Source organism: Paenibacillus barcinonensis, assembly GCF_003217495.1.
Classification (GTDB): domain Bacteria; phylum Bacillota; class Bacilli; order Paenibacillales; family Paenibacillaceae; genus Paenibacillus; species Paenibacillus barcinonensis.
Genome location: NZ_QJSW01000026.1, coordinates 1 through 57,671 on the forward strand (window position 1 = coordinate 1; position 57,671 = coordinate 57,671).

The window sequence follows — 57,671 nt, forward strand, 5'->3', positions numbered from 1 at the left end:
CATGGGGCGCTAGGTTATCTTTCCCCTGCTCGTTTTGCGAAGAAATTTACGGACAAATCCGTCGCGTAAGTGTCTACTTTCTTGACATAGGTCCACCGCGCAGAGGTATATTCAGGCGGGTTCAGAGCTAACGATCCCCAGACACCTTATTTCGAGGAAATATAGGGGCATGAAATTTTAACGATCCTGAGAGACGTTATTTGGGCTAAAATTGCTCATCAGGAGCATTTTTGAGCCAAAAAGGGGCAAATAGCGTTTCTGGAGATCGTTAGAATTTCGATGTGCCGAAAAAGGGGTGAATAGCGTTCCTGAGGATCGTTAGCGCAGCCGGAGGATGCTAACCAGAAGGTGAAGGCGAGAGAAGGTGCCGTACGTTACATGCTACAGAGGTGTCCGCGTACCTGACGTTAGCGTTATTAATGTAAGCAGGCGAGGGTAAGAGGATCGCGATTGCGCGCTCACGGGCAGCATAAAGCGATGCTCGCATAGCCGCCGAGAGGCCCCGCTACTTGATCAGCTTGATGTAGCATAAACCTTACCCTCGTTGCGTCCTGATCCATGTTCCGCAGTCGTAACCAGGCTGCATTGTTGCCCATGCTCCGTAGTCGCATCGACGCTACAATACCGTCTGTGCTGCCATAGTGTCGTACACCGTGCATGCGGGATCACGCAGAAGTTGCAGGCTGGGGGGCCCATGCATCGCATCCTGGTCACGCAAGCTGTGCTTCTTGGCACACAAGCCGCCGCCCACATAACTCAAAAAGAGCCTGCATCAGTCCGAAAGGACCGATGCAGGCTCTTCTATTCTAACAGCAATTTATTTTGCTGCAGCGTAACGTTTGTTAACTTCATCCCAGTTGATTACATTCCAGAATGCGCCGATGTAGTCAGGGCGTTTGTTTTGATATTTCAGGTAGTAAGCATGCTCCCATACGTCCAGACCCAGAACTGGAGTCAGACCTTCGAAGAGCGGGCTGTCTTGGTTAGGCGTGCTAGTGATGGACAATTTGCCATCTTTGCCTACTACGAGCCATGCCCAGCCAGAACCGAAACGAGTAGTTGCTGCTTTAGCAAAATCTTCTTTGAACTTGTCAAAGCCGCCCAGTTCGCTGTCGATTGCTGCTGCGATGTCACCTGTAGGTGCGCCGCCGCCGTTAGGTCCGATGATTTCCCAGAACAAGCTGTGGTTAGCATGTCCGCCACCGTTGTTGCGAACCGCTGTGCGGATGCCTTCTGGTACGCTGTCCAGGTTAGCGATCAGATCTTCCAAGCTTTTGTCTTGCAGTTCAGGAGCGCTTTCCAGAGCTGCGTTCAAGTTAGTTACGTAAGTGTTGTGATGGCGATCGTGGTGAATTTCCATCGTTTGTGCATCAATATGTGGTTCCAGTGCATCGTTAGCGTAAGGAAGTGCCGGTAATTGAAAAGCCATAGTGAAATACCTCCTGAGATTTTGTAATGGATTGTTAAGGTACATATGTAATAATACCCTTGCCTCTATTATTAAACCGCATTCGGGATAATTAATCAACATTTTTGTTTATTAAGTCTCCTGAACCGTTAATGAAAAGTCAGGCCAGAGATAACAAACATATTTTACCCAATTTGAATAAAAATATGAGATTTTGACGAAAAAAATCGTTAAAATTGCAATCAACTCGATGTAAACGATTACAATAAAGCGCTTACAGAAGAAAATGCGTGTTTTATGGAGTAAAGTATGGTTTAATTGACGAAGAAGCGGTATTTTCTCGTTTTTTGTCATTATATGAACATCGGGTTTTTGGTAAAAGGGGACCCCCTTTTTTGTAAAACCTCATCTAAGCTAACGAAAAGGGAGATTTAAGACATGCACGTTCGTTCCTTTCAGTTGAGTGATGCAAGCCAGATGACGGAGCTTCTCCAGGTTGCACTATCGGAAGAGTGTTATGAAAACACGATGGGCCCGTTTGCCCGTCAATTGTCATGGGATTCTGATCTGATCATGGTTGCAGAAGAAGAGGGAGACCTCGTCGGTGCCTTGATCGGTACGATTGATCAAAACCAGGGATGCATCTATCGTATTGCGGTTCATCCAGACTATCGTCGCCGCGGTGTCGGCAAAACACTTGTCGAGGCTATGGAGCAGCGATTCCAGCAGCGCAAAGTCAGCCAGATTTGGGTGGCCGGTGATGAACACAACAAAGCAGCCATGCCTTTGTACGAAGCAATGGGGTATGGTGCCAATAAGATTCTGAGTGCTTTTCAGAAACTTAGTATTTTGTCCAAGGCTTAATTGGTGCAGGTGAATTCGGTGTAGCTAGACAAAGAAATATAAGATTGTTATTTCATATTAGGCATATCTGTTCACGCATCAACGGCGTGATGGATATGCCTTTCTATTTGGTTGAGGAGGCAGATGCAGTTATGCCTCCCTGTTTTATTTTCCCCAGAACGTGTAATAAAGAGAGCGTGTTTGCCATGTGCTGGTGGGCATCTCCAATTGTTTCGCATTCCCAAATAGAGTAGACTGAAAGGGAGTATGACCCAGGGTTACACGTGTAATCTACAAACTGATAAATGAGGTGTCTCTTTGAATTCCAATTTTTCTTCGATAGAGCCTTCAACTATGGGGGAGCGAGACCCCAACCGCAAATCTGCTCCTCAGCCATCAGGGAAGTCGTGGACAGCCGAGCTGTGGGATTGGGTGAAGACCATTGTGGTTGCGTTTGTCATTATGATGCTGCTGAACCTGTTTGTATTTAATCTGTCGATGGTCAAAGGGCAGTCCATGCAGCCAACGCTGGTGGAGCACGATCGTCTGTTTGTGAACAAGATGGTGTACCATTTCGGTGAGCCGGCCCGGTCGGACGTCATTGTGCTGCGTGACCCAAGCGAAGGTGTTGGCAAGAAGGATTATTTAGTGAAACGCATTGTTGGTCTGCCGGGAGATACGATTGAGGTCAAGGACCATCTTTTATATGTAAATGGCGTGAAGCAGGCAGAGAGCTATACCGATATTGAGATGCAGGACCCGGATTTCGGGCCAATTACGCTGGAGCCGGATCATTACTTCGTGATGGGGGATAATCGTCATGAGGGCAAAAGCAAGGACAGCCGCATGTTCGGAAGCATCACTTCCAGTGAAATTGTCGGCAAAGCCGAATTTATTTTCTGGCCCTTCTCGGAGATGAAAAAGCTGTAAAATGTTGGATCACAACAACTTCAGAACGTATTTTGCGTTTAACCATACAGGCGCGTAGGCTGTAAATTCACTTTTTGCAAGATATATAGAAATAGCGAAACGCCTGATCTCTTCAGTGAGACGGGCGTTCCTTGTTTACCGAATACGTGCCAGAGAGAAGAGAGGGAAAAGGACATGACGAGCGTACGGACCGGGGCAGCACAGGTCGCCTCCGTATGGGAGGCGTTAAAGCAGGAGATCAAGGCAGCAGGCCCGGAGCTGGGAATAGATGATATTGGATTTGCTTCAGCTGATCCGTTTGTGTCACTGAAATCACTGCTGGAGCAGTCTCGGGATAAGGGGTATGCATCAGGCTTCGAGGAGTCGGATATTGAAAAAAGAGTGCATCCCGCCCTTCAAGGCGGCGAGCCTGCTTCCCTGATTGCCATAGCCGTGGCTTATCCGTCCAAAATGATAAATCCGCCGAAGTCGGAGCCTGGCGCGTACCGCGGCATTTTTGCTCGTTCGGCCTGGGGACAGGACTATCATCAGGTGCTGCGCACGGCGATGGACAAGCTGGTTAGCTTTATCCGCGAGCGTGTGCCGGAAGCGATGATTGAGAGCATGGTGGATACCGGAGCGCTGGTAGATCGTGCGGTCTCACAGCGGGCAGGGATCGGGTTCAGTGCCAAAAACTGCTCGATTATATCGCCGAAATTCGGTTCATGGATATTCCTTGGAGAGCTTGTTACGAATATTCCGTTCCCGCCAGATACTCCCGTGACGGAGGATTGCGGAGAATGCACGAAATGCATTGATGCCTGTCCGACAGGTGCGCTGGTTGGCCCTGGCCAATTGAATGCGCAGCGCTGCATTTCTTTTCTAACCCAGACCAAAGGATTTCTGGATGAGGAGTTTATGCTCAAAATAGGCAACCGTCTGTACGGCTGTGATACATGTCAGATTGTATGTCCGAAAAATCGGGGCAAAAACTGGGATCATCATCCCGAGTTTCATCCCGACCCGGAGGTTGTAAAGCCTTTGCTGCTACCGCTGCTGGATATCGGCAACCGTGAGTTCAAAGAACGCTTCGGTCAAAGCTCTGCCTCGTGGCGGGGCAAAAAGCCGATTCAGCGTAACGCGGTCATTGCACTGGGCAATTTCAAAGACAAAAGCGCTGTACCCAAACTAACGCAGGTACTGAAGCGTGATCCGCGTCCAGAGCTGCGGGGAACCGCTGCCTGGGCGCTGAGCAGAATTGGAGGAGAAGACGCCATGAGAGCTATCGGGGAAGCTGCCGCGATCGAACAAGATGGTAACGTGCTAAGTATGCTGCAGAAGGCCAAGGAGCGACTGATGTCGTCCACTGCCTTACCCGAACAGCCACAGGCTGGTCATGCAAGCAAGCTGGAGGGCAAGAGTGAAGGCGAGCTTGAGCGTACAACGGAAATAAATGAGAAGCAGTCTGCATCTACAGACAAGCCGGAGGAAGCGGCTGCATGGAAGCCGTCCGCAGTGACTGGACTTCACGGGAAGCCTGTATATTATGATGAACTGCTCACACCCATTGGTACACTTACGTTGTGTGCAACCGATGAGGGACTGTGTCATATTGATTTTGGTGCTTTCCATGTACGGGAAGCTCATCTGCAGCAGTGGGCACGTACCTGGATTGGTGAATACCGATACGAGAAAAATGAAGAGAAGCTTAGCGATGCTGCTGAGCAGCTTCGGCAGTATTTTGCAGGGGAACGAAAGACGTTCGACTTGCAGCTTGAGCGGTATGGGACTGCATTCCAGCTACAGGTTTGGCAGGTTCTGTCCGATATATCTTATGGAGAAGCCTTAACTCACCAAGAGGTTGCGGAGAAGATCGGCCGGCCCAAGGCTGTACGCGCAGTTTTGGATGCCATTAGCAAGAATCCTATTCCGATTGTTATTCCCTGTCACCGCATGAGCGGTAAAGATGGCACCCTGGTGGGTTACGCAGGCGGTCTGCAAACCAAAGAGCAATTGCTCACATTGGAGCAGCAAACGTAAGAGCGGGGGACGTTCATGAAGTATGTAAACGTGGAAAGCGTGGAGGCGGGAGAGGTTCTGGGCAAGACAGTATATTCGAGTAACGGTACGGTTTTGCTGTCTGCCGGAGTCCAGCTCACCGTGTTTATGGTCAATACGCTGAAGCGTATCGGGGTTACCACGCTGTACATCCAGGATGAAGCGTATAAAGATATAGAGATAGAAGATATTCTGGATGAAGCTACGAAACGGGCCATTATTAATGAGATGAGTGTAACGCTCGAAGCGGTGAGGTCTGGAAAGGATTGGAGTCCGAAAAAAGTTTCACTCAGCATCGACAAGCTGCTGAATGATGTGCTGAACGGACGCGAGCTGCTCGTTCAGTTAACGGATATCCGTACCAAGGATAACGCACAGTATGTTCATGCCATGAATGTATGTTTGTTGTCATCGGTGATTGGACTGAATATGGGACTCAATTATAATCAGCTCAAGGATCTGGCTGTTGGGGCATTGCTGCATGACATTGGAAAAGTAGGCGAGCCGTCTGGCAGCAATGCTACTTCGAAGCTGCACCACACCTGGCGTGGCTTCGAAGTAATCAAGAACAAGCGGGAGTTCAGTCTGCTCGTCGCACATACTGCATTGCAGCATCATGAACATGTAGATGGCAGTGGCATCCCTAGAGGCATCACAAGCAAGGATATACATCTGTTTGCCAAAATTGTCAGTGCAGCCAACATCTACGATAACCTGATTAATGGTCTGTCAGGTAACAGTCTGCTTCCACACGAAGCATGTGAAGAGATGATGGCGATGTCGGGAACCAAGCTTGATCGGGACATTCTGATTGAGTTTAACAAAAGTGTATCGGTGTATCCGAACGGGACAGCTGTCCGGCTGTCTACCAAAGAAACCGGTGTTATCGTTCGTCAGCATCGGGGGCTGCCCGGCAGGCCAGTGATCCGGGTAGCGCGAGGCAGCACACGTTTTTCTCTGGATGTCGTCGAGATTGATTTGGCGAAGCAGACAACGGTCTTTATTGAAGGCGTGCTTGTCTAAGCCATTTATCTGGAAAATGCGTTTGCTCACGGCGTGTGGAAATGCTATGATAACTCTCAGGAAATCCGGTCGGTGTCATGTATGCATTATCGAGATGAATGATATGAATCATGATGTTTACTGGCACAGATCATCAGGTTTTTTCAGATTGCATACAGAGGTGTCTAAGAGATGGAGATTGTAATACCGATTATTACATTGATTGTGGGTCTGGTCGGTGGATTTTTCATTGGGGTGTTCTACCTGCGTAAACAGCTCGAGAAAATGCAAAGCGACCCTGAGATGCTACAGAAGATGGCGAAGCAGATGGGCTATAACCTGAATGGCAAGCAAATGCAGCGTGCCCAGCAGATGATGAAGAATCAGCAGCCAGGTGCGAAAATGCCTCAGCCGAGTCAGCATCCTGCGCGTAAAAGCTCGGGCCGCCGAAAATAATAGCTGTAGGCGGATAAACCGCTTGCATAATGTGGTTCGAAAGGAGGCGCTTGGCCATGGCTGGCGTTAAAGATTATTTGAATTCCAAAGTATCCGACAATCGGGAGAAGATCGAGTATCATGTCGAACAGATTCTCAAACTGATTGGCGAGGATAGCACACGTGAAGGGCTTCTGGAAACGCCTGCACGGGTAACCCGGATGTACGAAGAAATTTTTGGTGGATATGAGGTTGATCCCCGTGACGTGCTGGGTGTCACCTTTGACGAGAATCACGAAGAACTGGTCATCGTTAAAGATATCGTGTACTACAGCCAGTGTGAGCACCATATGGCACCGTTCTTCGGTAAAGTACATATCGGATATGTACCGAGCGGGAAAATTGTTGGTCTGAGCAAGATGGCACGTCTGGTTGAAGCGGTCACACGCCGTCTTCAGGTACAGGAGCGCATTACATCTCAGATTGCTGACATCTTGACGGAGGCTGTAGAGCCGCATGGTGTGATGGTTGTTGTTGAAGGCGAGCACTTGTGTATGTGTTCACGGGGCGTGAAGAAACCAGGCAGCAAGACCGTAACTTCGGCTGTACGTGGATCTTTTCGGGATAACCCTGCACAACGTGCGGAGTTTCTGTCTTTGATAAAAGAGTAAGGTTAGATAAGCCGGGTTCCTATGGGACCGGCTTATTTATATATAGCGTTGTTTCTGGCACGATGAGCTGGCTGTGCTGTAATAATGCATGAATTCGACAGTCGGAGGTTATGGACGATGAGTATACCTTCCCAATCCAATCAATGGCCTGAGCCGGATAAGAGGGGTTTGGCTGAACAAGGGATAACTGCCGCGAAGCATTCGTCGCTTCGCTTGCAGATTTGGGAAACGCCGCTTATGCGTCGTGGAAGCAATGTGCTGGATGCATTTGCATGGGAAGAAGTCATGTGCAGGCGAGTTGGTTCAGGACATCTGCCGGTGGCTCATATATGGCGGCATGCGGATGCCTTTGTGGCCGGGCTGCGTGATCGAAGACTGCCTCTTGCAGTCGAAGCGATGGAACGTATTCGCGGTGAGGGGGCTGCTGTATGTGTGCGACCTTCAGGCGGTGCGGCCGTCCCCTTGAATCCGGGAGTCGTGAATGTGTCTCTGATTCTGCCTAATCCCGGACATGCCATCAATATTCATGATGATTTTCGCGAGATGGCTTCGATTATTGCCGAGTCGTTAATCCCTTGGACAGCTCAGGCAGAGACTGGAGAAGTACAGGGGGCCTTCTGCCCTGGAGATTATGATGTCAGCGTGGGTGGATTGAAATTTTGTGGTATCGCTCAGCGGAGGCAGGCGAAAGCCTACATAATTACTGCGTTTATCATCGTGGAAGGTCCAGGAGATGAGCTTGCTGCAGCAGTGCGCAGCTTTTATGATGAAGCCTCAGGGGGAAGGGCTGGGGGATATCCGGAGGTGAAACCTGGCACGATGGCAAGCTTGCAGGAGCTGGCAGGCGTGCCTTCGACGGCGGCGTATACGGCGTCACTGGTGCGTACCTTACGCAGCAGGTACCCGAATGCTGGAACGGAGCGGGTGCTTTCTGTTCATACAGATGAAGTGCGCGTGACAGCAGAACAGATGAAATCGCGCTACGACTGAGTTCTTTTTCATCAGGTTTGGAATTGGGTAACAGAGATGGTATGATGTGATTTCGGAAGGAGAGGATTAGAGTGGAAACATTAAGATATACATACCTGTATGAAGTTATTTCAACAGGTGAAAAGTCAGAATTCAGCCAAATGGCAACCAGCAAGGAAGAGGCCGCTGCCCTGATTGTGGCACGTATTGCCGATCTGGAGTTTACAGAGGAGTCCGATATCAAGCTCGGCGATCTGATTGCAATCAGCAAACAGGTTGGCGACAACTACGTAGCATGTGAGGGCTGTGCTTCTTAACATAGATATGTTATGAGTGGAGTGTAATGTGAAGTGAATTGTGAGGTGAATCTCTTATATGAGATTCGCCTTTTTTGTTTGGGTTGCATGAGTGGGGTGTTAATAACAATAGCCTGCGAATTATGCGAGCTCACTCACCCAGGGTGCACCGTGCAATACATTCAACAAGAGATATCTTTCAGTCCTTTGGACTGGAGATATCTCTTTAACTTCACAGGCAGTGCTGTGCTTTAATAAGGCGGCCACAGCAGCTTGCGTGCGGCTTCATAACGTTCAGCGACAGCAGGCCAGTACACGACATTCCACCAGTCCTCGATATACTTTTTGCGTTCGTTCTGATGTTTGAGATAGTAGGCATGCTCCCATACATCCAGCGGCAAGAGCGGCACGATGTCGGATTGGGAGAGGTTCTGATGTTTTTCGGCCTGCAAGATCTCCAAGCGATGCGCTCGCGGACTCCATACAAGCATCGCCCAGCCGCTGCCCTCGACCTTGTTGGCTGCTTCAGTAAATTGATTTTTGAACGCCTCGTAGCTGCCAAAATCACGTTTGATCTGCTCTGCAAGCATGCCTTCAGGCTTGCCGCCACCTGCGGGATTCATAATGGTCCAGAAGATGGTATGCAGATAGTGACCTGCCCCGTTAAAAGCAAGCTCACGCTCCCAATGCTTGACGAGCTCAAAGTTATTCTTTTTACGAGATTCAGCCAGCTTTTTCTCGGCCGTATTCAGTCCGTCCACATAGGATTGATGGTGTTTGTCATGGTGAATACGCATCGTCAGCTCGTCAATATGTGGCTCCAGTGCGTTGTACGCGTAAGGCAGGGGAGGTAGCGTATGCCCGCCTATGGGAACGGGCTTTTCTTTAACCGGGGCCGTATTCGTCAAGGGCTCGGCTGAAGTGTTGCCACCCGCAGAAGATTGAGGTGCTGCTGATTGCGCCTGTACAGAAGGGGCGGGAGACGCATTTGTTTTGATGTTGGAAGTGGCCTGAGCTTCTTTTGCTTCACGCCGCACGTTCGGATTGTCTTCGAGCTTGGTGCTGTGCAGTGCGTTCTCCAGCAGCAGAGATGAGGCTGATGCCGCTTCTCGCAGCAGACCAGGCGTGCTCAAGGTTTCGAGTACCCCGAGGAAATACTCCGATTCACGGATGGCATGCAGAATAAATGCTTGGGCAAGCGGAACCGCACATACCGCAGCGCTTTGCTCCAGCAGGACATACAACTGTTTAATAAACGCCCTGGACTGATCCTGTGCTGCCGAGACGAGCTGATCAATGCAGCGCATGATATACGGAGCAGGGGGCTGGGTTGCGGGCAATAGCTGCTTAATCAGCTGATTCGCGACTCGTTCGCTGCCCGCAAAGGCAGCCTCCCATTCCTCCAGCAGCTTCACATAAGAAGGCTCCAGGTCAGGCACCAGAGCCCGAATAATGAGGGTATGCTCCTTCTCCTGCTCCTTCCAGAAACGGATTTCCTCCAGCGTCCGCAAAGGCAGCAGACGACCATAATCGTCGCAGTTCATATTCATGGGACCTCCAATCCTTCATTGTGAAATTACCGTACAGGCATTCATCATTCCGCGTAGTCAACGTTCAGTGATATAGCTCTGTCTCAGGCAGTATATTCCCGAAGCATGTTGTCCTATGTGCATACAAAAAAAGAGCCCCTCCGGGGCTCTGAATACGTTCACTGAGCTTTGCAGCGTGGACCACGCTAACAAAAGTCATCTATAGAATGTCGTTTAACGCACATTATTACTTGCACTTTGTACATACTCTCCGCTGGTCTTGGTCACATGACTGAGGAAAGTCGAAACACGGCGTAAATATTCCTTCGGATGCTCTCTGAAAATCAATTCGTGATGTGCATCCTTCACGATCCATTCCTCGGAATATGGATTGGTCTGATTAGCGGCAAGCTGCTCGGCAATAGGATAAGGAGCCTTCTCGTCCTCCGTACCGTGAATAAAGAAGATGGGGAACGGATAGTCTTTTTTCTTCACTTCCTGATACGGAATCTGCTGTAAACCTGTCCCGTTTAGCACAGGGAAGAGCAGCTTCATAATCTCCAGCGTAGGCTGGCGCGGCAGATTGATCTGGTTATGAATGTTATGGTAGAGCGTGTCCGGCTCCAGCAGGAACGTGCTGTCCAGAATCATGGCATCCACTTCATTCGTAAGCAATCCGGTTTGCAGGGCAGTGCCTGCTCCCATGGAGAAGCCCCAGACGACCAGCTCCTGCGCTCCGCGCTGCTTCGCGAACTGAATAGCACCAAGCAGTTGCTGGGACTCGGCTTTACCGCCAGTAGCTACAGCTCTGTTTATTTGAGAGGCAAACCCGTAATCAAACATCACAACATTGAACCCGAGCTGGTGTGCGTAGTGGGCCAGATCATACATCGGCACCCAGGTTTCCTCGCGGTTGGCGCCATAGCCATGACTGAAAATAATCGTTTTGCCCGTGTCCTTATTAGCGGGAATATACCAGCCCTGCATCGTACGGCTGCCGTCCGCTGCCGGGAAGGTGATATCCTCGTACTTCATGTTTTTCGCCTGCATGGGATTCGAGAAAACAGGTGCGACCGTAGGATTCGAAAGCACCCATGCAATATAACCGTGTAAGGCAATAAAACAAAACAAAAGGAAAAATACTACGGAGAGCAGCAACGCTACGACAATATGTTTGAACCGAATCAGCCTTGGTGACAACGAAGAGGGCAGATCGGACACTTTGGTATGCAGCGGGGCCTCGCTCTGGGATGTCGAATACATGCACGCCCCTCCTTTAAAATTCAGTTAAGCGAAATTCAGCATAAGATCACAATGTGCAAACATGCTTGTTTTTTTAAATTTAAAATCAGGCAAATACCCTGATGCTAAAGTCATGCTTTAGCATTTATTAATGAAAAGTGATTCTATCTTTATCGTATGTTCCGATATAGTTAAAGTCAATTGCTTGGCGGCATTTGTTACGCAATTGTTATATAGTTCTTTAGTTGTATAGATAACATTTCCATAGTGTGAAATTTACAGGAGATTAAGAGATGCATTTTTTGCAGAAAATGCCCACTGACTTTTAACTTTTCCCCAGATTCATCGCTCTTTTTGGTTTACAGATGAGATCGTTTCTCATATAATTTATGTAACCAAGTTTCATGTGATGAAACATGAGGAGGGCATTATGCCATGGAAGACCGCAAGTTAACCGTCCGGGCTGTAGAACGGGCGCTGGATATATTATTATGTTTTACCACGCGTAGCGATCTGGGACTCACTGAAATTGCCAGCCAGATCGGTCTGCACAAGAGCACCGTGCATCGCTTGATGGCTACACTGGAGGATAAGGGCTTTGTCATTCGTGATGCGGCTACGGAGAAATATCGACTGGGCATTCGTATCTGGGAGCTGTCTGCCCATATGTCACGCAGTGATGATCCTGCGATTCTGCTGCTGCCTGCAATGGAGAGGCTTCGGGATCGTTTGGGTGAGACGGTGAGCCTCTATCTTCGAGATGGCAGTGAGCGGATTCGGATTCAGGCGGTACAGAGTGATCAGGCTATACGCCGTGTTGCACCTGTAGGGGCCAGATTGCCGCTTTCCGTAGGAGCTTCCAGTAAAGTGCTGATGGCATTTGCCACGGAGGAGGACCGCGAGGAGCTAATGAACGGCCCGGAATGGCCCGTATTTATTGACCCGGCCGTGTATCTGTCGCAGATGGAGGACATCCGGGAGAGCGGATATGCAACCAGCTATGAGGAGCGTGAGCCTGGAGCGGCTGCGGTGTCCGTACCGATTATGGATCGCAGAGGCAGCATCGCGGCAGCGCTTTCTGTGTCTGGCCCGGTCAGCCGGCTCTCACAGGAAACACTGCATGAGTATGCACCCGTATTGAAGGAAGCGGCAGCGCAGATGGGACTTATGCTGTCGTAAATTCGTTGGCGTACTTTGGTTCAAATCGGCTTGGTGTCAGTTCTATGCGAGCATATTATCTGGAATATAAAGGTTGTATTTCTAACCAGATTAAGCTACTCTGTAATGGACGGCCCGGCGGGGCCAGTTGAAAATTCATCGTTAAGTTGAAACGCGGCTTGTACGCCGCAATATGTTTACGTTACTGGGGGAGTCCGAATTGTCCGGACTGAGACGGGATCGCATGAGATCTCGGACCCTTTGCACCTGATCTGGATCATACCAGCGTAGGGAAGTAATCGGCCATTTGACCAAGAACACTGCGGACGTTAACCTGGCGCAAATGCTGTTTAGCAGCAAGATGCCTATGTTTACGTGTACAGTGATGGACATCAGTCGGTTCCCTCGGAACCGGCTTTTTTTATATACAGCGCCAAGTCAAGATTCGTATGCTGTGCGTTCATCTGAACTCATTGTGAAGCCAAATCCGAATCCGAGCCTGCCTGTACATATTAAGGTGTCTCCTGGATCAATGCGACTGTGTGCGCAGGATCATTCCTGCTGTGCTTCTATGCTCTGTATGTTCTGGACGGGGAGCCAAAATCACAGAGGAGGAGACAAGAGACATGAGTACAGGTAATGGAACGGAGCAGCAGATCGAAACAGGGGAATGGGGGCGTGATGGTCATCCGGTGGAAAAGGAAACCGGGGCGGCGGAAGGGGTTCAGCCCTTCCCCGGCAGCCGCAAAGTATACATTCAGGGCTCACGGCCGGACATTGCTGTACCGGAGCGTGAAATTGCCCTTCATGACACCAATACTCCCCAAGGGGTGGAGCATAATGAGCCGCTACGTGTCTACGATACGAGCGGCCCGATGACCGATCCCGAATTCCAGATGGATATTCGGAAGGGGCTGCCTGCGCTCCGAAATCACTGGATTATGGAGCGCGGTGACGTAGAAGCATACGAGGGCCGGGCTGTGCAACCGGAGGATAACGGCTTGAAGCCTGGCGGACGGAGAGCAGGGGCAGAGGAATACCCCGGCTTCCGGGGGCAGCCGCTGCGCGCTCTTGCTGGACGCTGCGTTACACAGATGCATTATGCGCGGCAGGGCATCATTACGCCAGAGATGGAATACGCCGCGATTCGAGAAGGCGTAGAGCCTGAATTCGTGCGGCAGGAGCTGGCAAGCGGGCGGGCGATTCTGCCATCCAACATCAATCACCCGGAGAGTGAGCCGATGCTGATCGGTCGTCATTTTCACGTTAAAATCAATGCGAATATCGGCAACTCGGCTGTATCCTCCTCCATCGAGGAGGAGGTGGAGAAGATGACCTGGGCGGTGCGCTGGGGCTCGGATACGGTGATGGATCTCTCCACAGGCAAGCACATTCATACGACCCGGGAATGGATTATTCGCAACTCTCCCGTGCCGATTGGTACGGTACCGCTCTATCAGGCGCTGGAGAAGGTGAATGGAGAGGCTGAGGCTCTGACATGGGAGCTGTACCGGGACACACTGATTGAGCAGGCGGAGCAGGGCGTGGACTATTTTACGATTCATGCTGGCGTACTGCTGCGTTATATTCCGATGACCGCGAAGCGGATGACAGGCATCGTGTCACGGGGCGGATCCATTATGGCGGCGTGGTGTCTGGCACATCATCAGGAGAACTTTTTGTACACCCATTTTGAGGAAATCTGCGAGATTATGAAAAGGTATGACGTGGCCTTCTCTCTGGGGGATGGATTGCGTCCAGGCAGCATCTACGATGCCAATGATGAGGCACAGATGGCGGAGCTGGCAACGCTCGGTGAATTAACGCAGATTGCATGGAAGCATGATGTACAGGTCATGATCGAAGGGCCGGGGCATGTGCCGATGCACAAGATCAAGGAAAACGTCGATTTGCAGATGGAAATCTGCCAGGAAGCACCGTTCTATACCCTCGGGCCGCTGACCACCGACATTGCACCCGGCTACGATCACATTACGTCTGCCATTGGTGCGGCGATGATTGGCTGGTTTGGCACGTCCATGCTCTGCTACGTTACACCTAAGGAGCATCTGGGGCTTCCCAACAAGGACGACGTGCGTGAAGGGGTTATCGCATATAAAATAGCCGCACATGCTGCTGACTTGGCCAAAGGCCACCCACGCGCCCAGCGCCGGGATGATGCGCTGTCGAAGGCACGCTTCGAGTTCCGCTGGCGGGATCAGTTTAACCTGTCACTCGACCCGGAACGGGCACTCTCCTATCACGACGAGACGCTGCCCGCAGAAGGGGCAAAAGAAGCGCATTTTTGCTCCATGTGTGGGCCGAAGTTCTGCAGCATGCGCATCACGCAGGATATCCGTGCTTTTGCCGCAGATCGTGGCTTGAACGACGATGAAGCAGTCGCCGCCGGTATGCAGGCGAAAGCCGAGGAATACCGGGCACGTTCATAGATAGTAGACAGTAGATAGTAGATAGTGAGTGGCAGATAGTAGATAGTGAGTGGCAGATAGTAGATGGTAGGCAGCAGGTAGTAGAAAGTGGCGAGTAGATATTAACGCTAGATAACAGCGCTAGGGCAACATCACCTAGGGATTAGAGGGAGACATGCAGCAGCTCCAGGGGCGAGAGTAGGGAGTGGGAAATGAGCAGTAGACAGTAGACAGTAGACAGTAAATAGGAGAGGGCGATAGTAGACGGTGGATCGTAGACCACAATAATTGAGAGAGTTAGGCAGTGATAGCGATCGTGAGCGGCACAGGTAATGGGCCGCTTCGGACAAGTTGAAAAAGTGACCCGGCAGGACTGCAAGGTCTGAGCCTGGGTCACTTTTTTATGAGCAGAACGCGGACATGCGCTGGAAATGTAACGATCTCTACAAACCTTATTCAGCCATTTTTGACGCAATAGCATCTCTAACGATCCCCAGTGACGCTATTCCACCTAAAGTAGCCGAAAAAGGGACAGTGCAGGCCTGAAAATCTATAATAAGGCTTCTCAGGATCGTTACAATTCCAATGAGGCTGAAATGAGGCGAATAGCGTTCTCTCAGATCGTTAGCCGTATAGACGATGTGTTAATCCTTGGGGCGATACACACGCTGTCTTCCTTTAATGCTGCGGCTTGTCCAATTGCGGAATAAGAGTGTCGGCTTCCGTGCCCAGCAGGTCAAGCTCACCCAAGCATGATGTCATTTCTCCGAAATTTAACGTGTAATGCCGATATCTCGCTCCAGAGTTGGGCCCAAAGATGATAGTGGGGTATAGATGGTCACACCTGCACTGAGGGATGCCTGCTCGGCGGCAGGGGCCATGGAGAGCTGGGCGGCCACCAGGCAGGTGTCCTTGCGTTCAAGGGCCAGCTGATGTAATGCTTCTTCCAAAGCCGCAAGATAGCCGTCCTGATCACCTCGCATGACCATATCGAACAGGCCTGGAAGCAGCAAGGCTTCTAGCTCGGGCTTGTCTTCATCTGCTCCATGCCGATCCAGATGTTCACGATACCGGGCCATCGTTGGCTCCACTGTGGCAGAATTCGTAAACGTCAGCAAATATCGTTTTGGCTGCCTTCGCATCATGGCGAGAAGTGAATCATCAATGCCCGTTACCGGAATCGGCAACGGTTGCATTTGTTCCAGTGCGGCTGCAAACAAGGTGCACGTCACAAGAATGGCATCTGCATGACAACGGCTCATCCATTGCAGTGTCTGGTTTACTTTTTCCCGAACAAGGGTGCTGTTGAAATCCTCATCATGCTTGAGTCGATCAAGACCTGGGTCCACATAATGAACCAGTTCGACAGAATAAGAAGCCAGTGCTTGCTCGATCAGTCTGATGTTGGAGTGGTGTGCGTGGAAACAGGCAATTATGCTCATAGGCCATCCCCTTTATGTAGAGGTGACGAGTAAGGCGTGCCGAGTTCACATCGTGAGTGTTACACAGGTAAACCTAGCCACGCCTGAAATGTCACGTTTACCGTATTATAGGTAGCAGGGGATATAGATGTAAAGTGTTACCTCATATTCATGGATACGTTCTTTTTTGCCATTTTTTGCTGTAAAATTTCATGGAAGGATAGACCTGGATTGTTCTCATTTTCCTTCTTCGGAGCAGCGGTCGCCGTGTTGCGTGGATATTGGTGGTGATACGGGATCATTTGCTGAATAGGCATGCGGATCATCTTGGTTCCTCCTTACATGCATGATGAACATGCATCATTTTATTTGTTAATGGATTTGATTATGCTGAGTTATCTATTTGATATGTATTGGAGAAATGTACGGTGTCATTCGCAAAATAAAATATATCCACCGCGTGCACCTATAGGTACATATGACTTGTTACATGAAGGAGCGGGAATGGACTCCCAATTCCGACTCGGATGTAGTGATTTTACCCGGTATTCACAGGATGTAAACGGTTTTAGGAGAATTCAGGAAGAAAGAACCTGATATGACTCAGAAGAGATGGGAGCAGGGGGATGGTTGTTATGCGAATGGTCCTAATTTTAAGGAAGTCAATGGTGCTTGCTTTTGAGGCATATGTCCAAGTAACTAGGTATGGTATATGCTAACTAACTTGGTACTAAGGTCGGGGTATATCGCTCGGAAAATGTAAAAAAAGCCGCCAAGACCTCTTGGCGACTCGTGCTTCGCTGAAGCATTATCTGCGTTCCTTAACCGCGATATATACATCCACCTGCATATTCCCCGGCTCCAAACTGCGTTCATCGTAATATTCAAAATCTCCCGTAAACGTGCGATCACTTTGATGCTCCCAGGACCAGACCGCGCCCCATACTTCACTGACCACCTCAACCATCGGTCCGGTTCTCGATGTAAACACCGCATAGGTAGCAGGGGGCAACAGCACCTCATCCATGCCCTCGGGCAGCGAATCTTCCGCACCGATCTCATGCCCGACGAGGATGGTATATTCACCGGCAATACCATCTGTGTAATTGGAGTAACAGCCATAACGCGCAGCCTTGGGAGCTGGAATATGTTCTGAGGCAAAATATCGTGCCCAAAGCGCACCGATGCTGCTTTCGCCGCTCATCTCAATCGCGTTGGTTGTACGTGCTGACAGTCCGGCAAGTCTTTTGCCAGGCAGGGTCACATAGCGAACAGGCTCGCTGGAGAACGTGGCATGGTTTGCTGCATCAGCCGCATCTGACGATGCTGCCGGGGCGTCTGAACTTGTTTTACCTGTATAGGGGGTGCTTCCTGCGGACTGCCAGCGTTTCAGATAGGGCAGTTGGTTGCGCAGCATGGCGCGGGCCGATTCCTCATCCATGCCCTCCTCCTTGAGAATGGTGGTGCACATCTCAACCATACCTTCGAGTGACATACCTGGCTGCTCAAACTTGCCATCCTTGTAACAATAAATGCAGTATTCGCGGGTGGAGCCGCCATCCATCTCTGTACCGAATTGTTCGGCACTGGTGAGCGGCATTCCACAGCTTTGGCATACCGTAACGTTCATTATTTATTCCTCCTTCGGGATATGTAGCACTTCAATCTTGAACATAATTGAAGTATACGGGGAGGAACTGGACAGCTGTCTGTCAGGTTTGTGCAGAGGGTTTATAATTTTGCACGATTTGCTCTGCAATGCGGCAGAGGTTATCCCGAATATGCAGAGGCTCCAGCACCTCCACGTCCGCGCCAAAGCCTAGAATAAAGCCATACAGCCAGTTATCTTCCGGGAAGGCAACCTGACTGATATAACACCCGTTTCCGTCAGGTAATACATTTTCAATGCCAAACCATTCTTCTGCCAGATGACGAACACGGGCCTGGAATTTCAACGTGATGCCGGTCTGATTGTCCGGGCGGCTCCATTCCTGCTGCCAAGGTCTGTCCTGAAGGTTAACGGCCTTGCGCTCAAAATGCTGTGAATCCAGAGTGACCTCCTTCATCCGCACCAGCTTGAACATGCGGAATTCATTTCGTTCATGGCAGAAGGCATACAGGTACCACGCGTGCCTCTTCAGCACAAGTGTATGCGGTTCAACTGTACGGTAGGTCTGTGCTCCTTCGGCACTGCAATAGGCAAAATGAACACATTGCAGCTGATCTATGCCCTGATCAATCACCTTTAATTTCTGCTGCAGCGCTTCGGGATGTGTCCATGTAGAATAATCCACGATGAAGCGGTGCGTGCTGGCTTGAAAATCTTCATTTCTGGCTTCGGGCACGATACTGCTCAGCTTCTCAACTAATAATTCGCGTGCAGTATTCGTATGTGAGGTGGAGATGCTGCGCAGTGCGGTGACGATAGACACGAGGTCTTTATCTGTCAACAGGTTGCGATCCAGACGATAGCCTTCGGCTAGCCCAATCCCGCCGCTTGCTCCCTGATACGTCACGACCGGGATGCCTGCTTGGCCTAGTGTGTCGATATCCCGGTAGATCGTGCGAATGGATACTTCAAACATGTCGGCCAGATCCTTCGCCTGCAAACGCCCCCGGTTAATGAGCAGCACCACGATGGCTAACAAGCGCTCCAGTTTCATAGCTATAGCGTCCTTTCATTTATGGGTCTATATGTGTTGAACTATTTTTTACACTTGAGAGCAGAGGACAGAAAAAACCTGGAGAAGCAAAGCTAAAAGCTTTCTAAAAGAAAGCTGCATCGGAAGCAGATGCTTCGCCTTTATCACCGGATTTTCCCCCATTACAGAAGGAAATCAATAAATCTGGGGATAACAGCGATCGGAAGGTTATTCTGTCATCGGAGTGGACTTTGTAAAACTTTTGTCTAACTTATATAGCCTTGCTTCAATTGTTTATCTTGTCGTTATCTGTTAGATTCATAGGTGTTATATGCCCAGCATCCCATATAGGAGTGAAATAAGCAATGAAGCGAATTACGATTCTGATTGCAGATGATGAAGTGGAGATCGCGGCTCTGGTTGCTTTGCATTTGGAAAAAGAGGGCTATCATACCATCACGGCATCGGACGGACAGTCTGCGCTACAGGCAATTCAGACTCAAGCGATTGATCTGGCTGTGCTGGACATTATGATGCCGGGCATGGACGGGTATGAAGTGACCCGAAGAATCCGCGAGCAGCATCATTTTCCGATCATTTTTCTCAGTGCCAAAACGTCGGACATGGATAAAATTACAGGACTCGTGATGGGTGCCGATGATTATATGACCAAACCGTTTAATCCTATGGAGCTTGTCGCTCGCGTGAATTCTCAATTGCGGCGTTCCCTGCAATTCAGCCAGTCCACAGCGGTGGCGCAGCGCCCGATACTGGAAAAAGGCGGCCTTGTCATTGTGCCGGAGCAGCATAGCGTGACGCTTTACGGTAAACCGCTGGAGTTAACGCCGAAGGAATTTGATATTCTGGTGCTGCTTGCGAGCAATCCGAAGCAGGTGTTCAGTGCAGAGAGTATTTTTGAGAAGGTGTGGGGCGAAGCTTATTTCGAAAGTGGCAATACCGTTATGGTACATATTCGTACACTGCGCAGGAAGCTTGGAGAAGACGTAGACAAGAACAAGTTTATCAAAACAATCTGGGGCGTGGGGTACACGTTCAATGACTAAACGGAGAAGCTTTCGCACAACGATGATTATGCTGCTCGGTCTGAGCATGCTGGCTTCGGGCGTGGTCACATTTATCGTGTACAAGCTTTTACAGATGTATTATATGGGTGTGAGAAGGGAAGATCCGCTGGCGGAATATCGTAATATCATGAGAAGCATCGGGGATATTTATGTGTTTATGATCCTGTTTATCCCGCTTGCCATTTTATTTTTCTACCTGTTTACCAAGCCGTACGTAACCTATTTCAAAGAAATTTCTGTCGGCATTAACCATATGGCTAACGGAGATTTTCATCATCAGGTGCAGATCGTAGCCAAAGATGAATTGGGTTCAATTGCAGAGAGTGTGAATCTGGCGAGTCAGAAGCTGCGTCAAGCGGTGGAGCGTGGCGACTTTGCCGAGAGCAGCAAGGACCAGCTGGTGGTCAATCTGGCGCATGACTTGCGGACACCGCTGACCTCTGTGCTGGGGTATCTGGATTTGCTGATGAAGGACGATCAGTTGAGCGAAGAACAGAAACGGCATTTTACCGCGATTGCGTTTACGAAGTCCCAGCGGCTGGAGAAGCTGATTGATGATCTGTTCGAGATTACACGGATGAACTACGGCAGGCTGCCGGTGCATCAGACAAGGCTTGATCTGAGTGAGCTGCTGAAGCAGATGAACGAGGAGCTTTATCCTGTTTTCGAAAAAAATCATCTGGTCACCCGTTTACATATGGAGAATGATCTTACCGTATTCGGCGATGGAGAGCTGCTCGCTCGTGTGTTTGAAAATCTGCTCATCAACGCTGCGCGACATGGCAAAGACGGCATGTACGTGGACATTAACGGGTATCTGGAAGTGGATCAGGTGGTGATTCAGGTGACAAATTATGGCGGGCATATTCATCCTGACGATCTTCCACGTATTTTTGATATGTATTACACGGGGGATCGAGCGCGGTCTTCTCAAGAGGGTGGCACGGGCCTCGGATTATTCATTGCGCGTAACATCGTGGAGCAGCATGAGGGTGTCATATCGGTTGTGAGTGACGTGGTACGCACCAGATTTGAGGTTCGTTTGCCCGTTTTACAGCAGATTGCCCGCGAAATTTAAGAAAAATTTTATAATTGCCCTGCGTTTTCTTTAAATTGTTTCGGCTACCCTTGAAGCATGATGGGAAGGAGGAGCAAGTGATGAAAAAGTGGGGCTTTCTGATAGGCATCATCCTGATTGGATATATCATAGCGCAAGCACCGGCATTCTTGGTTGAGGACAAGGGGATGCCGATTGTAATTTTGAACAAAGATGACAAGTACGCAGGGTATCAGGCCATATCAGGCCAGAAGATGCAAGAGCAAATACATAAAGGCAATCTCGTGCTTGTCAATTCGAAACATGCAATTCAGCCGGAGGGCGTGCGCTCCGATATTGTATATGTGGCTGGAGAAGCGGAGCTATCTCAAGGCTATGGACTGATGGACCAGAAACTGATGTTATCCCGTGAGGTGGCAGAACGCTTCCAGAGGATGGTTGAGGCTGCGGGAGCAGAGGATGTGCGATATTTTCTAATGAGCAGCGGCTACAGAGACTTTGAGAAGCAGGACGAGCTGTATCGGCAAAAGGGTTCAGACTACGCACTGCCTGCGGGTTACAGCGAGCATAATCTGGGGCTGTCTCTGGACGTAGGCTCCAGCCTGGCTGCCATGAGTGAAGCGCCTGAAGGCGCATGGCTGGAGAAGAACGCGTGGAAATACGGCTTTATTTTGCGATATCCCAAAGATAAAGTGAACGTGACAGGCATTCAGTATGAGCCTTGGCATTTCAGATATGTTGGCATGCCTCATAGTGCAGTGATGGCGAAGAATGGTATGGTGTTAGAAGAGTATCTGGAGATGTTAAAAGCAAAGAAAAACGTCACCGTTAATCTGGACGGTGAAACGTATCATATCCATTATTATCAGGTGTCAAAGGATACCCGGATCTATCTGCCCGTGAATGAGCCTTACGATATATCTGGCGATAACATGGAAGGTGTCATTGTTACGGTTAAGAAGTCACTGTGATGGGCTTGTGAGAAGCGGCTGCAATGAGAACGTAGCGATGTAACCGAAACAAAGTGTGGTGCCCACAGCCCGGTAAGGAAGGAGAGACAGCATGATACAGAACAAGCCGAGCGACAAGCATAAGCAACATAAGAAGCATAAGAAGCATAAGAAGCAATCCAACTCGTTCCGAATCGGATGCATCGTCATACTGTTAATATACCTTTATCTGCTGACCAAGCTGATTTTGTTCAAAGGAGGGGCGGTAGATGTGGGTTTGGTGTGGAACAGACTCATAGAGATATTGCAGCAACCCGACCTGATTCATACACGAACGGTCAATCTGACACCGTTTCAGGAGATCAAACGAGACTGGCACAGTCTCTCATTGCATCGACCAGGAACAGCCATCCATCTGGCGGGTAATATTGTTGCCTTTATCCCCTTTGGCATCTTGATTGCGGGTATGGTTCGTCAGTCCTTTTTTACCGGTATCAACGTGCTGTTTCTGTCATTTCTGCTCAGTTTGGGGTATGAAGCGACACAGCTGCTAACAGGCATAGGTATTTTTGACGTGGATGATCTGATGCTGAATACGCTCGGCGGAATGATCGGGTATCTGGTGTATGCAACGATGCTTGTCTTGTACAGACTGATCGAGGGTGGAAAAGCACGAGTCGCGGCAAGGCGCTATGGGAAGGAGCGTCATGTCTGAGGGAGCGCTAACGATCACCAGTGACGTTATTTGACCCAACTTTAGCTGAAAAAGGCATGAACCGAGGAGATTTACGCAAATGTTCACCTGAAGAAGGCTTCGAATGTGATCTGCCGATGGAGCTGACCAAGCATGAGTTTGTTCGCAGTTATGGCGGGCATGACTTTATGGATTGGATCACTGTGGAAAAGTTAAATGCAGGGGCGACGATCGCATTCCTGAACCGGCGAGTGATGCCGAGGTGGGCATCAGAGTCCATTTTTGATTCATTCGCTATGAATGAATACAAACAAAACCCCCGCTCCTTGTACAGCTGCACAAGGAGCGGGGGTTTGCTATGTCATTTTATCTCATAAAAGATAAAGTGTATTAAGCTTTTTTCATCATTTGACGCAGTACGGTTTGCAGGATACCGCCGTTGTGGTAGTAGTCCACGTCCACCATGCTGTCCAGACGAGCAATTACAGGGAAGTCGAACGTTGTGCCGTCTTCACGTGTTACTGTAACGGTCAGCTCTTGACCTGGCTTCACATCGTTGCTCAGACCTGTGATGTCATATGTCTCGCGTCCGTTCAGACCGAGGCTTGCCCAGCCATGACCTTCCTGGAATTGCAATGGCATAACGCCCATGCCTACCAGGTTACTGCGGTGGATACGCTCGAAGCTTTCGGCGATAACAGCTTTGACGCCGAGCAGGAACGTTCCTTTTGCCGCCCAGTCACGGGAGCTTCCTGTACCGTATTCTTTACCAGCGATAACGATCAGGTTCTGTCCTTCAGCCTGATACTTCATGGAAGCATCATAGATGGACATCTCTTCGTCTGTTGGCAAGTATTTCGTAATACCGCCCTCGGTGCCCGGAGCGACCTGGTTACGAATACGGATGTTGGCGAACGTACCACGCATCATGACTTCATGGTTACCACGGCGTGAACCGTAGGAGTTGAAGTCTTTGCGCTCAACGCCATGCTCCTTCAGATATACTCCAGCCGGACTGGACGGAGCAATGTTACCTGCTGGTGAGATGTGGTCCGTTGTTACGGAGTCAGCCAGCAATGCCATTACACGTGCCGCGCGGATATCGGAGATATCGTTCAGCTTGTCGCCAAGCTCTTGGAAGAACGGCGGGTTCTGGATGTATGTGGAGTTCGGGTCCCACTCATACAGCTCGCCTTCCGGTACAGCGATTTTGTTCCAACGCTCGTTGGCTGTAAATACATTTTCGTATTTGCTGCGGAACATCTCGGCATTCAAGGAGCTTGTGATGGCATCCTTGATCTCTTGGGAGCTAGGCCAGATGTCTTTCAGGAATACAGGTTGATTGTTCTGGTCGTGACCGATTGGATCGGTTTCGAAGTCGATATCCACTGTACCTGCCAGCGCGTAAGCAACAACGAGTGGCGGAGATGCCAGATAGTTGGCTTTGACTTGTGCGTGTACACGGCCTTCGAAGTTACGGTTACCAGACAATACTGCTGCTACCGTCATATCGTTGGCAGAGATCGCTTCGCTCACTTCATCCGGCAGTGGGCCGGAGTTACCGATACAAGTTGCACAGCCGTAACCGGCTACGTTGAATCCGAGCTGGTCGAGATAAGGGATCAGACCTGCTTTTTCCAGATACTCGGTAACCACGAGGGAACCTGGAGTCAAGCTGCTTTTCACATATCCTGGCTTGGTCAGGCCAAGTTCAACTGCTTTTTTCGCCAGCAAACCTGCGCCAACCATAACGCTCGGGTTCGAGGTATTGGTACAGCTTGTGATCGCCGCGATTACAACAGCGCCAGCTTTCATTTCAGTTGTCGTGCCGTCAGGGTGCTTCACAGGCACTTTTTGTTCAATCTTCTCATCGCTCAGTCCATATCCACCTTTGTCCACAGGTGTACGGATGATGCTGTTGAAGCTTTCTTTCATCTGAGTCAGCTCGATGCGGTCTTGCGGACGTTTCGGTCCTGCAAGGCTTGGTACAACGGAGCCGAGATCAAGCTCGATAACATCCGTGAATTCCGGATCAACTGTGTCTGCTGTACGGAACATGCCTTGAGCTTTGTAATATGCTTCAACCAGTTCTACTTGCTCGTCAGAACGTCCCGTGCTGCGCAGGTAGTTCAACGTCTCGCTGTCAACCGGGAAGAAACCGATCGTTGCGCCGTATTCTGGAGCCATGTTGGCAACTGTTGCACGGTCAGCAAGGCCGATGTTGGCAAGGCCCGGTCCGTAGAACTCAACAAATTTGCCGACAACGCCTTTTTTACGAAGCATTTGTGTAACCGTCAACGCGAGGTCTGTTGCTGTTGCGCCTTCGCTCAGGCTACCTGTCAGTTTGAAGCCGATAACGTCTGGTGTTACAAAATAAAGCGGTTGGCCCAGCATACCTGCTTCTGCCTCAATACCACCTACACCCCAGCCGACAACGCCGAGACCGTTGATCATCGTGGTGTGCGAGTCTGTACCTACGAGGGAATCCGGGAATACAACCGTCTCACCGTCAACCGTTTTGGTTGCAGCCACGGAAGCGAGGTACTCCAGGTTAACCTGGTGAACGATCCCTGTGGATGGCGGAACTGCACGGAAGTTATTGAATGCCGTTTGTGCCCAGCGCAGGAAGCGATAACGCTCTTCGTTACGCTCGAATTCAACCTTGATGTTGTAATCCAGTGCATCACTGGTTCCGAAAGCATCAACCATAACGGAGTGGTCAATAACGAGATCAACGGGAACAAGCGGATTGATCTGTTTCGGATCGCCACCGGCTTTTTTCACTGTGTCACGCATTGCTGCAAGGTCAACAACGACCGGTACACCCGTGAAATCCTGCAATACGATCCGCGCAGGGATAAACGGAATTTCCTTATTATTGTCACGGCCTTCTGCCCAGCCGGTGAGTTGTTTAACGTGTTCTTCGGTAATGGCACGTCCGTCGAATTGACGGATAGCTGCTTCAAGCAACACTTTAATAGAGAATGGAAGCTTGGAAAGGTCGCCGTGGCCGCCTTCCTGAAGAGCAGCGAGACTGTAGTAGCGGTAAGACTTGCCTCCAACCTCAAGCGAACGAGCGGCGGAGAAATGGTTCTTGGCTGACATACATGTACCTCCTTAAAATGTGTCGGTGAGATGAAGAAAACGTTCATTTCTTAAAGAAGAACAGGCCTTCACCGTTCCGTGTTCTTGTTCAGTGGTTTCATCAGGTGAAACATAATTTCATAATCTTAACTTTAGTTTTAAGTATACCGTTTTCACATGCGTACGTAAAGGGCTTTTTGCCTGTTCAAGCAAGCGTTTCAACAGATGAAGGCGTTTTCTCGAAACAGGTGTGAATTTGGGTGATATTGATCTATTCAGGTCACATATTTAGCTGCGTCATCTGAGCTGTGTACATACAAAATAGGTTCCCTTCATATGAATAATAGAAGTTTACTGTATCGAATGAGCAGTAGGTTGAGAGTATTCATCGAATTAGCGAATTGAATTTAGCCCAAATTTAGAAGTGAAACATTGAATTTATTTAAATTGAACTATGTTACTTACACAGTAACGGAGAGGACAGAAAAAACCTGGAAAAGCGGAGCTAAAAGCTTTCTGCAAGAAAGCTACATCGGCAGCATCAGCCTCGCCGTTATCACCGCATGTTCCCCTTGAAAAAGGGAATCCCAAAAATCTGGGGATAACAGCGATTGGAAGGTTATTCTGTCATCGGAGTGCTCCGTGTAAACCTTCCTTAGTTCAACTTATATTAATGAAGTACATCTACGGGTGAGCCAGACTGAACTCATGTCAAAGGGGGACACAAGCTTGGAACGCGAATGGAAGAGTGCCTTGTATACGTACGTCAACCAGTACAACCGCTGTGAGATCGATTACCGTCCACAGACGAGTGAACGAATCGTGACCGATCCCGAATTTGTGGTTGAACGGGGGGAGCGCATGGCAAGGCTGGATGAATGGTACCGCAGACGGCGCGCCGTACCTCTTCGCAGCGAGACCAGCGCCAAGCTTGTGCGCACACTTATTGATGCATCTGACGAAGCGGTAGCAGAGGTGCAGCTCTATAGCAGATTGTTCTATGAGAAAAGCGGCATTACTCATCGGGAGGATCGAATCGAGCGAGAGCGATTAACCTTCTTGCGTGAAAATGGACAATGGAGCATTGCCCGTGTGGAGCGGGAGGTCCCGGAGCGCAGACCGGTGGGAGAAGCGCAGCCGTACCAGCAGGCTGATTTTGTACAGGCGCTGAATCGTCCGCTCCTGAACCGCGAAGTGCTCGGCCAGGGCCGAAATGCGAGACGGCAAATCTATCGCCGGGATCTGGCAGTAGCTTATGCGGATCGCTGGTGGAATGCGGGCAATCCTGCATTCGAAGAATTTGAGGTGGATTGCACAAACTACGTCTCCCAGTGTCTCTTTGCAGGCGAAGCACCCATCCACTATACTGGAAGAAGAGAAGCGGGCTGGTGGTATAAGGGGTATGTGAACGGCTCCGAAATGTGGAGTTACAGCTGGGCCGTATCCAACAGTCTGGCCAGATATTTGTCCGGCAGCAGCTGGGGTCTGACAGCGACTGAAGTGAACCGGCCCGAGCAGCTTATGCTCGGTGATGTCATTTTCTATGACTGGGATGGCGATGGGAGATTTCAACACAGCACAGTTGTCACCGCTTTTGATGCGGGGGGCATGCCGCTTGTGAACGCACATACCGTGAGCAGTCGTCACCGCTTTTGGGATTACCGGGATTCCTATGCCTGGACAGAACGCACGGTGTATCGGCTTTTTCATATTGCAGACGAGTTTTGAGAGGGAAAGATTTGCGGGATTCGGTGACGCAGACAGCCCGTTCCGTGTAAAATAAGAACAGAGACCGAAAGCAGCAGGGCAATCGCCTGTATTGGCTGCGCAGACAGCATCAGGTACAGATATAATCGGAGGTTACGCATGAGCATGGATAAATTAAAAGTAGGCGTCGTATATGGCGGAAAATCGGGCGAGCATGAGGTGTCGCTGCAAACGGCGTTTGCTGTAACAAATGCATTTGATTATGACAAGTATGAACTGGTCCCTTTTTATATCTCCAAGCAGGGGACGTGGAAAAAAGGATCGGTAATGCATGAACCCTTTGCACGCATTGAAGATTTGAAGCTGGAAAGCTCGGCAGGGGGCACACAGGACGCACTGAATGTATTATTTTCACGTCTATACGGCGGAGCGGAAGCGCTGGACATCATGTTCCCGCTGCTGCACGGCACGTTTGGTGAGGATGGCACGATCCAGGGCATGTTTGAGATGGCGGATATGCCGTATGTTGGTGCAGGTGTGCTGGCTTCGGCAGGTGGCATGGACAAAGTGGTCATGAAAAAGCTGTTCGCTCAGGCGGGTATTGACCAGTGTGCCTTCACGTATTTTAATGCGACACAGTGGAAGCAGTCTGAACACGAAATGATCGTACAGGTCGAAGATCAGCTGGGTTACCCGTGTTTCATCAAGCCGGCCAATCTTGGCTCCAGTGTGGGCATCTCCAAAGCGCGTAACCGCGATGAACTGAAAACAGCAATTGAGTTTGCACTTCGGTATGATACTAAAGTTGTCATTGAGGAATTTGTGGAGGCACGCGAGGTTGAAGTCAGCGTTCTCGGGAATGATGAACCGATGGCATCAGTTCCGGGCGAAATTGTCTCTTCGGGTGAGTATTATGACTATGCAGCCAAGTATATTGATGGACAGTCACAGATGCTGATTCCGGCACCCATGGACCCTGAGGCAGCAGATCGCATTCGCGAAGCGGCCTTGCAGGCATTCCGTGCCATTGAGGGGAACGGCATTTCTCGTGCGGATTTCTTCATTCGCAAATCGGATGGAGCGTTACTGATTAATGAGGTAAATACGATGCCGGGCTTTACACCATACAGCATGTACCCGCTTTTGTGGCGCGAGACCGGTGTGTCGTATGGAGAACTGCTGGATCGCATGATCGAGCTGGGGCTGGAGCGCTATAACCGCAAGCAGGCGCTGAATTACGAGAACGGTGTTCAGGCATAGCCTGCACGATTCGAATATCCAAGCAAGAGTTCCAATATCAGCTAATCAGGAGGAATGGGCATGGGATTTCAGACAGAGTTTAATTCAGTATGTAAATTCAAAAGCGAGCAAGAGCTCTTCGAACTGCTGGAATACGGTCGCGGCAAAATGGTCAAGCAAGGCTTCCGGGTGTTTCCAACCGGGCAGAAGGTCATTGCTTACACCCCGGACAACGTAGCGGTGGCCATTGTGAAGATTGTGGCTTCCATTGCGGAGATCAATTTTCAGAACCAGGAAGTGACGGAAGTCGAGATGCAGCTTATTCGCAAGCTCACCGAGGAAGAATCACGCATCCAGACGGCACTTGCGGACGAAATGTTCTTTGGAGAGCAGGCTCAGGAGTAGCTTGAACATTGGGCGTATCTTACAGTGCTGCGAACAGAGCCAGTCTGTGGGGAATGCTGCATTCTATTGAACAGTGTCTGCCTGTCCAACATGCCTATCTGTTGAATGTAATCACTCGAACAGAACGACTGAATGGATTTACGATCTTACGATTATGCTCACTGGTTTAGGGTAAAACTTGGTTATATACCGTGTCGGCTTATCTCCGCGGCTGCCTACAGCCGTGCAGTCTGTCCGCCCTGAACAGAGAGGAAGAAATTCATGCTTGTACGTTTTGGTTACGTGGCGATGTCGGTGCTGGTGGAGAATGCTTCGCCTTCCCGGACAATGACGATGGCCAGCTTTAACAAAATCGAGGACAGGGAAGCGGCGATTCGCAAGCTGGAGCGCATTGCAGCCGAGAACCTGCACAATACGTTACGTTTGCTTCGGCATAATAAAGGCAGTCATATTCATGTATATCGTTTTTCATCCAAATTGATTCCACTGGCAACGCATGAGGACCTGAGTGACTGGGACCCGTTTCTGGCGCTGAAGCCGGACTTTGAAGCGATTGGTAATTTCGTAAAGGATAATCAGATGCGCGTATCTTTTCATCCGGATCATTTTACTGTGCTGAGCACGCCCCGCGAGCAGGTGCTGCGCAATTCGATCAAGGATCTGCGTCATCACGTTCGCATGCTGGATGCCATGGGCTTGAATGCGACTGCGAAGAATAACATCCATATTGGCGGTGCGTACGGAGACAAGCCTTCAGCGGCGCAGCGTTTTGAAGAAAACTTTATGATGATGGACCGGGATATTCAGGAGCGGCTGACCCTCGAAAATGATGATAAAACATTTAATGCACCCGAGACGCTGGCCGTATGCCAGAAACTCGGCTTGCCGATGGTGCTGGATATTCACCACCAGTGGGTGAATAACGAAGGCGAGCAGCCATGGGAGCTGTGGCCGGATATTCTACACACCTGGCAATCACCGCTCGCACAGGCTGATGCGCCGGCTGACCAGCCATTAGCCCCGAAAATTCATGTCTCCAGCCCCAAGAGCGAGAAGGATCTGCGGGGTCATGCGGATGGTGTTGAGGTGGAGCCAGTGCTTGATTTTCTACGTCATATCGCGGCGTATACGCCAGCTCTTGATGTGATGATCGAGGCAAAGCGCAAGGATGAGGCTTTGGTGCAGCTGATGCAGAAGCTGGCATTCTATCAGAATGAAGGCGTGCAGTGGGTGGACGAGTCAACGGTCCGCATCCAGCCGTGAAGTCAAAAGGGGCCTGGGCAGCAAGAAACTTTACGAGGGATGAGGCGTATACTTTTAACAAGTATTTTAACTTTTTCGTAGATTGATATAGAAAGTAGAGTGAACGCTTTGAGTGAAAAGGAAAAGGTACCCTATGTCGTGACAAGCAAAAGCTATACTGCCGTTGCTATTAATGCCGCGTCCAAGGCGGGCGAATGGATCAAGAGCCGTCTGGGCACGGTAAGGGAGCTTGGAACCAAGTATTCTCCGCAGGATCTGGTGACCGAAGTGGATAAAGGCGCAGAGCAGATGATCCGCCGCCTGATTCTGACCCATTTTCCAGACCACATGATTCTGGGGGAAGAGGGCGTCGAGCCAGGTCCGGAAGCTTCAGCAAAAGCGCTGAAAGAGGCAGCAGAGGAAGAGTACCTCTGGATTGTTGATCCGGTGGATGGCACGACCAACTTTGTGCATGGATTCCCGTTCTATTCGGTATCCATTGCGCTGGCTCATAAGGGCGAGGTCATTGTTGGCGTCATCTATGATCCTTCCCGTGATGAATTATTTGTTGCGGAAAAAGGAAAAGGAGCCTACGTGCATGGGAACCGCATGACGGTATCGGGCGAAGAGACCCTTGCACAGAGCCTCGTGGCGGTAGGCTTCCCGGCAGATACAACCTTTGCACTGCCGCTGAATATGGCTGCTGTACAGTCTCTGGCTCCGCAGGTTCGCAATCTGCGTGCAGGTGGTTCAGCCGCCATTCACTTGGCGTATGTTGCCGCAGGACGTCTGAGTGCCTATACGGAAGTTGGCCTCAAGCCGTGGGATATTGCCGCAGGAGCACTGCTGGTTGCAGAATCTGGCGGTAAGGTGACCGATACCGCTGGAACACCGTATACACTTGCGGTGAACCATATCGTTGCCAGCAATGGCAAGGTTCATGATGCATTGACGGGTGTGTTGAAGGAAGCCAAGGCTACAGGCCTGGAGTAAATTGATTGAAGGAGCGAATAACAATGGATGAATCCAAAGAACTGGAACGACGGCTTAGCGATATGCTGACAGAAGGAGACATGGAAGCTTCCGGCGATGCTGAAGAGCGTGAACGTCAGCTGATTCCTCCCAAATACGAGGTACGCATTCAGACAGAACGGGACCCGATTGTTGAAGAAACATTAAAGTTCCGTACGATGGCTCGTGAACTGGATAACCGTTATGACCGCTATCTCGATCGTACTGCCCACAAGAAAGCAGAGACAGACGATCCATCCTAATAAAGCTGCTCTCTTACATGAAGTGATTTTTATCGAAGGCAGACTTCCCGCTGAAGGGGAGTCTGTTTTTTGGTGCGTGCATAATCGGAAAGAGGACAAGGCCGTAATCAAGGTGATAGAATAGAGGTACACAGGCATATGTCATCGGAGTAATGGATGTACTATATTATCGTGTAAATGATAGATTAACCAAAGGAGTGTTCACAAAGAATGAAGCGAAAACGGATATGGAATAACACAGCTGCAGGTCTGACCGCTACCATGCTGGCAGGTCTACTGCTCTTATCCCCTTCTGAATTGCCAGCACATGCCGCAGATGCCCAAACGGGCGCATTGCCTGTGGCTTCAAGCGATACGACGCCTAAACAGGGTGCAACGGCTGTAACCAAAGAATTCCGTATTGTTACGTTAGGTGACTCTATTACCGTAGGATACGAGCCGAAAATGACAACCATGCCTTACGGTTATGTGGAGCGCCTGCAGGAGCAGGGTTTGTTGCATGGACGTACACAGGTGGATAATTTCGGTATCGCGGGACTCCAAACAAGCGGTTTGAAGAACTTCACGGATGCGATCAAGGAGAATAAAGCATTGACTGCCGAAGCCATTCAACCTAACCTGCCTGATCCGCGAGCTTCCGAGATTGGAGCAAATATGACTGCTATTCGTGATCGTGTCGGCAAGGCCGATTTGATTGCGATGACCATCGGCGGTAATGATGTATCCGAACTGCTCGGTACGGCAAATACGTTGAGTGATCAGGAATTGCAAGAGAAAGCGAAAGAATTGCTGACCACGTATACAACGAATGTGACTGCAATTATTAATGATATTCATGCCATTAATCCATCCGCCCGGATCGTCATTGCGGATCAATACCAGCCGATGCCGGAGGTAGCGGGTAAAGCGCTATACACCAAGCTGATGCAGACCTCCGAGAGCTTCACACAAACCATTGACGGCATTGCCGCGCAGTTCACAGCACAGGGTGTAGATGTGAAGGTCGCTCATGTGGCCAAGGAGTTTGTCGGCGGTGAAGGCACGATGACACATATGATCAAAGATCGGGATTTCCACCCGAACCAGCTCGGGTATGCTGCCATTGCTGAAGTTTTTGCCAAAACGATCTGGGGCGACTACACGAAACTGAGCGCTCCGGAAGCGGGTCAACCGATGAACATTATTGTGAGTGGTACAATGCTGAACACTCCATACAAGCCGATTATCCGAAACGGCAAAAACTTCGTAGCCATTCAAGACATTGTAAACGCGGTAGGTGCAAAAACAGTATGGGATAACAAAACGTCCACAGCAACCATTACCTACGGTGACCGCAAGGTAGCCGTGAAGATGGGCGCCAAGTCCGTAATTGTTAACGGAGCAGCTGTTGCAGTGGATACACCAGCCTTCCTGAACAAAGTAGGCAAGGAATCCAAAACCTATGTTCCCGTCGCTATGGTGGCCGAGGGTCTGGGCTTTGACGTGCAGTATGTGGCGAAGCTCAAAACGGTGTTTGTGAATCCGTAAGGCGCTGTGGGACTGAACTTACAAGCTTGAGAGTGTAAAGTGGATATACAAGGGTACCTTGTGAGCACAGGGTCATAGAACGAGTCTCACAGGTGATCTTTTTACCAAAGGGCATGACAAGGTAGCGAATCGGGGAGCACTCCTGATTCGCTTTTTGGTGTGGGATAGTGTGGTTGTGGTGTACAGGGGGGCGGGAAAAGCGCAGGCTGCGCGTTCGATTAAAGCTTGATAGACCCCAGATCAAACTAGATAAACGCTGGATAAAAACTAGATAAACGCCTGATAAACGCCTGATGTGAAGGTCGCCGCTAACGATCTCCAGAAACCCTATTTTGCTTGAAATCGGCATTTTGAAATTCTAACGGTCTGTAGTGAAGCTATTTCAATAGATTACCTCGCTTTTCTCCGTTTTTAGCTAGATCGGAGCAGAATAGCGTCGCTGGTGATCATTAGACTCTGAAAAGTCATCAAAATGGCTAATAAGGTTTGTGGTGATCGTTAGCGCTGTCGGGAGAACGGGTTGAGGGAACGTTCCGCTTCTCACGTTCTTTTTCCCCGTTTCTGGCTATCCACACGCAAAACCCAACCCCTTAATCCCCATTCCGCCTAATTTCAAGCGTCACTGCGTAACTATTCATTGGCAAAAACCAGCGTGCACTAGCCGCTCATACCATTCTGTCTACTGAAAGTCTACCTTCCCGGATGACTCATTATGTTGTATAAATATGACTTGTCATCCGTCCATGGTTGTGTAAATATGAAAATAACTTACAACGAACAAAGAGAGGCTACTGTCAGAATCATAAACTATGTCATGGAGACAGAGCAGGGTCAACATAGGAGAGGGGCAACGTTGCAATCGTAGGCAGACTCAAGGAACAATTCAGTTGTAGTCACCTCCGGCGTTACAGCTCAAGCATAGTAATATCCAGAGTCATAACTCAATTACAGCAAAGCAAAATTAATATTAAAGTTAAAGCCGAGCTAAGGTTTCGATCCAAACCGCAATTCAAGTCACTTATACGTGTAGCCGTTGCTGGGCACATCCCATCCATGCTGTATTCGTACCCTTCCTCATGCAAAGGAGCGCTTGGAGTGAGCAAAATTAAAAACGCTTTCACGACATTGCCTATTCATCATAAAACGATGCTGCTCATCGGTTTTTTGATGTTAATCAGCCTTGCTTTTTACCTCTCTGTCATGCAGTACGTGCTGAATATTTATGATCGTCAGATTTACGAGAAGTCGTCACAGGTGCTGAATATGTCGTCGGTTGGCATTGAGAACAAGCTGCGCGAGTTATCCAACCTGTCCTTCAAGGTGATGTCGGATGAGCCGCTACAGCAGTATTTGCTGCAACTGGAGAAGGCCGAGACAGGATACGAACGGAATGGTCTGCGTAAAAAAATAACCAACCGCCTTGTCGCTTACGCTGGCTCCGAGAAATACGTGTACTCCATGATTTTTATCGACAACGATAACAATGTCATGGCGGCGGGCAACCGGGAAGGCATATCGGCGGCAAAGCAAAAGGAACTGATCTCCCTGGGCGAGCAGTATGCCGGCTCGAACGTATGGCAAGCTAGCGGCGATCAGCAGGCAAGGCTGCTGTCCGTCAGGCAGGTGAAATCCTTTACCGGCGGTGCATTTACACTGGAGAAGCTGGGTACGCTGATTATCCGTGTGCGGCTCGACCGCATCGTGCAGGATCAGATGCAGGAGCCAGCCGAGGATTCCCAGCTGCTGATCATCGACGGAACGGAGGTGATCTATCCGACACAATCCACGGTCAGTAAATCCGAGATCGCAGCGGAGCTGAAGCGGACACAGCCTTACGGGATTGCCACCCTGGAGCAGGGCAAGTATTTTGTGGCTAGAGCACACTCTTCCTACACGAGCTGGAATTATCTATATACTACGCCGTTTGATCAGATGTTTAAGCAGATTCAGTTTGTGAAGCAGCTGGTGATCGTTATTTTTATTATGATCTTTCTGGCTGCCCTGGTGTTCGGAGCCAAATTTTCTCGCAGTATCACCCATCCGATAGCCCAATTAATCAAGAAGATGCGTAATATTGAAAAGGGGGACCTGGATAAACTGGAGGAAGCGGCTCTTGGCAACATTCCCGTCTCTCCGCAAAATGAAGTCGGACTGCTGCATCGGACCTTCAAAATGATGCTGCAGCGAATTAAAGAGCTGATTGATGAGAACTATGCGAAGCAGCTCGTCATTCGAGAAACAGAATTGAAAGCGCTTCAGGCGCAGATTAATCCCCATTTTTTATACAATACTCTCGAGTCGATTAACTGGCTTGCCAAAGTGCAGAAGCAGCATCAAATTTCGGAGATGGTCGAGGCCCTTGGGTTTCTGCTACGTAGCTCGGTTAATATGTCCGAGAAGTGGATTACGCTGGAACGGGAGCTGGGGATCGTGCGCAGTTACGTTACGATTCAACGTACCCGATTTGAGGAAAGACTTGATTTTGACATGGTTATTGCTCCTGAGGTCGGAACCGCTAGAATCCCCAAGTTAACGCTGCAGCCGCTTGTAGAGAATGCCATTCATTATGCGCTTGAGCCTAGTATCGAGCCTTGCCAGATTCGAATTCGTGTCAGAGCAGAGGCGAATCATGTCTTCATTGAGGTTGAGGATAACGGGCCGGGCATGACCTCCGAATTCATGGAGCGTTTGCAGGAAGGACAGATTCAGACCAGAGGACAGGGCATAGGGCTTGCCAATATTCAGGAGCGTCTCAGGCTGACCTTTGGCGACGAAGGCATCATGAGCATACGCAGCACACCCGGATCAGGAACTGTAGTGTCGATCAGCATACCTTGGATTAGAGAGGACGATGACGATGTACAAAGTAATGCTCGTAGATGATGAACGTGTCATACTGGAGGGGATTTCCCAGGTGGTGGATTGGGCGGCCGCGGGCACGGAACTGGTCGATACTGCAAGAAACGGCTTGGAGGCTCTGGGTAAAATCGAAAGCGCCCAACCGGATATCATCATTACCGATATTTCCATGCCGGGTCTGGATGGACTGGGCCTGATCGAGAAGGCATCCGAAGCCTATCCTGCGGTACGATTTATCATGCTGTCCGGGTACAAGGAATTTGAGTATGCCCGCAGGGCGATGCAATATGGCGTGAAGCATTATCTGCTCAAGCCCTGTAACGAAATCCAGATTCATGATGCTCTGATTGAGCTGTTACAGGAGCGTCAGGATGCACAGGTGAAGGAACATGTCGCAGGCGAGATGAAACAGCGTCTACAGCGGGTGCTGCCTCATGTGAAGGAGCAGTTTCTGCTGGAGTTTATGACCAATCGCACGTACGGACCCGTTGATCTGGCATACTATCAGAAGCTGTTCAATCTGGAGCTGCAGCAGCAAAGCGTGCGATTACTGCTGCTTCGCATTGTGGAGGAGCATGATTACAGTCACTTGTTTGCGATCAAAAATATAGCGGCAGATCTGCTTCCGGGTGTGCTGTTAAGCACAACGATTGAAGGCAAACTCCTGATTGTGCTGGCAGATGCGGCAGATTTGCATGAGCTGCAAGAGCGCATTGAAGCGGTTCGGCAGGCGTTCATCCGTTTATACAAATTAGAGGTTACCGCTGCGCTGAGTGAAGCGGATCATATGATCCAGTCCCGCCGGCTGTACCGCGAGGCGCTGCAGTATTTGAATCATCGCTTTTTCATCGGTGAGGGCAAGCTGATTACGAAAAAAGATGTCGTGCTTGCAGGGGAGTGCAGCGGTGTGCATATGGAGCAGGATGCCGAGCAGCTGTGTCAGCTGATTAAATCCGGTAATACAGAGGAAGCTGCCGCCGAGGTGGAGCGTTTGTTCGAGCAGCTGACAGAACACAAGCTGGATATCGAGGTGACACGCGCTTACGTGGTGCAGTTATACTCGGCTATGATTCAGGTGTGCCCGCCCGAGGATGCCACCGATTTTACGCAGCGAATGGCAGAGCTGACGCATATGGCTACATTGCCTGACTTGAAAACATTTGTAGCCGACAGCGCTGCAAGGTTAACGGCCGGGTATTATAAAAATTATATCATTCGCCAGTCATCAGCCGTGGAGAAAATGATGGATATTGTAGACCGCCACTATGGAGAAGCTGATTTGTCACTGAGTGGTGTAGCCCATCAGATGTTATACATGAACCCGGACTACCTCGGCAAAATTTTCAAGAAGGTAACAGGTGAAAACTTCTCGAATTACGTCAATCGTCTGCGCATTGAACGGGCATGTGAACATATCCGCCGAGGCGGGGATGTGAAGGTGTTTGAGCTGGCAGAGCTGTTCGGGTTCGGCGGGAATTCGCAATATTTCAGTCAGGTGTTCAAAAAATGGACGGGAATGACACCTACCGAATTTCGGAAATTCGGCATATAACAGAGAACTGGCAAGGATCATGCCTGTATATGGAGGAGGACAACTGACGCTTGGAGCGCCAGAGATGTCCTCCTCTGTTTTTTGAACCAACAAGACGGTTTTGTGTATTCAACTTGAACCGGACTTTTGCGAAAATGACAATATCAAGATCGTGAAAGCGTTATCAGAGTATCATCGACAGGATGGAGATAACCCGATCACACAACCATATCAACATAAAAGGGGAGATTGGCATGGTGAAGAAGGCAATATTCCTGATGATGGCTGCGTTACTCGTTTTTACAGCAGCGTGCAGCTCAGGTGGAGGCAGTGAGCAAGGGGCAGGCAGCAAGGATGAGTCGGTGAATCTGCGTATCGCCTGGTGGGGCTCGGATACACGGCATGAATACACACAGAAGGTCATCGACCTGTATAAAACGAAAAATCCCAACGTCAAAATTGACGTGGAGTATGCTTCCTTTGACGACTACTGGAAAAAGCTTGCCCCGCAAGCTGCAGCGAACCAGCTGCCTGACATTATTCAGATGGATATTTCCTACATCAGCCAGTATGCACAGAACGGTCAGCTAGAGGATCTCGCCCCTTATCTGGGCAATCAGATCAAGGTGCATGATGTGGCGGAAAATGTCATCAGCACAGGTGTAATCAACGGCAAGCAGTACGGTGTTCCTGCCGGGGTTAACGTACTTGGTTTTCAATATGATCCGGCCCTGCTGAAAAAAGCCGGCGTTGATGCCATGCCGGACAATATGACATGGGAATCCTATGAAGCGCTTGGCAAGCAGGTCGCGGAGAAGGGGCTGTATCTGGATGGCGGCGTAGCGCCGGATATTTTCTTCCACTACTTCCTGCGTACCCAGGGCAAATCACTCTACAACCCGGAAGGCACAGGGTTAGGCTACGATGATGACGCGTTGTTCGTACAATTTTTCGGATTAATGCACCGTATGATCGAGCAGAAGGCTGCACCTTCTCCCGATGTCGCGAACCAGACGAAAGGCATCATTGAAGAGTCGGATCTGGTGAAGGAAAAAGGAATCGGTGTATGGCAATGGTCTAACCAGTTCGTAGCGCTGCAAAAGGTAGCTAACCGCCCGCTTGCCATCGCGCCAATGCCAGGCCCAAATATGGAAAAGGGACTTTATATGCAACCAAGTATGTACTGGGGTGTCACTTCCAACTCCAAAGTGAAGGAAGAAGCAGCGAAGTTCATTGATTTCTGGGTGAATGACGAAGAAGCCAACAAACTGATCAAAGGGGAGCGCGGTGTGCCGATTTCCGGAAAAATCAAAGAAGCCATTGCCCCTGAGCTGAGTGATGCAACGAAGCAGGTATTCGAATTTGTAGCCGCGATGGAGCCTAAGGCTTCGCCGATGAGCCCTCCGCCGCCTGTAGGATCACCAGAGGTGATCTCTGCACTGGCTGATGTAGTGGAAGAATTGAATTTTGGCAAAATTACCCCTGAACAAGCAGCACAGACCTTCCGTAAAAATGCCGAGTCTGTTCTGGCGAACAATAAATAACAGTTGAATGATCGCTTGCACGTCCCGCTTGCAGGGATGGTCGGGACCGGGGCTACTCGCTAATGGCGAGGGCCTTTGCCCGTCCTGTTGGTCTTCCCATATGCCGTCCCGTTTGCAATATGAAGGCTCGCAGCAGGCTGATCCATGAAGGAGGTACGTTCCCCATGAGGCAGTATTCATCATTGCGCAGAAACTTGACCGGATATGCGTTTATTAGCCCGTTTATTATCGGATTTCTTGGATTTACACTCATTCCGATGTTTGTGTCCTTATACATGTCATTTACGAGTTATAATCTGTTCACTTCTCCAAGGTGGATTGGGCTCGACAACTATACCAAAATGTTTTTTGATGATCCTAAATATTGGAATTCGGTCAAGGTTACCTTTTTATATGTGTTCATCGGGGTGCCGTTAAGGCTGATCTTTGCCCTGTTTGTGGCGATGATTCTGAATACGGGCTCTCGTATGGTCGGAACGTATCGTACCTTGTACTATCTGCCCTCCATCATTGGTGGTAGTGTGGCTGTATCTATCATGTGGCGTAACCTGTTCAGCAATGAAGGTGTGATTAACAGCGCATTGACCGCGATCGGTATTGGTCCAGTTAGCTGGTTTGGAGACCCGGATGCGGCTCTGGTTATGCTGATATCCCTGTCGGTGTGGCAGTTCGGTTCATCCATGCTGATTTTTCTGGCAGGACTCAAAAATATCTCTCCCGAGATGTATGAAGCCGCCGGTGTAGATGGCGCGAATCCGGTTCGTAAATTTTTCAGCATTACGCTGCCGCTGCTTAGTCCGATCGTGCTGTTCAATCTGATCATGCAGACCATCGGTGCATTTATGACCTTTGTGCCGGCCTATATCATCTCCAAAGGTGAGGGCGGTCCAATGGACGGCACGATGCTGTACTCGCTGTATCTGTTCCGTCAGGCGTTTATGTTTAACAACATGGGTTATGCTTCGGCAATGGCCTGGGTGATGCTGCTTATGATCGGTTTGCTTACGGTAGCTGTGTTCCTGACATCCAAGTTCTGGGTATTTTACGAATCTGAAGGAGGGAAATAATCATGGTGTGGAGAAATGTCAAATGGCCGATCTATCATCTGTTTGTTGCCGCACTTGCACTCCTGATGCTCTACCCGGTGCTGTGGATGCTGTTCAGCTCATTCAAGGAAAGCCGGACGATCTTTGTCACGGCAGAGAGCCTGTTTCCGACCGAGTGGATCTGGTCCAACTATGTGGATGGCTGGAAGGGCACAGCCGGAAGGCCCTTCATGGATTACATCACCAATTCACTGGTGATCGTAGTGATCTCCACAATAGGTGCGGTGCTGTCATCGTCACTGATCGCGTTTGGTTTTGCCCGATTGAATTTCAAGGGGCGTACCTTCTGGTTCTCGCTGATGATGTTAACGCTGATGCTGCCGCATGATGTAGTGCTGGTTCCGCAGTATATTATCTTTACCAAGCTCGGGTGGCTGAATACGATTCTGCCGATTGTTGTACCTACATTTTTCGGAATGCCGTTTTTTATCTTCCTGATGGTGCAGTTCATTCGTACCATTCCGAAGGAGCTGGACGAGGCTGCAACGATTGACGGCTGTAACAAATTCAGGTTGTATATTCAGATCATTATGCCATTGATCAAGTCTTCGCTGGCTACGGCGGCGATCTTCTCCTTTTACTGGAGATGGGAGGACTTGCTTGGACCGGTGCTGTATCTGAACTCGCCTGACAAATATACCGTATCCATGGCGCTCAAAATGTTTCTGGACAGTGAATCGGCCTCCAACTGGGGTGCTATGTTTGCCATGTCCATTGTCAGCCTGATTCCGGTAGTTACCGTATTTTTCATTTTCCAGAAGCAGATTGTGCAAGGCATGAGTACGAGCGGTTTGAAGGGGTAACGGACAGATGGGTTAAACCAATTATAATTGGAGGAATTCAGGCAGTGGACTCAGCAGACTTGAACGAGACAGAACGAGCAGAGCAATCAGAGCAATTAGAGCAAGAAAAACAAGCAAAGCCGAAGGTGACCTCCTGGAAGTTTAATTTTGGTCCATACGCAAAAGACACAGTCTTATCTACCGCAGACTCGGCACGCGAGAAGTCAGAACAGCACGCCGAACTTAAGGCAGATCATCGGACTGGAAATCAAGAACATGGGGTTGGATATACCACAGAAAAAGTGGAAGGATACGCGCCTGTTTCGTCTACAACGCTATATGATGAGCGCAGAGGATACGGCTTTGAACCCGGTTCATTGGTATATGAGAAGCAGCGGTACGCAGAGCAAGAAGGGGGTGCACCTTCGGATTTGTTAAAAAGGTTACAACCCCCGCAAGGGCAGACAACCATGTCTGTCCGCTTGCGTTCCAGCTTCTGCATTCCGCTCAAGGCATCATTTATCGTGGATATACCGGACGGCACGTATCAGGTGCTGCTGATTACGGGTGATCCGCTTGCAGACACGGTTACTCGTGTCAAAGCCGGAGAAGGTCGGATGATGCTGCCTGTGATTCGAACGGTGGCGGGACAATGTGCAGAGCTGCGGTTTGCCGTTGTTGTTCGTGGAGGGCGGCTGCGGCTTACCTTCTCTGGTCCTGCACCACGAATTAATGCGCTCGAGATTACGCTTGCGAATCAGACGATGACTGTATTTCTCGCTGGTGATTCCACGGTAACGGATCAGCCGGAGAGCGGGTACCCATACTGCGGGTGGGGTCAGCTGCTGCCTGCACAGTTCAAGCACGACGTAGCCGTTGATAATCATGCGATGTCAGGCCGAAGCTCGCGCAGCTTCATTCATGAAGGCCGACTGGATGCGATTATGCAGCGAATCAAGCCGGGTGACTTTCTGTTTATTCAATTCGGACATAACGACGAGAAGCCGGACCCCGAACGGGGAACAGAGCCATTCACCACATACAAGCAATATTTGAAAAAATATATTGATGCCGCACGCGAGGCCAAGGCTCAACCGGTGCTGATTACACCCGTTCATCGGCGCTACTTTGCGGAGGACGGAACATTGACCGATACACATGGCGATTATATCATCGCCATGCGCGAGCTGGCGGAAGCCGAGCATGTACCGCTGATGGATCTGGCTGAACGTAGCCGCCGGTTGTTCGAACAGGCGGGTGAAGAAGGCACCAAGGATGATTTTATGTGGGTGCTGCCTGGCGAGTATATCAACTTCCCAACGGGTGTGGAGGATAACACCCATTTTCAGGAGCGAGGCGCGCGCCGCCTTGCGCAGCAGGTGGCTGAAGCCATCCGCGAGCTGCGTCTGCAGCCGCTGCAAATGTATTTGCGGTAAAAGAAACATGAGTCAATCGAGGCAGCGAGGAGGGAGGAATCGGGGAAAGGGAGCAAAGCGTCCGCGTTTGGCACGGGATTTCCCCCATAAAGGGGAATAGAAGAAATCCCGGACCAACCAGCGGCCCGAAAGCCGATCCGCCCGCCGAGCGTTCGCCCGCGCTCCACCAAGGGTTTAAATGAAACGCGAGTCGAGCGAAGCCAACGAGGGAGCAAAAGTTGCCCAGCGAAGCGAAGGCCGTGTTTTTAGAAGCAGTAGAGGGAGCGCGAGGCAGTGAGGAGGGAGGAATCGGGGAAAGGGAGCGAAGCGTCCGCGTTTGGCACGGGATTTCCCCCATAAAGGGGAATAGAAGAAATCCCGGACCAACCAGCGGCCCGAAAGCCGATCCGCCCGCCGAGCGTTCGCCCGCGCTCCACCAAGGGTTCAACATTCATAACCTTCGCAATGAGCTAAAGGAGGAGCGTCATGTCTAATCAAAGCATATCCCCATCTTCATCCCATGGGCATACCTACTGGGTAATCCCGGATGGCTACATCCCGCCAGATAGCTGTGGCACGCTGGAGAGTCACGAGAGCATCTGTGTTTTAAACACGGGCGGTGCAGATGCCGCACTAGAGATTACGATTTATTTTGAGGACCGTGAACCGCTGGAAAACATCCGTGCAGTTGTGCCTGCCCGAAGAACCAAACATATTCGCACGGCATTGCTCCGATCCGGGGAAGAAGCAATCCCAGCAGGAGTGCCTTATGCGATTGCCGTAGCAAGCGATGTGCCCGTCATCCTACAATATAGTCGCTTGGATACAACACAGCCGGAGCTGGCATTAATGAGTGTGATGGGCTACCCTTTGCTATAGACGAGGGGCAAACGGGAGGCAAGGCTGTCTCAGGTCTAGTGTATAGATTCAGAACGAGCAAGCAAAACAGCATTCCAAACAGTAAAAGGTACAAAAAGACCTGTACTGCCGCATCAGATTCGATGCAGGAGTATAGGTCTTTTTTGTCGTTGTATTCCCTGTAAGTACACATATTTTTCATCATCGTTGATAACGTCCGTTTACAATTTTTCACATTCTATCATGCTTTGGAATGACTGACGAGCTCTTGTTTGTGATGGCTCAGATTCGTGCCCAGCACTCCGGCAATAATCAGAATTGCCCCGATGTAGTGATAACCCTGTACAGGCTCGTGCAGAATCAGCGCGCCGCCGGCGATAGATATGAGTGTGGACAGATTGCTGAATACACTGACACGCGAAGCCTCCAGATGTGTGAGCGCATAGCTGGACAGCAGCGTGGATACCATGGTGGACAGAATTGCGAGATAAGCAAGTGCGCCCAGATAGGACACATCTCCGAGCGGCTGAATGTAATCAGCCATTGATCCGGTGTAAGCATGGCGTATCAATGCAGCCGCATTAAACACAACGCAACCTACCATCAAGGTAACCCAGGTCAGCTCCAGCGGTTTATATTTTCGGGTGAGCGGTCTGGCCAGCACCCCGTACCCCGCAAAGCTGATCGCTGAGAACACCAGCAGTACAATACCCTGCATATTGCTCATCGACATCCCGCTGCCCTTCATCGCAAAGATAAAAATGACACCAGCTACAGAAAGGAGCAGGGACATCTTTTGCACGATGGATGTGCGTTCCTTCAGAAAGACTGAAGCCAGAACAAGCGTGAATACGGGCACCATAGCCTGGATAATACCTGCTTCCGATGAATTGGAGGTGACGAGTCCAAAGGCCTGAAAGGCAAAGAACAGTACAGGCGAGAGCAATCCCAGCGGAATAATTCTCCACAGATCAGCCAGACGCAGATTAATCTTGATCCAGCCGAACAGCACAGGAATGCTGACAACGATCAGGGACAGGGCGAAGCGATGGGCAAGCACATCAATGGGATGTGCGATAGTGACGGTCATTTTGACGAATAAAAAGGATAACCCGATAATCGCTGCATACGCGACAGCCGCGATATAAGAGTAGGTTCGGTTGCGTGTAGTATTCATTCATTTTCCCTCCAGTGATGCGATATAGTCTTGGAATATGTGGGCACCCATTATGCTAATACCTGTCAAGTGATGGAACATATGAGCCTTTCTTAATATACTTCTGCGGGCCTCATGCTACAATAGAGAAAAAGAATGATTGTACCGGTACAATTCTGGGGAAGGAGTCGTTACGTTGAAAAAATATGAGAAGATCGCTCACGCCCTGCAAGAGTGGATTCAAGAGCAGATGGCACGACAGGACCGTCTTAACTGGGACGACAAAGGGATCAGGCTACCGGCAGTCCGTGCTGTCGCTGATCAGTATCAATGCAGTGTCAGCACAGCTATTCGGGCATATGAATGGCTCGAACAAAGACATCTGGTGTATGCCATTCCCCAATCCGGCTATTATGCAGTGCAGAATGGTACAGGGGCACAGGATATGGACTGGCAGGAACCACTGGATTTTGCTTCGGCGGCTCCCGATCCGAGAGTGTTTCCGTATGCGGATTTTCGGCATTGTATGGATCTGGCGATGAGACAGAAGCAGGACGAGCTATTTTTATACGGCACGCAGCAAGGGCTGCCTTCGTTGATTGCACTTTTACAGAAGCAGTTTGCAGATTATCAGGTATTCGCGAGAGTGGAGCAGTTTTTCATTACATCGGGGGTGCAGCAGGCACTGGCGGCACTGGCGTTAATGCCTTTTCCGGGCGGCAAAACAAAAGTGATGGTGGAATTGCCAACGTACCACAATATGCCGACGCTGCTGGAGAGTCTGAGGGTACCCGTTGCAGGTGTGCGAAGGACATTGGAGACAGGGCTGGACTGGGATTCGCTGGAGCGTCAGTTCGCGGCAGGAGATATCAAGTTTTTCTATGTGATGCCACGGTTTCACAATCCGATCGGAACCTCCATGACGGCAGTGGAGAAGAAAAGGTTACTTCGGCTTGCGCAGCGATATGACGTATATCTGGTGGAGGATGACTATCTGGCAGATTTGGAGGACAGCGCAAGACAAGATCCGTTGTGGGCCTATGATACGCATGAGCGTGTTATTTATCTGAAAAGTTATTCCAAAATTCTGTTTCCCGGACTTCGTGTAGGGGTGACCGTTCTGCCGTCTGCCTTGGTATCCAGCTTTGGTTTGTACAAAAGAATGCTGGACATCGACACATCTGTTCTGTCTCAAGCCGCACTGGAGGTGTATATTCACAGCGGCATGTTTGCCCATCATCGTAAAACAATCCGTAGCCGCTATGCCGCCCGTATGCACATTGTGCACGAGCAGCTGGCGGCGTATCCATACTTTGCCCCGTTCCGGGATGCACCGCTTACAGGTGGGGAGCATACGGTTCTTCCCCTGCCATGGGGAATACCGGCGCATACGTTGATGTCCCGGCTGGAGAGTCGGGGAATTCTGGTGGATACAACGGAACGATATTACCCTGTAGACATGAGGGAATGCGAGCGAGAGATGGGGATTGAAACGATGCTGCGCCTGAATATCTCCAACGTACCAAAGCAGCGAATAGAAGAGGGGATGCAGCAGATTCGGGAGGAGATTTTGAGACTGCAGCCCAAATCAATGCGTGAAGGAATCGAGTGTAGGCAGCAGGAAGATGAACAATGAGGCAGTGAAAGAAAACGGGAGATAGTGCTTTAAAAATGAGAGGTAATTCAGTAAAAACGAGCGGTCGTTCAATAAAAGGATAAGTAGAAAGAAACCAGCCACTTGATTGTGGCTGGTTCCTATACGAAAGTAACGCATGGAAAGCATGGAGAGCAGGCTGGAAAATTCTAACGATCTCAGGAAGCCTTATTCACCGCTTTTGGAGCCGTTCTGAAATCTAACGATCCCAGAAGACGTTATTTCGCAAAATAACGTCAATGTTGTGTTCCGAAAGCCTGTTCTGGACGAAATAGCGTTACTGGGGATCGTTAGAATTGGATTTTGCCGAAAATGAGCCTAATAAGGCTTCTCCTGATCGTTAGAGCTACAAGTCAGCGATCTGAGCGTGAGCGAAAGGTGCGGCCTTCAGGACTGAACGCCATATTTCTCGCCCGATCTGACGCGTAGCGGAAGAGGAGAGCAGTTGATGCAACGCAACCTGCTTTTGTGTAAGTTAGTTGAGGATCTTCTACGCTCAGACTTATTGCGTAATGTAAAAAAATACTTAACCGTACACTGCGTTATTCACTTGCTATCCTGCCGCTGCCAGTGAGACCCTGCACCCAAAGTTACTCCTGTGCCATCGCCTTGAAGGAAGCCTCAGCAGCTTCCAGAGTTGCAGCAATGTCTGCATCTGTATGAGCGGTGGTGAGGAACCAGGCTTCATACTTCGATGGCGCGAGATTGATGCCGCGATTCAGCATATGGCGGAAGAAGGACGCGAAGCGTTCACCGTCCGTGTCTTGCGCGTGATCATAGTTTGTCACCGGATGGTTGCAGAAATGCGTGGAGAACGCGCCGCGAATCCGGTTGATCGTCAGATCAATGCCATGGCGGTCAGCGGAAGCCTGCAGACCAGCTGTCAGGTCCATGGCGAGACGCTCCATCTCCTCGTACACGCCATCGCCTTGCAGCACTTCAAGGCAGGCGATACCTGCCGAGATGGATGCCGGGTTGCCTGCCATCGTTCCGGCTTGATATGCCGGGCCGAGCGGGGCCACCTGCTCCATCACATGTTTACGGCCGCCGTAAGCGCCAATCGGTAAGCCGCCGCCAATGATTTTGCCCAGTGCTGTAAGGTCGGGTTCAATCTCCGCATGATTAGCCAGCCCAGTATACGTTTGCGTGGAACCATAATGGAAGCGGAACGCGGTAATCACCTCGTCATAGATGACAAGCGAGCCGTTCGCGCGTGTCATCGCACATAAGCCTTCCAGGAAGCCAGGCTCGGGCATAACCATACCAAAGTTACCCACAATCGGCTCCACCATAACGGCAGCAACATCATCGCCCCAGCGTTCCAGCGCTTCCTTCAGTCCTTCCAGATCGTTATACGGAACGGTAATGACCTCGTGTGCGATGCTGGTCGGAATGCCGGCACTATCGGGAATGCCAAGCGTAGAAGGACCCGAACCGGCAGCTACCAGCACAAGGTCGGAGTGACCGTGATAACATCCAGCAAATTTCACAATTTTATTACGCTTCGTATACGCGCGAGCTACTCGGATCGTTGTCATGACAGCTTCCGTACCCGAATTGACAAAACGAACCTTGTCCATAGACGGAATAGCTTCTTTGAGCATTTTGGCAAGCTTGATCTCAAGCTCGGTTGGCGTACCGTACAGCACACCATTCGCGGCAGCCTCGGTGATGGCTTTGGTAATATGAGGGTGGGCATGTCCGGTTACAATCGGGCCATATGCCGCGAGATAATCAATGTATTGGTTGTCGTCAACATCCCAGAAGTGTGCACCTTGTGCTTTTTTCATAAAAACGGGCGCTCCGCCACCCACCGCTTTAAACGAGCGGGACGGGCTGTTTACTCCGCCTACAATGTGCTGCAGGGCTTCTGTATATAACAACTCAGAGTTTGTACGTGGATTCATGAGATAACTTCCTTTCCTTGTGTAGTTCCAAAGTTTATATGATCATAACATTGGAAGGATATGATTATTTTCGCATACTTTTGCGTTCAGGCATAGCAAAAGGGCAGCAATCAAGCTGCCCTTCAAAGAATGAATCCGTTCATTGCGGTGTGATAACCTCATCTAATATCTGAAACAATAATTCCAGTTGGCAAGTTAGCTTGGACCCGGCCGCTCCTTCAGATCATGATGTTTCACATGAAGGGGTCACTGTGCCGGCTGCTGTGAATTTTTCTCATTTCCGCTGGCTGTTTTGTCTTCCTTGTTTTGTGGTTCTTCGGTCTTGGCTGGCGGATGAATGATATCCTGTACATGCTGTTTCAGTTTTTCTTCGCTGGTTACAGACAACACCTGAGCACCGCCAGGTGTACGCTCTTCTTTCAGCAGATTCATTGGCGGAACCTGTTCACTGCCATTCATGCTGCTTTGGTAACCAAGCCCGCCGAGCTTCCACATGTCGGACAGCGTAAGGTTGGTGTCTACATATGGGTTCACTGCTTCCAAAATCGAAGGCAGCTTGGCAATCGTTGTGGTAGACTGCATCTTCGCCGTTACAGCTTTCAACAGCTCACGCTGGCGCTCGGAACGAGCAAAGTCAGACATCGCATCATGACGGAAACGAACATACATCAAGGCTGTTTTGCCATCGAGATGCTGGTATCCTTTTTTGAGATCAATATCATATTCGTTATTGTCCGCTTTGCTTGTATAATGCATATCCTTCTCAACATCAAAATCTACACCGCCCACGGCATCAATCAATTTGATGAATCCTTGGAAATCGGTATACACATAATACTGAACAGGGATGCCGAGCAGGTCGCTCGCCGCCTCCATTGCGACATTCGGGCCATGGGTAATTGCAGTGTTAATCCGGTCTTTACCATATCCGTCAATGTTGATATATGTGTCACGCAGAATGGAGAAGAGATTAATTTTTTTGGTTAACGGGTCAAGCGATACCACCATCATGCTGTCGGAACGGGGCACTTCCCCCTTTTTCAGGCCGCGTGCATCGACACCCATCACCAAAATATTAACGGTTTCCGTGCCTTCCCATTTTGGAGGGTCAGGTGTCTTCACTTTCTCTACATTTTCAATATTGGCAAATGGCGAGTCCTCGCCTTTCTTCTGCAAACCATCCAACTGATTAAGAATAGAACCGAAATAGTAAGATACGACTCCACCGACAATTAACACGAAGGCGGCGAGAGAGATCCATATGGTTCTCTTCGTCTTTCTGGTCATGCTAGCTCTCCTTTGTAATTGAGATAAAAAATAAACGAATTCAGAACATGTAAAGTTGCGAATTATCAGAACGTGTGAAGTTGCGGTTCAAGTCGAGGCTTTCCGTTCGCTTCCCCTCCAGACACAAGGCAGAGGAGGCCGCCTCGAACTTTTTTTATAGCTTGCTGAATTTTGACTGTTACTATTATAATTTCTTTTTGGGCTACAAGCAATTTCAACAAAATCCAAGTGAGGTATAATCATGCTGGCGATTGATGTCAAAGACTTGCGTAAGTCGTTTAACGTCCAGAAAAGCCGTGGCGGGCTAAAGGGCGCGTTTCAGGATCTGTTCAAACGTCAATACCAGGAAGTATTGGCTGTGAATGATATTTCATTTCAGATACCGCAAGGCGAAATATGCGGATATATTGGAGAGAACGGTGCCGGAAAATCAACAACAATCAAGATGCTGACCGGCATTTTGGTGCCTACATCCGGGCACATATCCGTAGGTGGGTATGTTCCTTATCAGGAACGGGAGAAATTTGTCAAAAATATTGGTGTCGTGTTTGGACAGCGCAGCCAGCTATGGTGGGATATCGGCGTTATTGAATCCTTTCATCTGCTTCGCAAGGTATACCGTGTTGGAGAGCAGGATTTTCGTAAAAGGCTGGACGAGCTGGTCGAGCGTCTGCAATTACAGGAGCTGCTCAGTCGTCCGGTGCGTAAGCTCAGTCTCGGTCAGCGGATGCGGTGTGAACTGGTGGCGGCCTTGCTGCATAATCCGGGCATTGTGTTTCTGGATGAACCGACCATTGGTCTGGATATCGTGGTAAAGTCCGAGATTCGGGAATTCCTGAAAGACATGAACGAGCAGCATGGTACAACGATCTTGCTGACCACACATGACTTGCAGGATATCGAGGCCTTGTGTTCGCGGGTAATCATGCTGGATGCAGGAAGCATTATCTATGATGGTGGTCTGGATCATCTCAAGTCCCAGTGGGGTACAGAGAGGGAGGTTCGCTTCAAATTTGGCTCAGGTCACAGCATCACCCAGATGCAGGAATGGACGGCTGCAATGCCTGTTCGCTGGACCGTAGAGAATGAGCTGTCTGCATCGGTGTGGATTCCGCTGGAGCTGAACGTTTCGGATGTGCTTGCACGTGTAGTGGGTCAGGCCGATATTACCGACATTCAGATTATTGAGACGAATACGGACGAGATTGTGCGCAGCATCTACCAGTCCGGTTCTGCAGAACGTCCAGAGATTGTGTCGGCAGATAAAGAAGCGGTAGGTGCTACCTAAGATGAACAGTGCATTTATTGATTTCATGCGCATTCGTTTTCTGACGATGCTTGCATATCGAGTCAATTATTATTCCGGCATTTTGATATATACGCTGAATATTGGCGTGTATTACTTTACGTGGCAAGCTATTTATGGCAGCAGCGGAGAGATTGGCGGTTTTACCGCGGCACAGATGACAACGTATGTTGCCGTCTCGTGGATGGCGCGTGCGTTTTATTTTAACAACCTGGATCGGGAAATTGCTGCGGACATTCGGGATGGCTCCATAGCCATTCAGTTTATAAGGCCGATTAATTACGTCATGGTCAAAATGATGCAGGGACTCGGCGAAGGCATCTTCCGCTTCCTGCTGCTGATGATTCCAGGCATGCTCATTGCGATTCTGCTCTTCCCGGTGCAGCTTCCAACAGCGCCTTCGGCGTGGATTGGTTTTCTGGTCATGCTGTTTTTCAGTTTCCTGATTAATTCCCAGATTAATGTCATTACGGGACTGGCGGCGTTTTTCGTGGAAAATAATGAAGGCATGATGCGCATGAAAAGGGTCGTGGTAGACCTGTTTTCGGGCTTGATTATTCCGATCAGTCTTTACCCGGACTGGATGTCCGCTATGATGAAGGTGCTGCCTTTTCAGGCCATAACGTATCTGCCAGGCTCGGTATTCACAGGTAGAGTGCAAGGCACAGGCATCTGGAATGTTCTTGGTATTCAGGTGCTCTGGTTTGTTTTGCTGCTTTTGCCGATGGTGCTGATTTGGCGGCAGGCGCGCAAGCGCTTGTTCGTGCAAGGAGGATAACGGAATGTACTATATGGGTCTGATCTGGGAATATTTAAAAAACTATATGAAGACACGCCTTACCTACCGCGCTGACTTCTGGGTAGAGATTATCTCGGATTTGCTGTTTCAGGCGACCAATCTGATCTTTATCTTTGTCGTTTTCCGTCATACGGACAACCTCGGTGGCTGGAGTGAGGCGGAAGTGTTGTTTGTTTACGGGTACTTTATGGTGCCATACGGTATCTTTAGCTGTTTTATCAATCTATGGGGGTTCAGCGAGCGGTATATTGTCAAAGGGGAGATGGATCGCATTCTGACGCGTCCGGCACACAATCTGTTTCAGATTTTGCTGGAAAATGTGGACCCGCCCTCTCTCGTAGGCTCGTTCATCGGGCTGATCATTATGATCATCAGCGGTGCGGAGATGGGACTGGTGCTCGAGTGGTGGCATATTCCAGCGTTGATTATTCTGGCGATCAGTTCAGTTCTGATCTACGCGGGTATATATACCACACTGACATCGCTCTCCTTTTATTCGGATGCACCGACAGGCATTTTGCCACTGATGTATAACATTCAGGGATATGGACGGTATCCGGTCACGATCTATAACAGAGCGATTCAGGTGCTGCTCACCTGGATTATCCCGTTTGCCTTTGTGGGTATCTATCCGGCCGCTCTGTTTCTGGATCGTATCGAGATGCACCGCATGGCTCTGCTGACTCCAGTTATGGGGCTGGTGTTTGCAACGATCGGGCTGACCTTGTGGAACTTTGGGGTGAAGCGGTATCGGGGAGCAGGCTCATAGTGGATTAAGGGTAATATGATACAGTAGGCTCTAGGGGTTGAATTTCATAAATATTAAGGAGGACATGCGCATGACTTTAAAAGAGGGTGTACAAGTACCGGATTTTGAGCTTCCATCCAGTTCGGGTGAGTCGGTGAAGCTGTCCGATTTACGCGGTAAACGCGTGCTGATCTACTTTTATCCGAAAGACATGACCTCGGCGTGCACACAGCAAGCCTGTGACTTCCGTGACCGACATGAGGAGTTTCAGGGCTTGAACACGGTGATTCTGGGAATAAGCACTGATCCCATGAAGCAGCACGACAAATTTATTGCCAAATACGGTTTGCCTTTTATCCTGTTATCGGATGAGGAGCATGTGGTTGCCGAGCAGTTTGGTGCGTGGCAGATGAAGAAAATGTATGGCAAGGAGTATATGGGCATTGTGCGTTCCACCTTCCTGCTGGATGAAGAGGGCAATTTGATCAAGCAATGGACCAAGGTTCGTGTGAAGGGACATATTGAAGAGGCGCTGGAGACGGTTAAGGCGCTGTAAGCTCCGATAATTCATTCTCTGTAAAAAAAAGAGCCCTGTTAAAACAGGGCAGAACTATAAACAGGCTGTATTCCGATGGACAGGATTCCATTCGAATGCAGCCTGTTTATTTATAGGAAAGAGCTTCTCCCTTGCGCTGCGTTTTCAAGCGCCTTCTAACAAGATGTATCAGTATCAGGCATGCAGGGATGATGATGCTGGCGGTAAAGTCCCAATCAAACCAGGGATACATAATGCCGCTCGTATAGAAGAGTATATCCGGAGCGATAACAATAGCCATTGCAAAGATGAGTAACATGGTTGGCAGAATGAGCGGCTGATAGGATTTTATGCGGGTTAACTGTGCAAGTCCGAGAATGAATCCGAACGTGTAAAGGAACGTTTTGACAAATGTAGAGGCTAGCCAGGCTGTTCCTAACAAGGCTTCGATTCGCTGAATGAAGTCACCGACGTTTATTTTTTGCGCGAGAATATACGATATGTAGATGTTATGTTTTGTTTGCTCGGGACCCATCACCAGCAGTGAGATCAGAAGAAATGAGGTCAGCATAATACCGCCTAATAACGCCGATAAAAACATGTCCCGTCGTTTATGCACACCATGTGTAACATAGGGAAGAAACATGGATAGTATGATGAGCTCTCCGTAGGAAGCAGTGCCGCCCCGTACACTCCCGCTAATAAACGCAAAGATGGGTGTGGATAGGAAAGGCATCAGATTGGAGGAGTCTGCCTGAGGCAGCAAGCAACAGATCAAAATAACTAAACTTAGCGTGATGAAAGGCACCAGAATTTCTGCGCTTCTTCCTAACGTGCCTAATCCCTTGAGTACAGCCCACCCTAATGTGGCAACAAATAGCAGGATGATTGCCCGGATCGGAGTTCCAAGGTATATCTGAGTGGTCAGAAAATCCCCCACTTCACGTATGCATACAGCCGCTCCCATAAGGAAGTAAAACAGGTAGGCTATAGCGACAGCGGCCCCGATCCATTTTCCAAGCACCTCTGAGCAAATTTCAATCAGAGTGAGATCGGGATACAGCTGATGCATTTTGAACTGAAGCCATAGAATGCCCATTCCGATGCCTTGCGAGATGATGGAACAGATCCAGGCATCCTGATTGCCTGAATAGGCTATGAGGGTGGGATAGATCAACATCATATCTCCGATGATGCCCAAAAAAGCTAGGATCGCAAATTGCCTTATGGTAAGCTTCTCCTGAATGAGCATGATCGGTACACTCCCTTTGTTTGACGTTTCTAGGCCATTCCTTTTTTGAGTTTCATTTTGGACTTGATCTGATGAATGATTAATAGCATAACTGGGAAAATCAGGCACAACGTTATATCCCATTCCAGCCAGTAAGGAATGGCGAGTGTAACGATAAAGGATAACGTGGGCGAAACGATATTGGACAACGCAAAGGCAGATAGAACTGATGGCAAAACAAGAAATCGTGAAGCCTTGAAGCCGAACAGCTCTGCTGTACCGACAATAAAGGCGTAGAGATAGATGGTGCTTTTAAAATAAGTTGAGATCAGCCAGGATGAGGCCATCAGCACTTCAATACGCTGAAAAAAATTAGCGATATTAATCTTTTGTGCTAATACAAAGGACCCGAAAATGCTGTGCTGGGTAAGGAAAAGACCCATGACCAGCAGAGAGATGGTGACCAGAACAGCCATAAGGAAATTTCCAAAACCAGCGCCTATGACAAGATCTCGTGTGCGATGAGCCTGCTGGCTTGAGTAGGGTAGCAGCATCAGGATCGGGATTGCTTCCCCTACCGGATAGATGAAGCTGACCATAAGTCCTTTGGAGATTTGTTGCATGTTTGTATCTGTAAATGGTCGAAGCTGGTCAAGATCTGTCTGGGGCAGAAGGCAGATGACGAGAACAAACATAAAAACAGTCACGATTGGCAGTAAAATTTCACTGCTTCGTCCAATTGTCTCCAGACCGTTATAGATGCCCCATCCAATGACAATGTAAAATATCAGAAGCACAACTCGAATCGGAGTAAACATAAAGATTTCGCTGGTCATAAAATCGCCAACAACACGCGCTTGTGTTGACGAGCCAAAAATAAAATACATAAGGTAAATCAGGGATAGCAGTGTGCCGGGCCAGAAGCCTAATATTTTCTTGAATATGCCAAAAAGATTTTCACCCGGATATGTATCAGCAAGCTTCACATAAAGATACATTAATCCCATACCAAGTGGGATCCCTATGAATGCATTAAGCCAGGCGTTTTGGCCGGAAAAGCTGGCAATGACCGAGGGATAGATCATCATCATATCGCCCATAACGATCATAATGGTCAGAATCGTCAATTGTCTTATTCCGAGCCGCCCATGCTCCGGCATAATATGTCAACTCCTTTGAGCTAGTTTCCTGTGATATAGGCCAGAAATTGATTAACGGGTTTGTAGACCCAGATGATAATGTAAAGGGGGCTTGGAAACTCCCATAAATTAACGGCAATAACGCCAAATACGATGCCTGTCAGCAGCAGGACAGAATACACAATCACTTCTTTCCATTCCTTCCGCTTAAACAGCTTGGGTAAATCAATCACCCCCATAAGGCACCCAACAACCACAACTGAAATTGAAAGCAGCACTTGCCCTCACTCCTTGGCTTTTTTGTTAAACGAATTATCCAGCGTACCTATGCGTCGAATCTGCACATTAGCTTCATATTTGATATCCAGGTTCATGAAATATTTGTCCCAGGTGTCTTCTTCTTTTTTGTAGAGCTTGGGGTACTTATGATAGATATCCTGTCCAAAACCGAAAATATCGACATGGTATTTGCTGCGTACCAGGCTTACGGTTTGTTTCATCAGTTCAACGATTCTATCCTGCGCATTCTGCTCCATTTCCTTAATGGCCTCCATCGAGCCAATCTCCATATCACATTCGACGGAGCCGACGGTAGATACATTTTCCACCTTAATTCGGATTTGCGGCTCTCCATTCACCATTTTGACACTGTGCTTGGTAGAGGTACGCAGTGTTTTTAATGTGACATATCCCCCTGCAGGGCAGTTCACGGCACCAATCGTTGATTTCACATTGTCGCGAATATAGTTGTATCCCTTCGAATGATTCTCATCAAGCCATCCAACGAGCTTATCTTTCTTAAACACACTCAGGCCGCTGAAATGAAGGGTAGCAAGGGACTTGACGGATTCAATATTTTTGGATTCTCCAGCAGCTTGAGGATCTCCGATAATCTCGACTCCGGTAATAACCGGGGACATGCTGGGGGTGAGAATGTATTGCATCAGCTTATCGGTTGTTACGGTCGTCGTTGGAGCCCAGTTCTTGGATGAAATATCGAGCGAATTGAACAGCTTTTCTGCAGGAATGTTATCCAGCGGAGTTAAGGCATCCAGTATTTGTGAAGCCGTAGTTCTACGCGCAACCATGACATAGTAGTCTGGTCTTGCACTAGGTTCCCGCATCAGTGCCTCAATGATGTCATAAATACCTTCCTCCCGTGCGAATGCTTCACTGAAAACGAGTACCCGTACGTGAGACAAAAAAATAGCGCGCGGGCTGGTCTCGGTAAGCTTCTGAATCGCTTCAAGAAGCGTACGGGCGGTAGCTTGATATTGAGTCACGGGAGTCCCCTTGCCTCCCCGAGATCGGGAGGACATCTCATTGGGCACCACCACCTGCGCGCTGACTTTGATCCGGTCGCCGTCTTTATCTACACCAAGACCCAGCACAATCCCGAGCTGATTTAACTCCTGGCGATCCCAGCAACCGCTTAGCAGCGGCATGATGATGACAAGAGACAGCAGCATGAGCAGATATTTCTTCATCACTTTTTCTCCTGACTACACTAGCGCTTCGTTTTTTTAGTTACTTGTCGGGTGACATTCGTTGTGCCAGAGGACAACGGTCGTGTTTTCATATGGGACCAAGGCACACGAAACAGTGTATCCTTCAGATCATTCTGAATGAATGGTGCGAATGGTGACATGTAGGGAACGCCAAAGGACCGCAAGCTGCACAGATGGGTCAGCGTAATGAGCAGTACAAGCAGAATGCCGTAGAATCCAAAGGCGGCTGCAAGCATCATCAGAACAAAACGTAAAATGCGGACGGAGATAGATAATCCATTTTCTGGAATGACATAACTGGAGATGGCCGTAATGGACACGATTATGACCATAGCCGCCGAGACAACGCCTGCGTCAACGGCAGCCTGTCCGATGACAAGTGTCCCAACAATGGATACAGCCTGCCCGACCGTTTTCGGAATACGAATGCCCGCTTCTCGTAAAATTTCGTACGTCAGCTCCATCAGAACCGCCTCAATGAAGGCTGGAAAGGGTACACCTTCACGCTGGGCAGCCAGACTGATAAGCAGGTTGGTGGGCAGCATCTCCTGGTGATAGGTGGTAATGGCAATATAAAAAGATGGTGCCAGCATAGCGATTAAAAAGGATAGATATCGCAGCATGCGCACAAGCGTACTGATGTCAGCCCTTTGGTAATAGTCTTCGGGAGATTGGAAGAAATGTACGAAGAGGGCGGGGGCCAACAGAACAAACGGTGTCCCGTCTACGATAATGGCAACCCGCCCTTCAAGCAGGGCAGCTGACACAGTATCCGGGCGTTCACTATTGTACACGGTTGGGAAAATAGTCATCGTTTTGTCCTGAATCAGTTCCTCAATGTAGCCACTCTCCAGAATGCCATCAATATCAATCTGATCCAGTCGTCTGCGCAGCTCCTCGACAACCTCCACGTTTACGGTGTGTTCCAGATACGCAACAGCGACACGGGTCTTCGTAACACGTCCAATGATGCGTTCTTCAATCCATAATTGAGGGTCACGAATTCGTTTGCGAAGCAGTGCAGTATTTG

At 49.6% G+C, this 57,671-nt stretch carries 51 protein-coding genes and 1 riboswitch (1 of these 52 running past the window's edge); of the genes, 34 read left to right on the forward strand and 17 right to left on the reverse strand.

The genetic code is table 11. The features are described from left to right. Positions 1 to 458: 458 nt before the first annotated feature. Both DFQ00_RS29675 and DFQ00_RS24725 read right to left on the reverse strand, forming a co-directional pair. Entirely contained in the window at positions 459 to 659 is a 201-nt protein-coding gene (locus DFQ00_RS29675) for a hypothetical protein (RefSeq protein WP_146236224.1), read from the reverse strand. 158 nt (positions 660 to 817) lie between these two features. After that, entirely contained in the window at positions 818 to 1,429 is a 612-nt protein-coding gene (locus tag DFQ00_RS24725) for a superoxide dismutase (protein ID WP_110899138.1), read from the reverse strand. A gap of 417 nt (positions 1,430 to 1,846) precedes the next feature. Here DFQ00_RS24725 and DFQ00_RS24730 point away from each other — a divergent pair, with 417 nt between their 5' ends. The 8 genes from DFQ00_RS24730 to DFQ00_RS24765 all read left to right on the forward strand — a co-directional run bounded on the left by DFQ00_RS24730 (position 1,847) and on the right by DFQ00_RS24765 (position 8,612). After that, positions 1,847 to 2,272: a GNAT family N-acetyltransferase gene (locus DFQ00_RS24730; RefSeq protein WP_090924581.1), complete on the forward strand. Its 426-nt coding sequence runs from the start codon at positions 1,847 to 1,849 to the stop codon at positions 2,270 to 2,272. 333 nt (positions 2,273 to 2,605) lie between these two features. Then, positions 2,606 to 3,181, forward strand: coding sequence for a signal peptidase I (lepB, locus tag DFQ00_RS24735; protein ID WP_110899139.1), 576 nt, complete (start codon positions 2,606 to 2,608; stop codon positions 3,179 to 3,181). Positions 3,182 to 3,355: 174 nt separating this feature from the next. Next, positions 3,356 to 5,200, forward strand: coding sequence for a tRNA epoxyqueuosine(34) reductase QueG (queG, locus tag DFQ00_RS24740; RefSeq protein WP_110899140.1), 1,845 nt, complete (start codon positions 3,356 to 3,358; stop codon positions 5,198 to 5,200). Between the two features lie 15 nt (positions 5,201 to 5,215). After that, a complete protein-coding gene (locus DFQ00_RS24745) occupies positions 5,216 to 6,241 on the forward strand; it encodes an HD-GYP domain-containing protein (RefSeq protein ID WP_110899141.1) in 1,026 nt (341 codons plus the stop codon). 171 nt (positions 6,242 to 6,412) lie between these two features. Beyond that, on the forward strand, positions 6,413 to 6,676 hold the full coding sequence (locus DFQ00_RS24750) for a YneF family protein (protein WP_110899142.1): 264 nt from the start codon (positions 6,413 to 6,415) through the stop codon (positions 6,674 to 6,676). Between the two features lie 56 nt (positions 6,677 to 6,732). Beyond that, the gene (gene folE, locus DFQ00_RS24755; RefSeq protein ID WP_110899143.1) at positions 6,733 to 7,326 is read left to right on the forward strand and encodes a GTP cyclohydrolase I FolE; all 594 of its coding nucleotides are present in this window, start codon (positions 6,733 to 6,735) and stop codon (positions 7,324 to 7,326) included. A gap of 117 nt (positions 7,327 to 7,443) precedes the next feature. Then, on the forward strand, positions 7,444 to 8,316 hold the full coding sequence (locus tag DFQ00_RS24760; protein ID WP_110899144.1) for a lipoate--protein ligase family protein: 873 nt from the start codon (positions 7,444 to 7,446) through the stop codon (positions 8,314 to 8,316). 71 nt (positions 8,317 to 8,387) lie between these two features. After that, the gene (locus DFQ00_RS24765; protein WP_090924575.1) at positions 8,388 to 8,612 is read left to right on the forward strand and encodes a hypothetical protein; all 225 of its coding nucleotides are present in this window, start codon (positions 8,388 to 8,390) and stop codon (positions 8,610 to 8,612) included. A gap of 230 nt (positions 8,613 to 8,842) precedes the next feature. On the opposite strand, the gene DFQ00_RS24770 is transcribed toward DFQ00_RS24765, so the two are convergent. Both DFQ00_RS24770 and DFQ00_RS24775 read right to left on the reverse strand, forming a co-directional pair. Then, entirely contained in the window at positions 8,843 to 10,135 is a 1,293-nt protein-coding gene (locus DFQ00_RS24770) for a Fe-Mn family superoxide dismutase (RefSeq protein WP_110899145.1), read from the reverse strand. A 219-nt stretch (positions 10,136 to 10,354) separates the two neighbouring features. Further along, positions 10,355 to 11,383, reverse strand: a complete 1,029-nt coding sequence (locus tag DFQ00_RS24775; RefSeq protein ID WP_110899146.1) for an alpha/beta hydrolase — start codon at positions 11,381 to 11,383, stop codon at positions 10,355 to 10,357. A 414-nt stretch (positions 11,384 to 11,797) separates the two neighbouring features. Here DFQ00_RS24775 and DFQ00_RS24780 point away from each other — a divergent pair, with 414 nt between their 5' ends. Beyond that, on the forward strand, positions 11,798 to 12,541 hold the full coding sequence (locus tag DFQ00_RS24780) for an IclR family transcriptional regulator (protein ID WP_110899147.1): 744 nt from the start codon (positions 11,798 to 11,800) through the stop codon (positions 12,539 to 12,541). Positions 12,542 to 12,717: 176 nt separating this feature from the next. Then, positions 12,718 to 12,831, forward strand: a riboswitch (TPP riboswitch). 315 nt (positions 12,832 to 13,146) lie between these two features. Beyond that, positions 13,147 to 14,970: a phosphomethylpyrimidine synthase ThiC gene (gene thiC / locus DFQ00_RS24785; protein WP_110899148.1), complete on the forward strand. Its 1,824-nt coding sequence runs from the start codon at positions 13,147 to 13,149 to the stop codon at positions 14,968 to 14,970. Positions 14,971 to 15,722: 752 nt separating this feature from the next. Here the strand turns inward: thiC and DFQ00_RS24790 are convergent. The 4 genes from DFQ00_RS24790 to DFQ00_RS24800 form a co-directional block, all read right to left on the reverse strand. Next, positions 15,723 to 16,391, reverse strand: a complete 669-nt coding sequence (locus DFQ00_RS24790; protein WP_110899149.1) for an aspartate/glutamate racemase family protein — start codon at positions 16,389 to 16,391, stop codon at positions 15,723 to 15,725. Between the two features lie 137 nt (positions 16,392 to 16,528). Continuing rightward, a complete protein-coding gene (locus DFQ00_RS29320) occupies positions 16,529 to 16,696 on the reverse strand; it encodes a hypothetical protein (protein WP_167433833.1) in 168 nt (55 codons plus the stop codon). 482 nt (positions 16,697 to 17,178) lie between these two features. Beyond that, positions 17,179 to 18,000 (reverse strand): zinc ribbon domain-containing protein, encoded by an 822-nt coding sequence (locus DFQ00_RS24795; protein WP_110899150.1) that lies wholly within the window; start codon positions 17,998 to 18,000, stop codon positions 17,179 to 17,181. Positions 18,001 to 18,082: 82 nt separating this feature from the next. Then, a complete protein-coding gene (locus DFQ00_RS24800; protein WP_110899151.1) occupies positions 18,083 to 19,033 on the reverse strand; it encodes a helix-turn-helix transcriptional regulator in 951 nt (316 codons plus the stop codon). Between the two features lie 344 nt (positions 19,034 to 19,377). On the opposite strand from DFQ00_RS24800, the gene DFQ00_RS24805 reads away from it, so the two are divergent. The 5 genes from DFQ00_RS24805 to DFQ00_RS24825 all read left to right on the forward strand — a co-directional run bounded on the left by DFQ00_RS24805 (position 19,378) and on the right by DFQ00_RS24825 (position 23,175). Continuing rightward, positions 19,378 to 20,076: a response regulator transcription factor gene (locus DFQ00_RS24805; RefSeq protein WP_110899152.1), complete on the forward strand. Its 699-nt coding sequence runs from the start codon at positions 19,378 to 19,380 to the stop codon at positions 20,074 to 20,076. Then, complete coding sequence (locus DFQ00_RS24810; RefSeq protein WP_110899153.1) at positions 20,069 to 21,175, forward strand: HAMP domain-containing sensor histidine kinase; 1,107 nt, start codon at positions 20,069 to 20,071, stop codon at positions 21,173 to 21,175. Before DFQ00_RS24805 ends, DFQ00_RS24810 begins: the two co-directional genes overlap by 8 nt. Positions 21,176 to 21,255: 80 nt before the next feature. Next, positions 21,256 to 22,125, forward strand: coding sequence for a M15 family metallopeptidase (locus DFQ00_RS24815; RefSeq protein ID WP_110899154.1), 870 nt, complete (start codon positions 21,256 to 21,258; stop codon positions 22,123 to 22,125). 91 nt (positions 22,126 to 22,216) lie between these two features. Continuing rightward, the gene (locus DFQ00_RS24820; RefSeq protein WP_110899155.1) at positions 22,217 to 22,819 is read left to right on the forward strand and encodes a VanZ family protein; all 603 of its coding nucleotides are present in this window, start codon (positions 22,217 to 22,219) and stop codon (positions 22,817 to 22,819) included. Positions 22,820 to 22,875: 56 nt separating this feature from the next. Next, complete coding sequence (locus DFQ00_RS24825; protein WP_167433834.1) at positions 22,876 to 23,175, forward strand: hypothetical protein; 300 nt, start codon at positions 22,876 to 22,878, stop codon at positions 23,173 to 23,175. Positions 23,176 to 23,188: 13 nt separating this feature from the next. Here the strand turns inward: DFQ00_RS24825 and acnA are convergent, their stop codons facing one another. Next, positions 23,189 to 25,903, reverse strand: coding sequence for an aconitate hydratase AcnA (acnA, locus tag DFQ00_RS24830; RefSeq protein ID WP_110899157.1), 2,715 nt, complete (start codon positions 25,901 to 25,903; stop codon positions 23,189 to 23,191). Between the two features lie 687 nt (positions 25,904 to 26,590). On the opposite strand from acnA, the gene DFQ00_RS24835 reads away from it, so the two are divergent. From DFQ00_RS24835 to DFQ00_RS24905, 14 genes are all read left to right on the forward strand, one after another. Beyond that, positions 26,591 to 27,610, forward strand: coding sequence for an amidase domain-containing protein (locus DFQ00_RS24835; RefSeq protein WP_110899158.1), 1,020 nt, complete (start codon positions 26,591 to 26,593; stop codon positions 27,608 to 27,610). 138 nt (positions 27,611 to 27,748) lie between these two features. Next, on the forward strand, positions 27,749 to 28,849 hold the full coding sequence (locus DFQ00_RS24840; RefSeq protein ID WP_110899159.1) for a D-alanine--D-alanine ligase: 1,101 nt from the start codon (positions 27,749 to 27,751) through the stop codon (positions 28,847 to 28,849). Between the two features lie 60 nt (positions 28,850 to 28,909). Further along, positions 28,910 to 29,233 (forward strand): hypothetical protein, encoded by a 324-nt coding sequence (locus tag DFQ00_RS24845; RefSeq protein WP_110899160.1) that lies wholly within the window; start codon positions 28,910 to 28,912, stop codon positions 29,231 to 29,233. A gap of 261 nt (positions 29,234 to 29,494) precedes the next feature. After that, positions 29,495 to 30,496 carry a UV DNA damage repair endonuclease UvsE gene (uvsE, locus tag DFQ00_RS24850; protein WP_110899161.1) on the forward strand — a complete coding sequence of 334 codons (1,002 nt, stop codon included), beginning with the start codon at positions 29,495 to 29,497 and terminating at the stop codon, positions 30,494 to 30,496. A 108-nt stretch (positions 30,497 to 30,604) separates the two neighbouring features. Beyond that, positions 30,605 to 31,468, forward strand: coding sequence for an inositol monophosphatase family protein (locus DFQ00_RS24855; RefSeq protein ID WP_174812229.1), 864 nt, complete (start codon positions 30,605 to 30,607; stop codon positions 31,466 to 31,468). 23 nt (positions 31,469 to 31,491) lie between these two features. Beyond that, positions 31,492 to 31,749 (forward strand): hypothetical protein, encoded by a 258-nt coding sequence (locus DFQ00_RS24860; protein WP_110899163.1) that lies wholly within the window; start codon positions 31,492 to 31,494, stop codon positions 31,747 to 31,749. A gap of 210 nt (positions 31,750 to 31,959) precedes the next feature. Then, a complete protein-coding gene (locus tag DFQ00_RS24865; protein ID WP_110899164.1) occupies positions 31,960 to 33,276 on the forward strand; it encodes an SGNH/GDSL hydrolase family protein in 1,317 nt (438 codons plus the stop codon). A gap of 1,095 nt (positions 33,277 to 34,371) precedes the next feature. Continuing rightward, positions 34,372 to 36,159 (forward strand): cache domain-containing sensor histidine kinase, encoded by a 1,788-nt coding sequence (locus DFQ00_RS24870; RefSeq protein ID WP_244213995.1) that lies wholly within the window; start codon positions 34,372 to 34,374, stop codon positions 36,157 to 36,159. Continuing rightward, a complete protein-coding gene (locus tag DFQ00_RS24875) occupies positions 36,134 to 37,687 on the forward strand; it encodes a response regulator transcription factor (protein ID WP_110899166.1) in 1,554 nt (517 codons plus the stop codon). Before DFQ00_RS24870 ends, DFQ00_RS24875 begins: the two co-directional genes overlap by 26 nt. A gap of 233 nt (positions 37,688 to 37,920) precedes the next feature. After that, positions 37,921 to 39,210, forward strand: a complete 1,290-nt coding sequence (locus tag DFQ00_RS24880; protein ID WP_110899167.1) for an ABC transporter substrate-binding protein — start codon at positions 37,921 to 37,923, stop codon at positions 39,208 to 39,210. 164 nt (positions 39,211 to 39,374) lie between these two features. After that, positions 39,375 to 40,277, forward strand: coding sequence for a carbohydrate ABC transporter permease (locus tag DFQ00_RS24885; protein WP_110899168.1), 903 nt, complete (start codon positions 39,375 to 39,377; stop codon positions 40,275 to 40,277). 2 nt (positions 40,278 to 40,279) lie between these two features. Next, a complete protein-coding gene (locus DFQ00_RS24890; protein ID WP_110899169.1) occupies positions 40,280 to 41,119 on the forward strand; it encodes a carbohydrate ABC transporter permease in 840 nt (279 codons plus the stop codon). A gap of 281 nt (positions 41,120 to 41,400) precedes the next feature. Continuing rightward, positions 41,401 to 42,534, forward strand: a complete 1,134-nt coding sequence (locus DFQ00_RS24895; protein WP_110899191.1) for a rhamnogalacturonan acetylesterase — start codon at positions 41,401 to 41,403, stop codon at positions 42,532 to 42,534. 465 nt (positions 42,535 to 42,999) lie between these two features. After that, positions 43,000 to 43,392 (forward strand): sensory rhodopsin transducer, encoded by a 393-nt coding sequence (locus DFQ00_RS24905; RefSeq protein WP_110899171.1) that lies wholly within the window; start codon positions 43,000 to 43,002, stop codon positions 43,390 to 43,392. A 220-nt stretch (positions 43,393 to 43,612) separates the two neighbouring features. Here the strand turns inward: DFQ00_RS24905 and DFQ00_RS24910 are convergent, their stop codons facing one another. Beyond that, on the reverse strand, positions 43,613 to 44,548 hold the full coding sequence (locus tag DFQ00_RS24910) for a DMT family transporter (RefSeq protein ID WP_110899172.1): 936 nt from the start codon (positions 44,546 to 44,548) through the stop codon (positions 43,613 to 43,615). 175 nt (positions 44,549 to 44,723) lie between these two features. On the opposite strand from DFQ00_RS24910, the gene DFQ00_RS24915 reads away from it, so the two are divergent. Next, positions 44,724 to 46,163, forward strand: coding sequence for an aminotransferase-like domain-containing protein (locus tag DFQ00_RS24915; RefSeq protein ID WP_244213996.1), 1,440 nt, complete (start codon positions 44,724 to 44,726; stop codon positions 46,161 to 46,163). 608 nt (positions 46,164 to 46,771) lie between these two features. On the opposite strand, the gene DFQ00_RS24920 is transcribed toward DFQ00_RS24915, so the two are convergent. Next, positions 46,772 to 48,088 (reverse strand): glutamate-1-semialdehyde 2,1-aminomutase, encoded by a 1,317-nt coding sequence (locus DFQ00_RS24920; RefSeq protein ID WP_110899173.1) that lies wholly within the window; start codon positions 48,086 to 48,088, stop codon positions 46,772 to 46,774. Positions 48,089 to 48,334: 246 nt separating this feature from the next. Next, complete coding sequence (locus tag DFQ00_RS24925; protein ID WP_110899174.1) at positions 48,335 to 49,375, reverse strand: LCP family protein; 1,041 nt, start codon at positions 49,373 to 49,375, stop codon at positions 48,335 to 48,337. 241 nt (positions 49,376 to 49,616) lie between these two features. On the opposite strand from DFQ00_RS24925, the gene DFQ00_RS24930 reads away from it, so the two are divergent. From DFQ00_RS24930 to bcp, 4 genes are all read left to right on the forward strand, one after another. Further along, entirely contained in the window at positions 49,617 to 50,663 is a 1,047-nt protein-coding gene (locus tag DFQ00_RS24930) for an ABC transporter ATP-binding protein (protein ID WP_110899175.1), read from the forward strand. 1 nt (position 50,664) lies between these two features. Further along, positions 50,665 to 51,459, forward strand: a complete 795-nt coding sequence (locus tag DFQ00_RS24935; protein ID WP_110899176.1) for an ABC transporter permease — start codon at positions 50,665 to 50,667, stop codon at positions 51,457 to 51,459. 4 nt (positions 51,460 to 51,463) lie between these two features. Continuing rightward, the gene (locus tag DFQ00_RS24940; RefSeq protein ID WP_110899177.1) at positions 51,464 to 52,249 is read left to right on the forward strand and encodes an ABC transporter permease; all 786 of its coding nucleotides are present in this window, start codon (positions 51,464 to 51,466) and stop codon (positions 52,247 to 52,249) included. A 70-nt stretch (positions 52,250 to 52,319) separates the two neighbouring features. Further along, entirely contained in the window at positions 52,320 to 52,784 is a 465-nt protein-coding gene (gene bcp / locus DFQ00_RS24945) for a thioredoxin-dependent thiol peroxidase (RefSeq protein WP_110899178.1), read from the forward strand. Between the two features lie 106 nt (positions 52,785 to 52,890). Here bcp and DFQ00_RS24950 read toward each other — a convergent pair whose 3' ends face one another. The 5 genes in view from DFQ00_RS24950 to DFQ00_RS24970 are tightly spaced (at most 29 nt apart) and all read right to left on the reverse strand, a layout consistent with a single transcriptional unit that may run on beyond the window. Continuing rightward, entirely contained in the window at positions 52,891 to 54,015 is a 1,125-nt protein-coding gene (locus DFQ00_RS24950; RefSeq protein ID WP_110899179.1) for a GerAB/ArcD/ProY family transporter, read from the reverse strand. A gap of 29 nt (positions 54,016 to 54,044) precedes the next feature. After that, entirely contained in the window at positions 54,045 to 55,154 is a 1,110-nt protein-coding gene (locus DFQ00_RS24955) for a GerAB/ArcD/ProY family transporter (RefSeq protein WP_110899180.1), read from the reverse strand. Between the two features lie 20 nt (positions 55,155 to 55,174). Next, on the reverse strand, positions 55,175 to 55,411 hold the full coding sequence (locus DFQ00_RS24960; RefSeq protein ID WP_110899181.1) for a hypothetical protein: 237 nt from the start codon (positions 55,409 to 55,411) through the stop codon (positions 55,175 to 55,177). 6 nt (positions 55,412 to 55,417) lie between these two features. Then, the gene (locus DFQ00_RS24965) at positions 55,418 to 56,620 is read right to left on the reverse strand and encodes a Ger(x)C family spore germination protein (protein WP_110899182.1); all 1,203 of its coding nucleotides are present in this window, start codon (positions 56,618 to 56,620) and stop codon (positions 55,418 to 55,420) included. Positions 56,621 to 56,640: 20 nt separating this feature from the next. After that, positions 56,641 to 57,671 carry the 3' portion of a spore germination protein gene (locus tag DFQ00_RS24970; RefSeq protein ID WP_110899183.1) on the reverse strand. The gene runs 484 nt beyond the window's last position, so the window shows 1,031 of its 1,515 coding nt (coding positions 485-1,515); the start codon falls outside the window, past its right edge — the gene reads right to left on this strand; it ends in the stop codon at positions 56,641 to 56,643.

Bases quoted from the DNA above. Each gene is read 5' to 3' on its own strand.
- lepB (WP_110899139.1), top strand. From the start codon at position 2,606: ATGGGGGAGCGAGACCCCAACCGCAAATCTGCTCCTCAGCCATCAGGG.
- DFQ00_RS24790 (WP_110899149.1), bottom strand. From the start codon at position 16,391: ATGAGCATAATTGCCTGTTTCCACGCACACCACTCCAACATCAGACTG.
- DFQ00_RS24730 (WP_090924581.1), top strand. From the start codon at position 1,847: ATGCACGTTCGTTCCTTTCAGTTGAGTGATGCAAGCCAGATGACGGAG.
- DFQ00_RS24880 (WP_110899167.1), top strand. From the start codon at position 37,921: ATGGTGAAGAAGGCAATATTCCTGATGATGGCTGCGTTACTCGTTTTT.
- DFQ00_RS24780 (WP_110899147.1), top strand. From the start codon at position 11,798: ATGGAAGACCGCAAGTTAACCGTCCGGGCTGTAGAACGGGCGCTGGAT.
- DFQ00_RS24950 (WP_110899179.1), bottom strand. From the start codon at position 54,015: ATGCTCATTCAGGAGAAGCTTACCATAAGGCAATTTGCGATCCTAGCT.
- DFQ00_RS24865 (WP_110899164.1), top strand. From the start codon at position 31,960: ATGAAGCGAAAACGGATATGGAATAACACAGCTGCAGGTCTGACCGCT.
- folE (WP_110899143.1), top strand. From the start codon at position 6,733: ATGGCTGGCGTTAAAGATTATTTGAATTCCAAAGTATCCGACAATCGG.
- DFQ00_RS24725 (WP_110899138.1), bottom strand. From the start codon at position 1,429: ATGGCTTTTCAATTACCGGCACTTCCTTACGCTAACGATGCACTGGAA.
- DFQ00_RS24760 (WP_110899144.1), top strand. From the start codon at position 7,444: ATGAGTATACCTTCCCAATCCAATCAATGGCCTGAGCCGGATAAGAGG.
- DFQ00_RS24885 (WP_110899168.1), top strand. From the start codon at position 39,375: ATGAGGCAGTATTCATCATTGCGCAGAAACTTGACCGGATATGCGTTT.
- DFQ00_RS24770 (WP_110899145.1), bottom strand. From the start codon at position 10,135: ATGAACTGCGACGATTATGGTCGTCTGCTGCCTTTGCGGACGCTGGAG.
- DFQ00_RS24845 (WP_110899160.1), top strand. From the start codon at position 28,910: ATGGGATTTCAGACAGAGTTTAATTCAGTATGTAAATTCAAAAGCGAG.
- DFQ00_RS24800 (WP_110899151.1), bottom strand. From the start codon at position 19,033: ATGAAACTGGAGCGCTTGTTAGCCATCGTGGTGCTGCTCATTAACCGG.
- DFQ00_RS29320 (WP_167433833.1), bottom strand. From the start codon at position 16,696: ATGATCCGCATGCCTATTCAGCAAATGATCCCGTATCACCACCAATAT.
- DFQ00_RS24860 (WP_110899163.1), top strand. From the start codon at position 31,492: ATGGATGAATCCAAAGAACTGGAACGACGGCTTAGCGATATGCTGACA.
- DFQ00_RS24925 (WP_110899174.1), bottom strand. From the start codon at position 49,375: ATGACCAGAAAGACGAAGAGAACCATATGGATCTCTCTCGCCGCCTTC.
- acnA (WP_110899157.1), bottom strand. From the start codon at position 25,903: ATGTCAGCCAAGAACCATTTCTCCGCCGCTCGTTCGCTTGAGGTTGGA.
- uvsE (WP_110899161.1), top strand. From the start codon at position 29,495: ATGCTTGTACGTTTTGGTTACGTGGCGATGTCGGTGCTGGTGGAGAAT.
- DFQ00_RS24920 (WP_110899173.1), bottom strand. From the start codon at position 48,088: ATGAATCCACGTACAAACTCTGAGTTGTTATATACAGAAGCCCTGCAG.
- DFQ00_RS29675 (WP_146236224.1), bottom strand. From the start codon at position 659: ATGCACGGTGTACGACACTATGGCAGCACAGACGGTATTGTAGCGTCG.
- DFQ00_RS24935 (WP_110899176.1), top strand. From the start codon at position 50,665: ATGAACAGTGCATTTATTGATTTCATGCGCATTCGTTTTCTGACGATG.
- DFQ00_RS24810 (WP_110899153.1), top strand. From the start codon at position 20,069: ATGACTAAACGGAGAAGCTTTCGCACAACGATGATTATGCTGCTCGGT.
- DFQ00_RS24820 (WP_110899155.1), top strand. From the start codon at position 22,217: ATGATACAGAACAAGCCGAGCGACAAGCATAAGCAACATAAGAAGCAT.
- DFQ00_RS24890 (WP_110899169.1), top strand. From the start codon at position 40,280: ATGGTGTGGAGAAATGTCAAATGGCCGATCTATCATCTGTTTGTTGCC.
- DFQ00_RS24805 (WP_110899152.1), top strand. From the start codon at position 19,378: ATGAAGCGAATTACGATTCTGATTGCAGATGATGAAGTGGAGATCGCG.
- thiC (WP_110899148.1), top strand. From the start codon at position 13,147: ATGAGTACAGGTAATGGAACGGAGCAGCAGATCGAAACAGGGGAATGG.
- DFQ00_RS24955 (WP_110899180.1), bottom strand. From the start codon at position 55,154: ATGCCGGAGCATGGGCGGCTCGGAATAAGACAATTGACGATTCTGACC.
- bcp (WP_110899178.1), top strand. From the start codon at position 52,320: ATGACTTTAAAAGAGGGTGTACAAGTACCGGATTTTGAGCTTCCATCC.
- DFQ00_RS24965 (WP_110899182.1), bottom strand. From the start codon at position 56,620: ATGAAGAAATATCTGCTCATGCTGCTGTCTCTTGTCATCATCATGCCG.
- DFQ00_RS24745 (WP_110899141.1), top strand. From the start codon at position 5,216: ATGAAGTATGTAAACGTGGAAAGCGTGGAGGCGGGAGAGGTTCTGGGC.
- DFQ00_RS24905 (WP_110899171.1), top strand. From the start codon at position 43,000: ATGTCTAATCAAAGCATATCCCCATCTTCATCCCATGGGCATACCTAC.
- DFQ00_RS24930 (WP_110899175.1), top strand. From the start codon at position 49,617: ATGCTGGCGATTGATGTCAAAGACTTGCGTAAGTCGTTTAACGTCCAG.
- DFQ00_RS24825 (WP_167433834.1), top strand. From the start codon at position 22,876: ATGAACCGAGGAGATTTACGCAAATGTTCACCTGAAGAAGGCTTCGAA.
- DFQ00_RS24875 (WP_110899166.1), top strand. From the start codon at position 36,134: ATGTACAAAGTAATGCTCGTAGATGATGAACGTGTCATACTGGAGGGG.
- DFQ00_RS24750 (WP_110899142.1), top strand. From the start codon at position 6,413: ATGGAGATTGTAATACCGATTATTACATTGATTGTGGGTCTGGTCGGT.
- DFQ00_RS24940 (WP_110899177.1), top strand. From the start codon at position 51,464: ATGTACTATATGGGTCTGATCTGGGAATATTTAAAAAACTATATGAAG.
- queG (WP_110899140.1), top strand. From the start codon at position 3,356: ATGACGAGCGTACGGACCGGGGCAGCACAGGTCGCCTCCGTATGGGAG.
- DFQ00_RS24815 (WP_110899154.1), top strand. From the start codon at position 21,256: ATGAAAAAGTGGGGCTTTCTGATAGGCATCATCCTGATTGGATATATC.
- DFQ00_RS24840 (WP_110899159.1), top strand. From the start codon at position 27,749: ATGAGCATGGATAAATTAAAAGTAGGCGTCGTATATGGCGGAAAATCG.
- DFQ00_RS24775 (WP_110899146.1), bottom strand. From the start codon at position 11,383: ATGTATTCGACATCCCAGAGCGAGGCCCCGCTGCATACCAAAGTGTCC.
- DFQ00_RS24910 (WP_110899172.1), bottom strand. From the start codon at position 44,548: ATGAATACTACACGCAACCGAACCTACTCTTATATCGCGGCTGTCGCG.
- DFQ00_RS24835 (WP_110899158.1), top strand. From the start codon at position 26,591: ATGTCAAAGGGGGACACAAGCTTGGAACGCGAATGGAAGAGTGCCTTG.
- DFQ00_RS24795 (WP_110899150.1), bottom strand. From the start codon at position 18,000: ATGAACGTTACGGTATGCCAAAGCTGTGGAATGCCGCTCACCAGTGCC.